Annotated in this window: 49 protein-coding genes, 16 tRNA genes, 1 rRNA gene and 1 riboswitch (1 of these 67 only partly in view); of the genes, 56 read left to right on the top strand and 10 right to left on the bottom strand. The window is 46.8% G+C overall.

Annotated elements, in window-relative coordinates; translation table 11 throughout:
* From AC58UX_RS26560 to AC58UX_RS26455, 22 genes are all read left to right on the top strand, one after another.
* Nucleotides 1-100 (top strand): 23S ribosomal RNA (locus tag AC58UX_RS26560); the annotation flags it as partial.
* 78 nt (nucleotides 101-178) lie between these two features.
* Nucleotides 179-254 (top strand) — tRNA-Asn (locus AC58UX_RS26555).
* Between the two features lie 3 nt (nucleotides 255-257).
* Nucleotides 258-349 (top strand) — tRNA-Ser (locus tag AC58UX_RS26550).
* A gap of 15 nt (nucleotides 350-364) precedes the next feature.
* Nucleotides 365-439: transfer RNA gene (locus tag AC58UX_RS26545), tRNA-Glu, on the top strand.
* Between the two features lie 13 nt (nucleotides 440-452).
* Nucleotides 453-525 (top strand) — tRNA-Val (locus AC58UX_RS26540).
* 56 nt (nucleotides 526-581) lie between these two features.
* A tRNA-Met gene (locus tag AC58UX_RS26535) sits at nucleotides 582-658 on the top strand.
* A gap of 12 nt (nucleotides 659-670) precedes the next feature.
* Nucleotides 671-747, top strand: a tRNA-Asp gene (locus AC58UX_RS26530).
* A gap of 20 nt (nucleotides 748-767) precedes the next feature.
* A tRNA-Phe gene (locus AC58UX_RS26525) sits at nucleotides 768-843 on the top strand.
* Between the two features lie 16 nt (nucleotides 844-859).
* Nucleotides 860-935: transfer RNA gene (locus AC58UX_RS26520), tRNA-Thr, on the top strand.
* 9 nt (nucleotides 936-944) lie between these two features.
* Nucleotides 945-1,026: transfer RNA gene (locus tag AC58UX_RS26515), tRNA-Tyr, on the top strand.
* A gap of 12 nt (nucleotides 1,027-1,038) precedes the next feature.
* Nucleotides 1,039-1,112, top strand: a tRNA-Trp gene (locus AC58UX_RS26510).
* Nucleotides 1,113-1,137: 25 nt separating this feature from the next.
* Nucleotides 1,138-1,210: transfer RNA gene (locus tag AC58UX_RS26505), tRNA-His, on the top strand.
* Between the two features lie 22 nt (nucleotides 1,211-1,232).
* Nucleotides 1,233-1,304, top strand: a tRNA-Gln gene (locus tag AC58UX_RS26500).
* An 8-nt stretch (nucleotides 1,305-1,312) separates the two neighbouring features.
* Nucleotides 1,313-1,387, top strand: a tRNA-Gly gene (locus AC58UX_RS26495).
* 7 nt (nucleotides 1,388-1,394) lie between these two features.
* Nucleotides 1,395-1,468 (top strand) — tRNA-Cys (locus tag AC58UX_RS26490).
* Nucleotides 1,469-1,481: 13 nt separating this feature from the next.
* Nucleotides 1,482-1,570: transfer RNA gene (locus AC58UX_RS26485), tRNA-Leu, on the top strand.
* 19 nt (nucleotides 1,571-1,589) lie between these two features.
* A tRNA-Leu gene (locus AC58UX_RS26480) sits at nucleotides 1,590-1,668 on the top strand.
* A gap of 189 nt (nucleotides 1,669-1,857) precedes the next feature.
* On the top strand, nucleotides 1,858-3,621 hold the full coding sequence (locus AC58UX_RS26475) for a sensor histidine kinase (protein WP_497258340.1): 1,764 nt from the start codon (nucleotides 1,858-1,860) through the stop codon (nucleotides 3,619-3,621).
* A complete protein-coding gene (locus tag AC58UX_RS26470) occupies nucleotides 3,614-5,218 on the top strand; it encodes a response regulator (RefSeq protein WP_497258318.1) in 1,605 nt (534 codons plus the stop codon). Before AC58UX_RS26475 ends, AC58UX_RS26470 begins: the two co-directional genes overlap by 8 nt.
* A gap of 204 nt (nucleotides 5,219-5,422) precedes the next feature.
* A complete protein-coding gene (locus AC58UX_RS26465; protein WP_497258316.1) occupies nucleotides 5,423-6,403 on the top strand; it encodes an ABC transporter permease in 981 nt (326 codons plus the stop codon).
* A 15-nt stretch (nucleotides 6,404-6,418) separates the two neighbouring features.
* The gene (locus tag AC58UX_RS26460) at nucleotides 6,419-7,366 is read left to right on the top strand and encodes a carbohydrate ABC transporter permease (protein WP_497258314.1); all 948 of its coding nucleotides are present in this window, start codon (nucleotides 6,419-6,421) and stop codon (nucleotides 7,364-7,366) included.
* A 75-nt stretch (nucleotides 7,367-7,441) separates the two neighbouring features.
* A complete protein-coding gene (locus tag AC58UX_RS26455) occupies nucleotides 7,442-8,992 on the top strand; it encodes an ABC transporter substrate-binding protein (RefSeq protein ID WP_497258312.1) in 1,551 nt (516 codons plus the stop codon).
* A gap of 68 nt (nucleotides 8,993-9,060) precedes the next feature.
* Here AC58UX_RS26455 and AC58UX_RS26450 read toward each other — a convergent pair whose 3' ends face one another.
* Nucleotides 9,061-9,168 (bottom strand): YjcZ family sporulation protein, encoded by a 108-nt coding sequence (locus AC58UX_RS26450; protein WP_497258310.1) that lies wholly within the window; start codon nucleotides 9,166-9,168, stop codon nucleotides 9,061-9,063.
* A 249-nt stretch (nucleotides 9,169-9,417) separates the two neighbouring features.
* Here AC58UX_RS26450 and AC58UX_RS26445 point away from each other — a divergent pair, with 249 nt between their 5' ends.
* Both AC58UX_RS26445 and AC58UX_RS26440 read left to right on the top strand, forming a co-directional pair.
* Complete coding sequence (locus tag AC58UX_RS26445) at nucleotides 9,418-10,128, top strand: class I SAM-dependent methyltransferase (RefSeq protein WP_497258308.1); 711 nt, start codon at nucleotides 9,418-9,420, stop codon at nucleotides 10,126-10,128.
* A gap of 77 nt (nucleotides 10,129-10,205) precedes the next feature.
* Nucleotides 10,206-11,420, top strand: a complete 1,215-nt coding sequence (locus tag AC58UX_RS26440) for an ROK family protein (protein WP_497258306.1) — start codon at nucleotides 10,206-10,208, stop codon at nucleotides 11,418-11,420.
* Here AC58UX_RS26440 and AC58UX_RS26435 read toward each other — a convergent pair.
* The gene (locus tag AC58UX_RS26435) at nucleotides 11,410-12,204 is read right to left on the bottom strand and encodes an alpha/beta fold hydrolase (RefSeq protein WP_497258304.1); all 795 of its coding nucleotides are present in this window, start codon (nucleotides 12,202-12,204) and stop codon (nucleotides 11,410-11,412) included. The genes AC58UX_RS26440 and AC58UX_RS26435 overlap by 11 nt on opposite strands.
* A gap of 195 nt (nucleotides 12,205-12,399) precedes the next feature.
* Here AC58UX_RS26435 and AC58UX_RS26430 point away from each other — a divergent pair, with 195 nt between their 5' ends.
* From AC58UX_RS26430 to AC58UX_RS26405, 6 genes are all read left to right on the top strand, one after another.
* Nucleotides 12,400-12,783, top strand: coding sequence for a hypothetical protein (locus tag AC58UX_RS26430; RefSeq protein WP_497258302.1), 384 nt, complete (start codon nucleotides 12,400-12,402; stop codon nucleotides 12,781-12,783).
* 198 nt (nucleotides 12,784-12,981) lie between these two features.
* Nucleotides 12,982-14,307 (top strand): molybdopterin-dependent oxidoreductase, encoded by a 1,326-nt coding sequence (locus tag AC58UX_RS26425; protein WP_497258300.1) that lies wholly within the window; start codon nucleotides 12,982-12,984, stop codon nucleotides 14,305-14,307.
* A 96-nt stretch (nucleotides 14,308-14,403) separates the two neighbouring features.
* Nucleotides 14,404-15,048, top strand: coding sequence for an MOSC domain-containing protein (locus AC58UX_RS26420; RefSeq protein WP_497258298.1), 645 nt, complete (start codon nucleotides 14,404-14,406; stop codon nucleotides 15,046-15,048).
* Nucleotides 15,048-15,665, top strand: coding sequence for a molybdenum cofactor guanylyltransferase (mobA, locus tag AC58UX_RS26415; RefSeq protein ID WP_497258296.1), 618 nt, complete (start codon nucleotides 15,048-15,050; stop codon nucleotides 15,663-15,665). Before AC58UX_RS26420 ends, mobA begins: the two co-directional genes overlap by 1 nt.
* 84 nt (nucleotides 15,666-15,749) lie before the next feature.
* Nucleotides 15,750-16,754, top strand: coding sequence for a GTP 3',8-cyclase MoaA (moaA, locus tag AC58UX_RS26410; protein WP_497258294.1), 1,005 nt, complete (start codon nucleotides 15,750-15,752; stop codon nucleotides 16,752-16,754).
* A gap of 29 nt (nucleotides 16,755-16,783) precedes the next feature.
* Nucleotides 16,784-18,106 carry a molybdopterin molybdotransferase MoeA gene (locus AC58UX_RS26405; protein WP_497258292.1) on the top strand — a complete coding sequence of 441 codons (1,323 nt, stop codon included), beginning with the start codon at nucleotides 16,784-16,786 and terminating at the stop codon, nucleotides 18,104-18,106.
* Between the two features lie 576 nt (nucleotides 18,107-18,682).
* Here AC58UX_RS26405 and AC58UX_RS26400 read toward each other — a convergent pair.
* Both AC58UX_RS26400 and AC58UX_RS26395 read right to left on the bottom strand, forming a co-directional pair.
* Complete coding sequence (locus AC58UX_RS26400) at nucleotides 18,683-18,781, bottom strand: YjcZ family sporulation protein (protein WP_497258290.1); 99 nt, start codon at nucleotides 18,779-18,781, stop codon at nucleotides 18,683-18,685.
* 155 nt (nucleotides 18,782-18,936) lie between these two features.
* Nucleotides 18,937-19,728 (bottom strand): stalk domain-containing protein, encoded by a 792-nt coding sequence (locus tag AC58UX_RS26395; protein WP_497258288.1) that lies wholly within the window; start codon nucleotides 19,726-19,728, stop codon nucleotides 18,937-18,939.
* Nucleotides 19,729-19,733: 5 nt separating this feature from the next.
* A riboswitch (cyclic di-AMP (ydaO/yuaA leader) is annotated at nucleotides 19,734-19,886 on the bottom strand.
* A gap of 211 nt (nucleotides 19,887-20,097) precedes the next feature.
* Between AC58UX_RS26395 and AC58UX_RS26390 the strand changes: the two genes are divergently transcribed.
* The 5 genes from AC58UX_RS26390 to lepB all read left to right on the top strand — a co-directional run bounded on the left by AC58UX_RS26390 (nucleotide 20,098) and on the right by lepB (nucleotide 23,927).
* Nucleotides 20,098-20,724, top strand: coding sequence for a PspA/IM30 family protein (locus AC58UX_RS26390; protein ID WP_497258286.1), 627 nt, complete (start codon nucleotides 20,098-20,100; stop codon nucleotides 20,722-20,724).
* A 130-nt stretch (nucleotides 20,725-20,854) separates the two neighbouring features.
* Nucleotides 20,855-21,517, top strand: coding sequence for a cell wall-active antibiotics response protein LiaF (gene liaF, locus AC58UX_RS26385; protein ID WP_497258284.1), 663 nt, complete (start codon nucleotides 20,855-20,857; stop codon nucleotides 21,515-21,517).
* A gap of 101 nt (nucleotides 21,518-21,618) precedes the next feature.
* A complete protein-coding gene (locus AC58UX_RS26380; protein ID WP_497258282.1) occupies nucleotides 21,619-22,686 on the top strand; it encodes a sensor histidine kinase in 1,068 nt (355 codons plus the stop codon).
* A gap of 26 nt (nucleotides 22,687-22,712) precedes the next feature.
* Complete coding sequence (locus tag AC58UX_RS26375) at nucleotides 22,713-23,360, top strand: response regulator transcription factor (protein ID WP_497258280.1); 648 nt, start codon at nucleotides 22,713-22,715, stop codon at nucleotides 23,358-23,360.
* 18 nt (nucleotides 23,361-23,378) lie between these two features.
* The gene (lepB, locus tag AC58UX_RS26370; RefSeq protein ID WP_497258278.1) at nucleotides 23,379-23,927 is read left to right on the top strand and encodes a signal peptidase I; all 549 of its coding nucleotides are present in this window, start codon (nucleotides 23,379-23,381) and stop codon (nucleotides 23,925-23,927) included.
* A gap of 72 nt (nucleotides 23,928-23,999) precedes the next feature.
* Here the strand turns inward: lepB and AC58UX_RS26365 are convergent, their stop codons facing one another.
* The gene (locus tag AC58UX_RS26365; protein ID WP_497258276.1) at nucleotides 24,000-24,581 is read right to left on the bottom strand and encodes a hypothetical protein; all 582 of its coding nucleotides are present in this window, start codon (nucleotides 24,579-24,581) and stop codon (nucleotides 24,000-24,002) included.
* 130 nt (nucleotides 24,582-24,711) lie between these two features.
* On the opposite strand from AC58UX_RS26365, the gene AC58UX_RS26360 reads away from it, so the two are divergent.
* Nucleotides 24,712-25,158 (top strand): GNAT family N-acetyltransferase, encoded by a 447-nt coding sequence (locus AC58UX_RS26360; RefSeq protein WP_497258274.1) that lies wholly within the window; start codon nucleotides 24,712-24,714, stop codon nucleotides 25,156-25,158.
* A 54-nt stretch (nucleotides 25,159-25,212) separates the two neighbouring features.
* Here AC58UX_RS26360 and AC58UX_RS26355 read toward each other — a convergent pair whose 3' ends face one another.
* Nucleotides 25,213-25,581 carry an LSm family protein gene (locus AC58UX_RS26355; protein ID WP_497258272.1) on the bottom strand — a complete coding sequence of 123 codons (369 nt, stop codon included), beginning with the start codon at nucleotides 25,579-25,581 and terminating at the stop codon, nucleotides 25,213-25,215.
* A gap of 191 nt (nucleotides 25,582-25,772) precedes the next feature.
* Between AC58UX_RS26355 and zwf the strand changes: the two genes are divergently transcribed.
* The 4 genes from zwf (at nucleotide 25,773) to AC58UX_RS26335 (ending at nucleotide 31,160) form a co-directional block, all read left to right on the top strand.
* On the top strand, nucleotides 25,773-27,308 hold the full coding sequence (gene zwf / locus AC58UX_RS26350) for a glucose-6-phosphate dehydrogenase (protein WP_497258270.1): 1,536 nt from the start codon (nucleotides 25,773-25,775) through the stop codon (nucleotides 27,306-27,308).
* Between the two features lie 191 nt (nucleotides 27,309-27,499).
* Nucleotides 27,500-28,567 (top strand): metallophosphoesterase family protein, encoded by a 1,068-nt coding sequence (locus tag AC58UX_RS26345; protein WP_497258268.1) that lies wholly within the window; start codon nucleotides 27,500-27,502, stop codon nucleotides 28,565-28,567.
* A 46-nt stretch (nucleotides 28,568-28,613) separates the two neighbouring features.
* Nucleotides 28,614-30,197 carry a peptide chain release factor 3 gene (locus tag AC58UX_RS26340; protein ID WP_497258266.1) on the top strand — a complete coding sequence of 528 codons (1,584 nt, stop codon included), beginning with the start codon at nucleotides 28,614-28,616 and terminating at the stop codon, nucleotides 30,195-30,197.
* A gap of 126 nt (nucleotides 30,198-30,323) precedes the next feature.
* A complete protein-coding gene (locus AC58UX_RS26335; RefSeq protein ID WP_497258264.1) occupies nucleotides 30,324-31,160 on the top strand; it encodes a YheC/YheD family protein in 837 nt (278 codons plus the stop codon).
* On the opposite strand, the gene AC58UX_RS26330 is transcribed toward AC58UX_RS26335, so the two are convergent.
* Nucleotides 31,155-32,519, bottom strand: a complete 1,365-nt coding sequence (locus AC58UX_RS26330; protein ID WP_497258262.1) for a putative bifunctional diguanylate cyclase/phosphodiesterase — start codon at nucleotides 32,517-32,519, stop codon at nucleotides 31,155-31,157. The two genes, AC58UX_RS26335 and AC58UX_RS26330, sit on opposite strands and share 6 nt — an antisense overlap.
* 273 nt (nucleotides 32,520-32,792) lie before the next feature.
* Between AC58UX_RS26330 and AC58UX_RS26325 the strand changes: the two genes are divergently transcribed.
* The 7 genes from AC58UX_RS26325 (at nucleotide 32,793) to AC58UX_RS26295 (ending at nucleotide 41,745) form a co-directional block, all read left to right on the top strand.
* Nucleotides 32,793-33,818, top strand: coding sequence for a LacI family DNA-binding transcriptional regulator (locus AC58UX_RS26325; RefSeq protein ID WP_497258260.1), 1,026 nt, complete (start codon nucleotides 32,793-32,795; stop codon nucleotides 33,816-33,818).
* A gap of 75 nt (nucleotides 33,819-33,893) precedes the next feature.
* On the top strand, nucleotides 33,894-35,033 hold the full coding sequence (locus AC58UX_RS26320; RefSeq protein WP_497258339.1) for a Gfo/Idh/MocA family protein: 1,140 nt from the start codon (nucleotides 33,894-33,896) through the stop codon (nucleotides 35,031-35,033).
* 22 nt (nucleotides 35,034-35,055) lie between these two features.
* Nucleotides 35,056-35,688, top strand: coding sequence for a ThuA domain-containing protein (locus AC58UX_RS26315; protein WP_497258258.1), 633 nt, complete (start codon nucleotides 35,056-35,058; stop codon nucleotides 35,686-35,688).
* 21 nt (nucleotides 35,689-35,709) lie between these two features.
* Complete coding sequence (locus AC58UX_RS26310) at nucleotides 35,710-36,807, top strand: Gfo/Idh/MocA family protein (protein WP_497258256.1); 1,098 nt, start codon at nucleotides 35,710-35,712, stop codon at nucleotides 36,805-36,807.
* A 149-nt stretch (nucleotides 36,808-36,956) separates the two neighbouring features.
* A complete protein-coding gene (locus AC58UX_RS26305) occupies nucleotides 36,957-38,090 on the top strand; it encodes a response regulator (protein ID WP_497258255.1) in 1,134 nt (377 codons plus the stop codon).
* Nucleotides 38,087-41,149 carry a hybrid sensor histidine kinase/response regulator gene (locus tag AC58UX_RS26300; RefSeq protein ID WP_497258253.1) on the top strand — a complete coding sequence of 1,021 codons (3,063 nt, stop codon included), beginning with the start codon at nucleotides 38,087-38,089 and terminating at the stop codon, nucleotides 41,147-41,149. The genes AC58UX_RS26305 and AC58UX_RS26300 overlap by 4 nt, the downstream gene beginning before the upstream one ends.
* 197 nt (nucleotides 41,150-41,346) lie before the next feature.
* Nucleotides 41,347-41,745, top strand: coding sequence for a PilZ domain-containing protein (locus tag AC58UX_RS26295; RefSeq protein ID WP_497258251.1), 399 nt, complete (start codon nucleotides 41,347-41,349; stop codon nucleotides 41,743-41,745).
* A 123-nt stretch (nucleotides 41,746-41,868) separates the two neighbouring features.
* Here AC58UX_RS26295 and sspI read toward each other — a convergent pair whose 3' ends face one another.
* A complete protein-coding gene (sspI, locus tag AC58UX_RS26290) occupies nucleotides 41,869-42,072 on the bottom strand; it encodes a small acid-soluble spore protein SspI (protein WP_497258338.1) in 204 nt (67 codons plus the stop codon).
* A gap of 162 nt (nucleotides 42,073-42,234) precedes the next feature.
* Between sspI and AC58UX_RS26285 the strand changes: the two genes are divergently transcribed.
* The 5 genes from AC58UX_RS26285 (at nucleotide 42,235) to AC58UX_RS26265 (ending at nucleotide 46,201) form a co-directional block, all read left to right on the top strand.
* Nucleotides 42,235-42,894 carry a potassium channel family protein gene (locus tag AC58UX_RS26285; RefSeq protein ID WP_497258249.1) on the top strand — a complete coding sequence of 220 codons (660 nt, stop codon included), beginning with the start codon at nucleotides 42,235-42,237 and terminating at the stop codon, nucleotides 42,892-42,894.
* An 8-nt stretch (nucleotides 42,895-42,902) separates the two neighbouring features.
* Nucleotides 42,903-43,715: a TrmH family RNA methyltransferase gene (locus AC58UX_RS26280; protein ID WP_497258247.1), complete on the top strand. Its 813-nt coding sequence runs from the start codon at nucleotides 42,903-42,905 to the stop codon at nucleotides 43,713-43,715.
* A 253-nt stretch (nucleotides 43,716-43,968) separates the two neighbouring features.
* Nucleotides 43,969-44,538 carry a hypothetical protein gene (locus AC58UX_RS26275; RefSeq protein ID WP_497258245.1) on the top strand — a complete coding sequence of 190 codons (570 nt, stop codon included), beginning with the start codon at nucleotides 43,969-43,971 and terminating at the stop codon, nucleotides 44,536-44,538.
* Nucleotides 44,539-44,557: 19 nt separating this feature from the next.
* Entirely contained in the window at nucleotides 44,558-44,977 is a 420-nt protein-coding gene (locus AC58UX_RS26270) for a GNAT family N-acetyltransferase (RefSeq protein WP_497258243.1), read from the top strand.
* A gap of 141 nt (nucleotides 44,978-45,118) precedes the next feature.
* The gene (locus AC58UX_RS26265; RefSeq protein ID WP_497258241.1) at nucleotides 45,119-46,201 is read left to right on the top strand and encodes a Gfo/Idh/MocA family protein; all 1,083 of its coding nucleotides are present in this window, start codon (nucleotides 45,119-45,121) and stop codon (nucleotides 46,199-46,201) included.
* A gap of 84 nt (nucleotides 46,202-46,285) precedes the next feature.
* Here AC58UX_RS26265 and AC58UX_RS26260 read toward each other — a convergent pair whose 3' ends face one another.
* On the bottom strand, nucleotides 46,286-47,254 hold the full coding sequence (locus AC58UX_RS26260; RefSeq protein WP_497258239.1) for a helix-turn-helix transcriptional regulator: 969 nt from the start codon (nucleotides 47,252-47,254) through the stop codon (nucleotides 46,286-46,288).
* A gap of 122 nt (nucleotides 47,255-47,376) precedes the next feature.
* Between AC58UX_RS26260 and AC58UX_RS26255 the strand changes: the two genes are divergently transcribed.
* The 3 genes from AC58UX_RS26255 (at nucleotide 47,377) to AC58UX_RS26245 (ending at nucleotide 50,831) form a co-directional block, all read left to right on the top strand.
* Nucleotides 47,377-47,856 carry a hypothetical protein gene (locus AC58UX_RS26255; RefSeq protein ID WP_497258237.1) on the top strand — a complete coding sequence of 160 codons (480 nt, stop codon included), beginning with the start codon at nucleotides 47,377-47,379 and terminating at the stop codon, nucleotides 47,854-47,856.
* A 22-nt stretch (nucleotides 47,857-47,878) separates the two neighbouring features.
* Nucleotides 47,879-48,355: a GyrI-like domain-containing protein gene (locus AC58UX_RS26250; protein ID WP_497258235.1), complete on the top strand. Its 477-nt coding sequence runs from the start codon at nucleotides 47,879-47,881 to the stop codon at nucleotides 48,353-48,355.
* A gap of 220 nt (nucleotides 48,356-48,575) precedes the next feature.
* Nucleotides 48,576-50,831: an ATP-binding cassette domain-containing protein gene (locus AC58UX_RS26245; protein ID WP_497258336.1), complete on the top strand. Its 2,256-nt coding sequence runs from the start codon at nucleotides 48,576-48,578 to the stop codon at nucleotides 50,829-50,831.
* 158 nt (nucleotides 50,832-50,989) lie between these two features.
* On the opposite strand, the gene AC58UX_RS26240 is transcribed toward AC58UX_RS26245, so the two are convergent.
* On the bottom strand, nucleotides 50,990-52,303 hold the full coding sequence (locus AC58UX_RS26240; RefSeq protein ID WP_497258233.1) for a glycosyltransferase family 4 protein: 1,314 nt from the start codon (nucleotides 52,301-52,303) through the stop codon (nucleotides 50,990-50,992).
* 355 nt (nucleotides 52,304-52,658) lie between these two features.
* Here AC58UX_RS26240 and AC58UX_RS26235 point away from each other — a divergent pair, with 355 nt between their 5' ends.
* Nucleotides 52,659-52,857, top strand: the 5' end (the start) of a protein-coding gene (locus tag AC58UX_RS26235; protein ID WP_497258231.1) for an RNA polymerase sigma-70 factor. The gene runs 704 nt beyond the window's last position; 199 of the gene's 903 nt are visible here — the first part of the coding sequence; the start codon lies at nucleotides 52,659-52,661; the stop codon falls past the right edge of the window.

The following is a 52,857-nucleotide window of genomic DNA, read 5'->3' as shown; positions in this document are numbered from 1 at the left end:
TATGTAAGACCCCTTGTAGACGACGAGGTTGATAGGTTCGAGGTGGAAGTGCGGTAACGTATGCAGCTGACGAATACTAATCGGTCGAGGGCTTAACCAAATTCCTAAGAGTAATACCTTACGTTGAGTTTCGTATCTAGTTTTCAAGGAATAATCCTTGAAAGATTCATGTTTTTATTCCCTGATAGCTCAGTTGGTAGAGCACTCGACTGTTAATCGAGTTGTCACAGGTTCGAGTCCTGTTCGGGGAGCCATATGGAGAGGTGTCCGAGCTGGCCGAAGGAGCACGATTGGAAATCGTGTAGGCGTCACAAGCGTCTCGAGGGTTCGAATCCCTCTCTCTCCGCCACAATCTTTCTAGCAAGGCCCGTTGGTCAAGTGGTTAAGACACCTCCCTTTCACGGAGGTAACAGGGGTTCGAGTCCCCTACGGGTCACCATTTTTACTCCCATGGAGGCTTAGCTCAGCTGGGAGAGCATCTGCCTTACAAGCAGAGGGTCGGCGGTTCGATCCCGTCAGCCTCCATCATTTTTCCTAATGCAAGACTTGATTTAATAGGAAACGTGACTTATACTTAATGACGCGGGGTGGAGCAGCCCGGTAGCTCGTCGGGCTCATAACCCGAAGGCCGCAGGTTCAAATCCTGCCCCCGCAACCAAATAATGAATGTGGAGCTGTGGTGTAGTGGCCTAACATGCCTGCCTGTCACGCAGGAGACCGCGGGTTCGAATCCCGTCAGCTCCGCCATTATCACATTCAATTAGTAAGGCTTTGTAGCTCAGTCGGTAGAGCAGAGGACTGAAAATCCTCGTGTCGGCGGTTCGATTCCGTCCAAAGCCACCATTTATAAACTAAATAAGCCGTTGTAGCTCAACTGGTAGAGCAACTGACTTGTAATCAGTAGGTTGGGGGTTCAAGTCCTCTCGACGGCACCATTGCTTTGTGGAGGCTTAGTGAAGTGGCTAAACACGGCAGACTGTAAATCTGCTCTCTTCGAGTTCGGTGGTTCGAATCCATCAGCCTCCATTTCCTTTATGCAGGGGCATAGTTTAAGGGTAGAACAAAGGTCTCCAAAACCTTTGGTGTGGGTTCAATTCCTGCTGCCCCTGCCAAAAATGCAAGAAACTTAATATTGTGGCGGTCGTGGCGAAGGGGTTAACGCACCGGTTTGTGGATCCGGCATTCGCGGGTTCAAGTCCCGTCGTCCGCCCATTATTACCAAAGCAACATAATGGGGATTAGCCAAGCGGTAAGGCAACGGACTTTGACTCCGTCATGCCAAGGTTCAAATCCTTGATCCCCAGTTTTATATGCGGAAGTGGCTCAGCGGTAGAGCATCGCCTTGCCAAGGCGAGGGTCGCGGGTTCGATCCCCGTCTTCCGCTCCATTTTTAAGGCGCCATAGCCAAGTGGTAAGGCAGAGCTCTGCAAAAGCTTTACCCCCAGTTCGAATCTGGGTGGCGCCTCCACAATCTCTTATTAGCCGGAGTGGCGGAATCGGCAGACGCACAGGACTTAAAATCCTGCGGTAGGTGACTACCGTACCAGTTCAAGTCTGGTCTTCGGCACCATTAGTTTTACAAAGTTTATGCCGGCATGGCGGAATGGCAGACGCGCTCGACTCAAAATCGAGTCCGAAAGGGTGGAGGTTCGAGTCCTCTTGCCGGTATAACGAAAGAGAAAGCCTATGAAATCATCTTGATTTCATAGGCTTTTTTTCTGTTCACTTTTGTGCAGAGAAGTATCTAAAATGCTATGTATATGTGCGATACAGATAGTAAAATAGGAGGGAAGTATTTACAATAGAAGTTCATATCTAACCTAAACGACAAATGAGGCGGGGAACCCTTTGAATATTGTGAATTCGGTCAGGTTTAAGATTTTTATTGGGTTTGTGTTAGTCGTTGGTCCCTTGGTCTTATTTTTGATATTTAACAATGTGTATTCGATGAATGTGGTAAGGGATCAAATTTCCCAAAACTATAGCAAGCTTTTGCAGCAATATGTGGAGGACACGGATAATACGCTCAAAGAATTCGATAACTATTTGTTTCATCTATATAGTGATCCTGATGTGATCAACATGAACTTGTATCCTTTGGAATCGGATGATTATGTGCTAGCGAAGCAGCGATTATTTAATAAATTAACCCGACAGCTGGATATTTACAATTTGGTTAATACGTTTTTTGTTTTTTCACCAACAACGGGTGATCTGTTGCTATCTACGAGAGAGAATACGTACTACTATGAACGCGTTCAGACGGTGAAGCAATTCATCGTTGAGAATTCGAAGACACGACCCAATGATAGCTCAAACGGGAACTGGCTGATTATGAAGGCACCGAATGGTGATAACTATTTGATGAAAATAAATAAGGACTTAGGTGCGGGGCTGTCGGGCGGAATTCTCATAAAAATGAGCAGTATGGTGGAGCCGCTAAGCAAGTGGGACACGGGCGAAGGTGGAGGAACTACCGTGGTGTCTCCAGATGGGGCTACGTTAACGAACAACTATTTTCCATTACAAAGGTACCAGAAGATAAGTGATCAGATTGCTCCTAAGAATACCGGTTTTCAAATTGTCAAAGACAGGGAGCTTGATCAGCAGTTTTTGATTGTACGCGAAGCTTCTTCTCATGCCGCTTTAGAGTTCGAGCTCATTATTGCGGAGAAAAATATGCTGCAGAATTTGCCCTATTTGCAGATGCTAATTTACTTTTTGCCATTAGGCGGAGCCTTCGTTCTAGGTATCTATCTCCTCTATGTCCAACGGATCCTATTCAAACCATTGATGCAATTAATTCGTGGTATGAGGAAGATTGCCCAAGGGGAGTTGTCGATTCGCTTGCATGAGGGCAGCTCGACGGAATTCGCTTTTCTGATCGCTACGTTTAACAACATGGTGGATCAGATTGAGAATTTGAAAATTTCGGTGTATGAGGAGAAGCTTCGCGTTCAGCAAGCGGAGTTTAAGCATTTGCAGGTGCAGATAAATCCTCACTTCTATATGAACAGTTTAAATATTATTTATAACCTCGCGGCGTTAAAGGACACGAAATCCGTTCAGAAGATGTCACTGCATCTGGCAGAATATTTCCGGTTTATTATGCGGACGAATCGAACAACGATGACGCTGAAAGATGAGATCGATCATATCCGTAACTATTTGGAAATTCAAGTGATGAGATATCCGGATCATTTGAAATTCGATATTCAATTGCCGGAGAGATATAGCCAATTTGCGATTCCACCATTGATTGTACAGCCATTTGTAGAGAATGCGGTGATCCATGGATTTACGAAGAAGTACGGCATGTATGAGATTCAAATCCACGCTGCTGCGGATCCGGAAGCACCTGATGAGTTCTTTCTTCTTTCCATCGGCGATAATGGGGAAGGGTTTCAACCAGAAATGCTGCAGCAACTAAATTCTGCGCAATATTTGGATCAATCGGGCGATGAGCATCTCGGGATTTGGAATGTACGGCATCGGTTGCAGATGAATTATGGAAACAATGTTGCTCTGAGATTTCTGAATAAGCCGGAGAGAGGGGCCTTAGTTCAAATTAGGCTGCCGCTTCATACCCCCATTGTGGAAGGGATCGATAAGGATGTTTAATTTATTGGTGGTCGATGACGAGAAGATTGCGGTAAAAGGCATAACCGTGGGGATCGATTGGGAAGCATTTCCGATTGGGAACATTTATGAAGCGCTGGATGTAAGTGAGGCGAAGCAGATTTTGACGGATCATCGTATCGACATCATGATATCAGATATTGAAATGCCAGGTAGCAATGGCTTGCAGCTGCAGGAGTGGGTACGCACGAATTCGCCGCAGACGGAAACGATTTTTCTGACAGGTCATGCGAACTTCGAATATGCCCAGCAGGCCGTTCGTTTAGGCAGCTTTGACTATGTGTTGAAGCCTGTGGACCATGATCGTTTGCAAGATATTGTGAAGCTAGCCATTGAGAAGATTAAAGAAGATCAGGAGCAGTTGGATTTTCATGAAACTTATAAAATGTATTATAGTCACTGGGTGAATGAGCTGCCGACTCTGGTGGAGAAGTTCTGGCAGGAGCTGCTGAGCGGGAAAATACCTGCAAATGAGGAGCGGTTGACTCGCAATTTTCAGATGTATGAAATTCCATTGGATATGACGAGCACGATTGTGCCAATCTTGATCAGTGTGGAGCATTGGAAGGAAGAATTGAACGCGAGAGACGAAGAGATCATGGAGTATGCGATTCGGAAAGCGGCGGCTGAAATCATTATTGTGGAGCAGCCAGGTTGTGTGATCCAAGAGAATGGCTCTACGTTAGTGTTGCTGTATGTGGCCGAAGGAAGCAATCCTTCTCTCTCTGAAATAAAAGCAAAATGCGAGGCTTATATTAACGCTTGCCATCGTTATTTTCAATGCAGCTTGTCCTGCTACATGGGCGATGTGACGCCTCTGCTGAAGCTGACGGCGAAGGTGGCTGATCTTTTTCATAGTGAACGAAATAATGTGACGAAGAGCAATTGTGTTTTGATGGATAATGAAACGGATCAACCGCATATGAATAAGCCGCAGGCGCCAACCTTTTCCGATTGGATCGTGTTGTTGGAGTCTGGAAAAAAGGCAGAGCTGATATCTCGCATTCAGGAAAATATTGATCGACTGCAGAAGACTGAAGATGTGGGTTCTGAAACCGTGGAGGCGTTCTATTATGGGCTGCTGCATGTGGTGTATCATGTTTTGCATAAGAAGGGATTAGCCGTTCATGATATGCTTCCTTCTCAAGAGCTGCAGGACTATGTGAGTGCGACACGTTCGTTAAATACGTTGCGGAATTGGGCCATACGGATCGCTACGGTTAGCTGTGACTATATGAATAGCCATCTTAAGGGCGTCTCAGCGGTTACGGCGAAGGTATGCCAATACATTGACGAACACATGGAGGAAGAGCTCAGCAGAGAGGAGCTGGCGGCCTCTGTGTACCTCAACCCAGCGTATTTATCACGATTATTTAAAAAAGAGACAGGGCTTTCGATTTCAGAATATAGTTTGAAGGTTCGTATGGAAAAAGCGAAGAAGCTGCTAGCGGAAACGAATGATAAGATCAGCTATGTGGCGGAGCAAACAGGGTATTCGCACTTTTCATTTTTCGCTAAGATGTTCAAGAAGTATTCGGGGCTTTCTCCGCAAGAGTATCGCAAAAACTTTCAAGGTTGAAGGATTTTAAGTCAGCATGCCAAAAGCTGCCCGTGGATGGGCAGCTTTTGACGTTTGAAAAGACAATTCATGCTCGAATGTCACAGAAGTGCTGATTCGGTCACTCCGAAGATAGAGAATTGCTTATAAAAACTTTACAATGAACCTATAGTAAAGAGGATAACTTTTAAGTGGATCCATCGGAAAGGGGAACACAGTGAACTTATGAGTGACACATCTAATGTTGCAGCAGTGAACCCAGTGAAGTTGAATAAAACAACGAAAGCAAAAACGGGTTTCCTATGGACGGTACGCAGGTACTGGATCTTCTATGTGATGATGGCGCCAGCAGCCTTGCTGCTTATCATTAACAACTACATTCCAATGGCGGGTGTTCTGATCGCCTTTAAGAATGTGAATTACACCAAAGGGATTCTGGCGAGTCCATGGGTGGGCTTCGATAACTTCAAGTATTTATTTTCCAGTGAGGTCGCATGGGTCATTACTCGAAATACGATTTCGTATAATCTCGTTTTTATCGTATTGAATTTAGTGATAGCGGTTGCAATGGCCATTATGTTTAATGAGATGCGCAGTAAATTTTTATCGAAGTTTCATCAAAGCACGATGTTTCTGCCCTTCTTTCTCTCCATGGTGTGTGTTGCTTATCTCGTGTATGCCTTCTTGGGAGCAGAGCATGGCTTCGTGAATACGGTGCTTTTGCCTAAGTTAGGTATTGAGCCGATTGACTGGTACACAGAGCCGAAATATTGGACAGTTATCCTACCGATCGTAAATACATGGAAGAACCTTGGTTATTACACGGTTATTTATATGGCCGCTATTATTGGGATTGATCATGAGTATTACGAAGCAGCTTTAATCGATGGAGCTAACAAATGGCAGCAAGTAAAGCGGATTACGATTCCACTGATTATGCCTGTCATGATTACGATGACACTGCTTCAAGTAGGGCGAATTTTCTACGCGGACTTCGGGTTATTTTTCCAAGTTACCAAGAATGCGGGCGCGTTATTTCCTACCACACAAGTTATTGATACGTATGTATATCAAACTTTCTTAACCATGGGAGATATCGGAATGTCGTCGGCAGCAGGCTTGTATCAAGCCGTTGTAGGCTTCCTGCTTGTACTAGTAACGAACTTATTCGTAAGAAAAGTGAGTAAAGAGAATGCACTATTCTAAGAAGGAGTGGCTGTCGTGAGTGAAGCAATTGCAGTTCGTAAACAACAGAGGATAGCCAAGAATCGAGGACCGAACGACCTATCACCTACAGCGAATTTGTTGGTTAACGTGTTCTTCTGGATCTATACCGCAGCATGTATAATGCCGCTTGTGTTGGTCATTATTGTATCCTTTTCCGATGAAAAGGGAGTTCTGATTCATGGTTATAATTTCATACCTGAGGCATGGAGCTTGGAAGCTTATAAGTTCATGTTCAAGGATTGGCATCAAATCTTACGCTCCTTCGGGATTTCAGTCTTCTTAGCAACGGTGGGAACAGCGATCAGTTTAGTGATGATGTCACTATATGCCTATCCCATCTCGCGAAGCGATTTTCCACATAAAAGCTTCTTCTCGTTCTTCATGTTTTTCACCATGCTGTTCAATGGGGGACTCGTTCCATGGTATCTCGTGTACACGCAGATGCTGGACTTGAAAAATACGATTGCAGCACTCATGCTGCCCTTGCTCGTATCCGCTTTCTTTGTTTTACTGCTTCGGACATTCTTTGCCAATTCGATTCCGATGCCTTTGATTGAAGCAGCAAAGATTGATGGTGCCGGTGAGATTCGGATTTTTAGCCAAATTATAATTCCGCTTTCCTTGCCTGTTCTAGCTTCCGTTGGCTTGTTTCAAGTGCTGAATTATTGGAATGACTGGTTTCTCAGTCTGGTGTTCATCTCAGGAAGCAAGAACATCAATCTACAGTTCATGATGTACAAAACGATGCTGGATATTCAGTTCCTAAGCTCGAATGTGCAGGCTAGTCAAGGGTTATCCCAAGCAGGGGGAATGCTTCAGCTTCCGACGGAAACAGTCCGTATGGCGATGGCTGTACTCGGAATAGGCCCGATCGTGTTCGCGTATCCATTCTTCCAGAAGTATTTTAAGAAAGGCTTGACGGTTGGCGCAATTAAAGGATAGTTAAACATGGCTTGTACCAGTTTAGGCTGGTTTAGCATATAGGAACAATTGAGAAAAAAGGGAGGCAATTCATCAATGAAAGCTTTGAAAATAAGCACTCTTTCACTTCTATCACTGACGTTTTCATTATCACTCACCTTGGCGGGCTGCTCGAAGAGCCCTACAGAAACAACTGCAAGCGCTACACCTGCTCCTGCATCAAGCACAGCTCCGGCTGCGACGAAAGCAGCAACATCGGATCTGAAGCCTTATGAGGTAAAGCTGGTGTACCCTGGGACGCCGCAACCAGATCAAGCTAAAGTTGAAGAAGCGATGAACAAGGTGTTGAAAGAAAAAATCAACGCAACGATTAAATTGATGCCAATCGACTGGGGTCAATGGGATAACAAAACGAACCTCATGATCGCATCCCGTGAAGAGTTCGATATCCTGTTCACTGCGCAATGGAATGGTCACGCTGTTAACGTAGGTAAAGGTGCGCTTATGCCGCTTAACGACCTGTTGACACAGCATGGGAAAGGAATCACAGATTCCTTGGACCCAGCATTCCTGCAAGGTGCTAAAATCAATGGCAAAAACTATGGTGTTCCTACGAATAAAGAGCTCGCAGCTTCTGGAGGCGTTGTATATCGTTCCGATATCGCGAAAGAGCTAGGCATCGATATGGCTGCTGTGAAAACGATGGCTGATCTAGGCAATGTTCTCAAAACAGTTAAAGAGAAAAAACCAGAAATGACTGCCTTCTTCCTACGCGATGGGGATAACCTGAATGCCCACTATTTAGCGCAATATGACTATCTAGGGGATAGCACGATTCCTGGTGTCATTATGAAGGATGGCTCCGATACGAAAGTCATTCCGAAGTGGGATCAACCGCGTTATAAAGAAATTTTGAAACTAACACGTGATTTTATGCAAAAAGGTTATATCAATAAAGATGCGGCTACGACGCAATTGTCTGGTCAAGATGCTTTGAAATCCGGTAATGTGTTCATGATTACATCCTCCTTGAAACCAGGCAAAGATAGCGAATTAGCAAATGCGACTAACTTGGTAGGCAAGCTTGGACAAATCGAGCTGACACCACGTACGATTTCTACTGGCGACACAGCAGGTTCCATGCTAGGTATTTCCGTAACGTCCAAGGACCCGGCTCGTACGATGATGGTCATTAACCTTTTGCACACGGATAAACAATTGAACAATTTAATTAACTTCGGTATTGAAGGTACGCACTACACGAAAGTGTCTGAGAACATTATTAAAGCAACAGACGCAGGTAAAAACTATGCACCAGGTGCTGCTTGGCAGTTCGGTAACCAATTCTTGAACTACTTGTACGATAATGAAGATCCGCAAAAGTGGGATAAATTCAAAGAGTTCAACAAAACAGGTAAGAAATCCCCTGGCCTTGGCTTTACTTTCGACTCTGAGCCTGTTAAAACACAAGTGGCTGCTGCAGTTAACGTAGGTAAAGAATTCGACGCTGCGATGGATACAGGTTCGGTGGACATGGATGCTTCCTTGCCGAAATATCAAGATAAAATGAAAGCTGCAGGCATTGATAAAATTATTGCTGAAAAGCAAAAACAATTGGATGCGTTCTTAGCAGCCTCGAAGAAATAATATGTAGAAGGAGCCAGGCTCAATCGAGCCTTGGCTCCTTTTCATTGTGGATAGACATATATGACTAATTACCAAGCATAAGTCATTGTTACGATAACAAGCAATACGAACAATACAAGAATAGCAGCAGCAGAAGTTCCACCATAACCAGCACCAGTACCTACAGCAACACCCATTTATGTCACCCCCCATCTCTAGGAATGCTCTTCCGCAGAAGCGAATGAGAGACAATACTATCCTATGGAGAGATGTCTCGATTTGCTTGGGTGTTTAGCCTAAATCCGCTCATGGGAGAGCTACTTTTAGGCTAGTGCCTGTTTTTTGAAAAAGAACGGGAGAAGTTGAACAAGTGACAGGAGCCTTCCATATGGTAGAAAAGAACGTAATGCCATTGCGGAGGTGTAGGGGCTATCGATTACCTGGATATGTTAGCGAAGCTCGGGATAGGAAACGCACATCCTGGAGGATTTGGAGAGACGGTCGAGCAATTGAAGAAATACCCGATAGAAAAAGGGAAAAGAGTGCTCGAGGTTGGCTGCGGAACAGGCAGAACGGCCTGTTATTTGGCAGAACAAGGTCTAGATGTCACAGCTGTTGATATTCGGCCTGAAATGATCAATAAAGCCAAAATTAGGGCAGAGAAGCAAGGCGTCCAGGTGAATTTTCTGATCGGGGATGTATGTCAGCTGCCTTTTGAGGACCATACTTTTGATGTAGTCATGGTAGAGTCGGTTACGAACTTTGCAGATGCGCAGAAAGCCGTATCGGAGTACTATCGTGTTTTAAAATCAGGAGGAACGCTGTACGATCGCGAAGTGATTAAAGTGAAAGAGATGACAACAGGCATCCACAGAGCTTTATGCAGCTTCTACGGGGTGAATAAGATCTATAAGCTGGAGGAATGGCAGGAGCTGTTCGAGACCAGCAACTTCACCGCAGTCACCTCAACGGGTATACATCCTTTCCCGCTTACGATGTTTGAAGATCAGGTTCAGCATCCAGATCCTGTTCATTTATCGGATCGCCAATCGTTCATGGATCCACGGGTATGGCAGATTACAGCGCGGTATGATGAGCTTGTTAGCAAATATCATCCGTATATGGGCTATTCCCTCATGATTGGCTCCAAAGAATAGGGATAGGAAAACTAGCAGGAGATTGGTTCCTAAATGGCGAATCATATGAGAAAGATTATCATTGGGGGCTGCTTCTTTTGAACGTAGAAGTCATTTCAGAACGAATTTCGAACCGTAAAGCCAAGGAAGTGTATGAGCTGATTACACGTCAAAAGACGGTTTCGAAAATAGATTTATTAGACCAAAGCGGCATGACAGTCTCGACATTGACGCGACTGTTAGAGGAGTTAACGAGCCAGGGACTCATCCTGGAATCCGGCTTTGGTGCATCTACGGGCGGGCGTAGGCCGATTTTATACGAAAAGAATCCGGCCTATGCTTATATATTTGGTTTGGAAATTTCCAGAACATTGTCCAAGTTGGTGCTTGTCGATCTAGGGATGAATAAGCTGGAGACCAAAAGCTGGGCAATGACAGAGGTTATGACTCCTGACGAGTTGATCCCCCTAATTGTTAGCGAAGCCAAGCGCATGTTAGATCAGCACGGTATTCAAGCAACGGAATTGCTGGGGATTGGAATCGGCGCAGTAGGGCCTGTAGACCGATTGTCAGGCGTTATTCTGGAGCCATCGTACTTTCCTGCACCTGGATGGAGACATGTGGACATTTGCCAGCGGCTGAGTCGGGAGCTGGGTATTCCTGCGTTGCTGGACAATGGAGCGAATACGGCCATTCTGGCTGAATCCTGGCATCAACGAACACGCAGCTTCAAGCACTTACTGTATATACATGCAGGCGTAGGCATACGGTCATCGATGGTATCGGAAGGGAAGGTCATCTATGGGGCTGTAGATATGGAAGGCTCTGTGGGGCAAATGATTATTCAGACCGATGGCGTTCCTCATCGGAACCGATCAGGCAATTATGGCGCCTTAGAATCCTATGCATCACTTTATGCCATAGAGAAGGCGGCGAAATCAGCCTTAAAGCAAGGGAGATCTACCGTGCTCGTACATATGGTTGAGGATCCTGAACAGGTGACTTACCAGCATATCATGGAGGCGCTCAAAAAAAATGATCCCCTGGCTGTGGAGATCATTACGGAGGCAGCTACTTATTTTGGGATCGGTCTGGCAAATTTATTAAATATTTTGCACCCAGAGAAAGTGATCATCGGAGGTCCATTGATTACAGGCGGGGAGCTGTTCTTTCAGACAGCAACCCAGGTTGCGATCCGCAGAACCTATTATTACCCCGCCTATCAGGTTATTTTCAGCAAAGGCCAGCTTGGCGATGAAGCACTTGCCATCGGTGCAGCCGTCATGGTCATGAATCAGCTGGTTAAGCTTTAACACCCTGCAGAAATGGTAGAAGCAGCGCATTGAAGGCTTCTGGTTTCTCCATAGGAGTTAGATGAGAAGCATCAGGGATTACCTGGAAGCTAGCCCCTTGAATTTGATCTGCCATCTTCTTCATGACATCCGGAGGGGCAATGGCATCCTGCTCGCCTGCAATAACGAGCGTCGGTACAGTGATGGAGCTCAGTAACGGCACCGAATCCTCGCGGAACGCCATCGCGATGCTGGCATGGACAAGCCCTTCGGCAGGCATGCTGTCCATGATCAGCTTGAGATTGTCGATGAGCTGAGGCTGATCTTGAACAGTAGCTGGTGTTACTAGTTTTGGCAGCATCGCATCTCGGGCTGCCGCGGCACCTTTATCATAAAGTGAAACGGCCATGTTCATGCGATTTTTGCGTCCTTCTGGCCCATCCGGCTCAGGACGCGTATTTGCAAGGATTAATGCTGAAAAGCGTTCAGGCGCTAGACGTAATAATGCGAAAGCCACATAGCCACCCATGGAGAAGCCTCCGAGGGTGGCTTTTTGTATCCCTAATTCGTCCATGAGAGCGAGAATATCTTGGGCATATTGACTCAGGGACATCGGCGTGAGGGGGAGTTGAGATTGCCCCATACCTCGGAAGTCAGGCGCAAGTATACGGAAGTGAGGTGACAAGGTTTCAACCGGAGCTTGCCACATGCGATGATCCAGCGGAAAACCATGAAGCAGGATAACAGGGGCTCCCTGACCTTGATCTTGAACGAATATTTCTGCTCCGTTTACGTGTTTTTTCATCATTTTTCACCCTCCATGGACCTAAATTTGACCTAAATTTGAAAAAAATATCGAAAAAGTTATGTCTTCATACTTTCATTATGGTTAACTCATACTTACTTAACATTTCATTGCTATTCTCTGATTATACCTTTAGTGCTTAACCAAGAACAGGCATTATGAAACATACATATCTACGAAAAGGGGTTTGTTGAGATGACGAAAAAACCATGGTCCACCCAAGAGCTGGACAAACTAATTCGCCTTTCCTCGGAGTGTCCGCCAGTTGTCATTGCTAGAGAATTGTCACGTCCTGTCACATCGGTTCGAAAAAAAATGCGTGAAATGGGCGTCAGCTACGTATCGGGTGAGCAATGGAAAAAAAGTCAAATTCAATACCTGATTTCGGATGAAGGCTCCTCTTACAAAAACAAACATAAGTTAACGCAAGAATCGAGTGAAAATGGATTTGAATCGCCTGTGCTAGATGAGTTCTGGACAACCCTTGTGAAAATGGCTCGCGTAGCTAAAAAGAGGGGGAAACGGGTCGATGTCCTGTCCTTTATCGATACATACCGCAAGATTCGGATTGGCGGCTAATTTCATATATATAAACCATTGAAGGTTAAATCCCGTGACGACGTGATTTGACCTTTTTCTTTTTGTTAGGAGGTCGGAAAATAAAAAAACACAAAGTTGAACGAAATAAATTTATCCATCATTAAACCATTTTTAAGGTTCATGCGTTATCATAGAGGTAGACCGATATGTAACGTATTGTGAGAAGGATGTGGCGAGGTGGAGTCAAAAAGAGGCTGGTTGAAGCAGTCTTTTGGAAAGCGGTTAAATGCCCTACATAGCTGGAATGCTTGGATTTTGCTGCTTTTGACGGTGACGGGGATTGTGCTGAGTATTGGAGCCATTCGCGGGGATCTAGGAAGCTTTCGCGTGACGCTCAAACAGCTTCATATTTATTTAGGCGTCGCATCAGTTTTGCTCATGATTTTGTATGCGCCAATGATCCGCAAGCATTGGCGTCAAATTCGCGCGCGCCGCAACCAACGCGCGAATCTGGTGTTTGTTCTGGCGCTGCTGATCGGGTGGGCCGCATCAGGCGTGATTCTGTGGCAGTTCCGGCACATGCCACCGGCTTTGAACAACGCGGCACTCCTTGTGCATGACCTGCTTACCTGGGTCGGAGTGCCGTATGCCCTTTATCATGCCATCTCGCGCAGCAGATGGCTGAAGCGCCAGCAGCGGCTGGAGCAGGCAGCTGCTAGTAGACCGTCCGCTGCTGCGAGCGTCGCAGCGGAGGCGGGGCAAGGGCCTGTGGCGACTGCGGACGCCACAGGAGGGCGCACAGCAGCGCAGGCGGTTATCGCCGCGCTGAAGGAGTCGCCGATCACACGCGCCTCCTTCCTGCGACTCGTCGCAGGAGGGGTGCTCGTGATCGCGATCGGACCCGCCTTTTATCGCTGGATAAAAGGCGCATTCGATACCGGCGGGTCGCAGACCGCCGAGTATGTGGCCAGCGACGGCAATCGCATGCTGCCGCCGCCGGAGCCGTTGCCCGACTCCGCCGCTGTCGTAGGCGGAGGGGCGAAAGGGAATTTCCGTATCTACACGGTGACGGAAATTCCGGCTTTTTCATCAGAGACATGGAAATTCGCGATTTCCGGTCTCGTGGATAATCCCAGTGCGTGGAACTGGGAGCAGTTCCTGAAGCTGAAGCGTACGGTTCAGGTCAGTGATTTTCACTGTGTGACGGGATGGTCTGTGTACCAATGCACGTGGGAAGGGATTCCATTGAAACAGTTGCTGGCGGCAGCGGGTGTTCAAGCTTCGGCTAAATTTGTGAAATTTTATTCAGGCGATAAAGTGTATACGGATGCACTTTCGTTGAGTCAGGCCAATGCAGACGATATTATGGTCGCTGTATTACTGGATGGGAAGCCGATTCCACAGCAATTAGGTGGACCCGTGAGGCTGATTGTCCCGAAGATGTATGCGTATAAATCAGTGAAATGGCTGCAAGGCATTGAGTTGATAGAGAAGGAGCATATGGGCTACTGGGAAGTGCGAGGCTATGATAACGATGCTTGGGTTGGCACTTCGAATGGGTAGACTAAGCAGGTTGGGTAGAAGCGGGAACTGACTTTTCGTAAGTATTTTGGTATAGTAAGGGCAAAGAATCCTGTTCGGAAATGAGGGACATTTGCCATGCAAATTACATCTTTAAACGTGGGGTTACCCCAAACGATTGAATATCAAGGCAAAGAGCTGACCACGGGGATTTATAAGACGCCGGTCAGCTCCTCTTTGTTTGTATCAAAGATGCAAATAGACGGGGACGGGCAGGCTGACCTGACGGTTCACGGGGGTGTCGATAAAGCGATCTGTGTATATCCCGAAGAGCACTATGCTTACTGGGAAAATATTAGGGGTCATAAGCTTGAAGCCGCAACCTTTGGTGAAAATCTCACGATTCGCGGTCTGCAGGAGCATGAGCTGTGTATTGGGGATACGTTTGCCATTGATGAGGTTATCGTTCAAGTGTCGCAGCCCAGACAGCCTTGTCATAAGCTAGCAAAGCGCATGGATTGGCCAGAAGCCACCTTAAAGGTGCAAGAAACTGGCTTTACGGGGTATTATTTTCGAGTGTTAAAAGAGGGAGTCATCTCGCCAGGTTCACAGATGAGACTGGTTGCTAGAGATGAAGCGGGTGTGACGGTTGCGTTCGCTAATCAGATCAAGTATCACGATAAGAATAATCTTGAAGGGGTTAAAAGAGTGCTTACCGCAAATGCGTTATCTGCCAGCTGGACAAAATCTTTTCAGAAGCGATTGGCGGAGCTTGAGGCATGATGACGGGCGTTATTTTGGCTGGAGGCTTGAATCGCCGTATGGGGGGAAAGGTTAAGGCTCTTTTGCCTGTTCAGGGGGAAGCTATACTTGTAAGACAAATGAAGGAAATGTCCCGCGCGTGTGAGCAAATCATTGTGGTAACGAATGAAATAGAGGTCTTACAGCCATTACTTTTGCTTGCAGAAGCAGAGGGGATAAACGTGCAGTGTGTTAGCGACCACTATATTCAAAAAGGCCCTTTGAGCGGTATTCATGTTGCCTCCCGCGTCGCACTTGCGTCTCATTTATGGATTGTCGGCTGCGATATGCCGTTCATCTCTGCAGATGCCGCTAAAGTGATGGTAGAGCTATGCCGAGAGTCTAACGTGGATGCGGTTATTCCAGAGTTAGAAGGTCGTCTGCATCCCCTTCATGGAGTTTATGCCAGAGAAGTTGGGCCTGAGGCCGAACTGCTGCTGCAACAACAAAACTATCGCTTGATGGGGCTGCTTGAGCATCTGGATTGGCAGTCCATGGGGACGGATGATTTCGAGGAACGCGGACTCCGTACAAATTTTGCGACGAATATTAATACACCAGAAGAATATGAAATGATGTTAGATAATCTATCATTATAGTTGGTTTTTTTGGGAAAATGCTATGAAATCTAGGATTTTGTCAGAAAATATGCCATAATGGACAGAGAGAGAAGGTGAACACCTATGCCAAAACTGCTAATGGATCGTTTTGGGCGGATGCATGATTACCTGCGCATCTCAGTGACAGATCGTTGTAATTTGCGTTGTGTATATTGTATGCCGGAAGAAGGCATGGAATTTGAGCCGGATGAGAAGTTGTTAACTTTTGAGGAAATAACAGAGATCGTCCGTGTATTAGCTGGACTTGGTGTTCGCAAATTGCGATTAACCGGCGGAGAGCCACTGGTACGTAGAAACCTAGAGCAGCTAATCGGCATGCTATCACAGATTCCGGGCATTGAAGATATAGCCTTAACGACGAATGGGATTTACTTTGCATCGCGGGCTGAAAAGCTTCGAGCAGCAGGGTTAACGCGTGTCAATATTAGCTTGGATTCACTAAAAGCGGATCGTTTCTCATTGATCACGCGTGGCGGGGATATTCGGCGCGTATTGGCCGCTATTGAAGAAGCTTATCGTGTAGGCATTACGCCGATTAAGCTGAATGTTGTGTTAATGAAAGGCATTAACGATGATGAAATCGCTGATTTTTTACAAATGACGATTGATCGCCCGATTCAGGTGCGATTTATAGAATATATGCCGATCGGTCATCAAGATGAGGATTGGAAAAGCCGTTACCTTTCGCTTACGACAGTTCTAGAACGTTGCAAGGAAATGGGCTGGGAGGCGAAAGCTTCCGACGCGGTTTATGGTAATGGCCCTGCACAAAACTATCGCATTGAGGGTGCATTAGGTTCTTTCGGTCTGATTCATCCGATCAGCGATCACTTCTGTGAAACCTGCAATCGACTGCGACTGACGGCAGATGGGAATATCAAGCCATGTTTATATTGGTCGGATGAATTTAATGTGCGAAAATATATCGGTGATGATGCTGCGGTGGAAGATTTGTTCTTCCGTGCGCTGGATATCAAACCACAAAATCATGAGATGGCTCAGGCTTTGATGAATGAGGAACAGTCGCATACACCAACTGTTCGTAGAATGTCGCAAATCGGCGGCTAGCTAGAGGGCATGGGAGGCATCGGAAGCACGTGAAGCAAGCGAATAGCGAAATCAAGCATCGGAAGCAAGGTAACAGCGAGATGAACCATGGGAAGCAAGGTAATAGCGAAATGAGCCTAAGGTTTGGCCGTCACGTTGTATCCGTTGAGGAGGCGCGTGCTGCACTTTTTGGGTACGTTAAACCCATGGAAACGGAGATTGTTTCGCTGCAGGCGTCCTTTGGCAGACGATTAGCGAAGGACATTTATGCGGATCATGCTGTACCGCATTTTCGCAGATCGGGTGTGGATGGGTATGCGGTTCGCTCCCAGGATATCGCTGAGGCGACGCCGGATGCTCCGACTGTTCTTCATGTGATCGAGAGAATTCCAAGCGGTACGATGCCTCAGCAGACGATTCGGATAGGAACTGCCGCGCGGATTATGACGGGAGCTCCGGTTCCGGATGGTGCAGATGCCGTAGTGATGCTGGAGATGACGGATTCCTTGTCAACTGACGACGCCAAGGTGAGGATTAAGAAGAATGTGCAAGCGGCGAGTAATATTACGCCAATTGCAGGTGAAGTTGCCCGCGGAGAGCTCGTGATCGCACGAGGAACTCGGATTGGTCCAGGGGAAGCCGCGATTTTGGCGACTTTCGGATTCGCAGAGGTTGAGGTGTACCGAAAGCCTAGGGTGGCTATTTTTTCAACGGGATCAGAGCTTCTACATGTCGAACAGGAACTCCAACCAGGTAAAATACGCAACAGTAACAGCTACATGCTGGCGGCTCAAGTGGAAGCTATTGGGGGATCAGCTCTAATCATGCCGGCACTATCGGATGATCCTCAGCAGGTGGAGGCTTCACTGGAGGCCGTGATGGTTGATGTCGATCTTATTCTAACGTCAGGCGGCGTCTCTGTTGGCGATTACGATGTCCTTGTTGATCTATTCGGTCGATTCGACGGAAAGTTACTTTTTAATAAAGTAGCGATGCGACCAGGTACGCCAACGAGTGCTGCACTATGGCGAGGAAAGCTGCTACTAGCGCTGTCCGGTAATCCGGGAGCATCGTTTGTTGGATTCGAGCTTTTTGCTAAGCCTGTCATTCACGCGATGTTGGGCAACCAGCATCCTGTGGCGGAAGAGTTTACAGCCTTTTTGGATGTTCCATACGATAAACCCTCTGCCTATCCACGTTATATTCGTGGGACAACGCGCATCGAAGCAGGTACCCTATGGGTCAAACCAGCAGGTATTGATAAGTCGAGCATCATGGTGTCGATCAAAGATGCGGATTGCTTGATTTGGTTGCCAGCAGGTGGACAGGGTTTTCGGCGCGGGGATTGTGTGAAGGTTTATGGGACTAGATGATGTAGAGATAGTAGTGAGAGATAACAACGAAACAGCAACGAGATAACAAAGTGGACTTTTACTTTTTACGTGGAATTATAAATGATATATTATCGAACGATTGGCGCCACAAGTAACCTTCTGATAGGAGGTTACTTGTGGCTTTTTTTGTTGAGTAGCTAAGGTTTGGAGGCTGAAGGGGGCGGTGGGAGTAGATAGGTAGAAACTGCCGTTAGTTCGATTTATCCGAACTAAATTGGGGACTTCAATCTAAAATTGGGAAATAGTTCGATTCTGCCGATCTATTTCCCGGTTTTTCAGGCGAGTGGGTTGTTATTGGCGATTTAGTTCGGTTATTTAGGTAGGACTAATCGAGAAAAGATGGTGCGGATGGGGGGATTAGTTCGGTAAATTTGGACTAAAGTGGGAACGGGAAGAGGAAAGGAGCTTAAACTCGCAAGCCGCGGCTCCCTAGCCTCGTTCCTGCTAGGCTCCCTAGACCCGTCCCAGCTGCTCACGAAATAAAACCCACCTGCCAAAGCTCTAAAGAGCTTTAACAGGCGGGCTATTTGTATAAAGCGAGTTGGGGTATAAGTCCTAGTAGAAAGTAGCAAGAATGATGACCAACAACACATAAAGAACAAGAATTACGCCCACAGAATTTCCGTATCCTGGCGTTCCAACTACAGCTGACATAGTATCCCCTCCGGTTTTTAATTAATATGGGTTAAACACTATATATCATATGAAGGCGGGAGCCCCGGTGATTGGACGAATGCCCTCTTTTCATGGGAACATTCACCTACGACAAAAAGCTGCGCTTGAGAAATTTCTCAAGGCAGCTTCTTTATTTAATTTGGCAGGTGATACACTTTAATTTTTTGAATGCCAAAGCTTCGTAGGGATTTTCTTGAACCTGGGATGAAGATATCCATTCGGTTTCCTTTAATAGCTCCACCGGTATCCGTCGCATACACGTACATGCCCCCAGTAGGAAGACCGCTATACGAATAACCTTCAATATAAAGCTTAGTGCCTAGTGGAATAACGTTTGGATCAACAGCAACGGTGCCGATCGCAAGGGGGTTGCCCATGTAATCAAAGGCTCCGTAACCGCCATTTTCGGAAGGATCTGCTGAATAAGCGGTAGATTCAAAAATTTCATAGTCTGGCGCATGATTGCCGCCATCTTTGCTTAGGATCGCTAGATTGCTGCTGGCATCCCATTTTACAGGAATTCCTGCGGCTGTTGAAAGAAAACGAAGAGGCACATAAACGCGTCCATTTTGAAATTGGGAAGCTCCATCTAGGACAACAGGTTCGTTGTCGATGCTGGCTTCTTTTTGACCGGATACCAAGGAAATCGTATGTTTGTCGTTATTTAGGGTTACTTTGATTTGATTTCCGTCTTTTTGCCAGTTCACGGTATATCCTAGCTTCTCGGTTACGAACCGAAGCGGAACTTGGGTCGTTTGGTTGCCATCCAGAAATGGCTGTGCATCAGGAAAATGAATCAGGTCATCATTGACTTGCACTTTCACTTTCATCTCTGCTGCTTGCACGGAAAATGGGGAAAGAAAGCCCCCTGCCAATACTGCTAGTGACACAGCAAGGCTAGTTAGCCCTTTGGTAAGCTTATTCAATTCGTATATCCTCCTTCAATGAGCCTTCGAGGTTAGTTGACGGGTTCGGGAAGAAGGTTCTCCCTAGTCTGCTCCAAGCTGAAGCAAATATTCACCCCAAGTATTTCGTCCCCCGTACCAGTGCCTAATTTATGCACCAGACTCGGCTTCAAATATTTTATCACTGCAGGTAGGCTCGAACAACGACCAAATTATGGGTAAGCGAATAATACTGGACTTAGGTCTAGGTTCAAAAACAGTCGATAGTCGGTTTTAGACTTCCTGTAATTGAGCTACGATAGGAGTATGATGAAGCGATGAGGGGCGATTGACATGAATAATAAGAATCGGGAAATTGATCCTACTAATATATTTGATCGTATAGGCAAAATGGCAGAAACCGTCTGGCAGGAGACCATCGGGAAAACAAACCCAGGCGCCTATATGGACGGTGCCATAGCAAGGCTGGAGGAGCGCTACGACGACGCGCTTCAGGCAACGATTACGCTACGCAGCTACATCGCGCGAGCGGAAGAGATGGCGAAGCTGCGCGGCGAGCAAGCCGAGCTGGCGATGCGCGCCGGCGAAGAGGATCTCGCGCGGCTCGCCCTGCAAGAGAAGCTGCGCGAGGAAGCCGCAGCTGAGCACTACCGCGCGCAGTACGCGAGCAGCCAGGACTTGTGCCTGGCGATCGCAGAGGAACTGCGCGAGCTGCGTGCCGGGCACGCAGCCGAGGGCGTGCAGCCGAGCGGCGGGCTGCACAGCAAAGAAGCTCGCGACACATGGCGCGAGCTCGAGATGACCGGCCGCGAGCTCGGCCGGGAGGCGCTGCAGGGGCTCCGCGTAGCGGGCCGCCTGTCGAGGGAGACGCTGAAGGAAGCCGGAGGCAACCTTCAGCACGAGCTGCGCTCGCTGCGCAGCAAGCTGCAGCAGGATTGGCAGCAGGAGCAGCGCGCGCGCGACCAGCACAATCAGTACAACCCACATGACCCGCACGACCCGCGCAACAGAAAATAGCCAGGATCGTGACCTCCATCGAAGCAAAGCCTTGCGGGATAAGGATTTGCTGCTTGGAGGTCGTCCATTCTTATGGTATGCTAGGAAACGTATGAACGAAAGAGAATTGGCAGCCAGAGGAGGTGCATCGATGGGAGAAGAAACGAAAAATAACCGCAGCCGGAATACAGCGCTTGTGCTGATTGGAGCCGGTGTTTTTTTGCTTCTGGAACATACCGTTGGCTTTTTTCCCATTCTCGCTGTTTTCCTCATTCTGCTGGGCGTTCATCGTGTTCATTCGCGGAAAGAGCGTAAGGGATATGTGCTAATCGGGATTGGCGCCGTCATTTTATTTGGTGATCATCTCACCATTGTGATCTCGGTTGTGTTGATTTCATTAGGTTTATTTTTCATTCGATCCAAACAGGTTCATAAAGACGAGACCTACACACAGAAGCAAAAGATTGTAGATAGCATACGCCTCGGCAGAGAGCCGTGGATTCTAAGAAATACATCAACGTGGTACTTGGTGGGAGAAACGTACATTGATCTCTCGCTGGCCATCCTAGAACAAAAAGAAACGACAGTCATCCTTCAGGGCGTTATCGGAGATATTGATATTAAAGTACCTGATGATATCGGCGTTTCCGTTACATCTTCCGTCATGTTCGGTCAGCTTCATGTCGCTGAACAACGCGAAGCAGGTGTGATGAACAAAGTGGTATGGCAATCGGAGAATTATGCGTATTGCGACCATCGCGTGAAACTAGTTCTCTCTTACATCGTAGGAGATATCAAGGTTAAAGTATTGTAAGGTTTCCCATATAAAAAACTAGCTATATTTCTTAATAAATGAGACATGAGACCTTCCTTAGGGAGCGTGCTTTCATTTATTTAAGGGGGGTTCCTCACCAAGTGGACGGCTACAAACGACGATTAACGAATATGATATGGCGAAGCATGGGGGAATCAATCCTCTTTAGCTTCGCTGTTTTCGGCGCTATGCTATATTTTTTGTATTCAAGGAATTTGATTGAACCCTTTACCAGCTGGCAGCAGGGGGTCAAATTCTCGTTCATGGCTTTGTTGATTCTCGGTGTGATCGGAGCGGTTTTCGGTTACTGGAACAGCTCGAAGGTTACGCGCAGACTTGAGCCGATGATGGAAACGATGATTTTATTAGAAAAAGGCACGTTTGCGCGAGTGGACTTCCATAACGGAGACGATGATGAAATTGGGCGTTTAGGCGAACAACTCGGCCGTATTATGAAGCGATGGGAAGAGCAGGTGACTTCTCTTCAACGATTATCGAACAGCAACGCTGAGCTTACAGAGAAAGCCAAGCTGTCAGCGGTAATTGAAGAGCGCCAGCGGTTGGCACGCGAGTTGCATGATGCGGTAAGCCAGCAATTGTTTGCGATTTCGATGACAGCAACAGCTGTAGGTCGTACGTTAGATAAGGATTTTGAGAAAGCGAAGCGGCAAATCCATCTGATTGAAGAGATGGCTTCCGTTGCACAATCGGAAATGAGAGCCTTATTACTGCACCTGCGGCCGATCCATCTCGAAGGAAAACGATTGTCCGAGGGACTCGTTGAACTATTGAAAGAGCTGGCTGCCAAGGTACCGATGGCGATCAGCTGGGATATGGATGAGGAAATCCGTTTGAACAAAGGGATTGAGGATCATTTATTCCGAATCGTGCAAGAAGCGCTTTCGAACGCACTGCGCCACTCGAAGGCGAATAAGCTAGAAGTGAAGCTGCTGCATCGCTCGGATGGCATTCGTCTAGTAATCCGCGACGATGGCGTTGGCTTTGAGCTTGACGCGAAGAAGCTGACTTCCTATGGCATCGTGTCTATGAAGGAGCGTGTGAATGAAATCGGGGGTTCCGTCGATATTATCACAGCGCCTGAACGAGGAACACGTATCGAGATTCGAGTACCCATTCTAGCAAGCGATCCTCAATTGATCGAGAATTAGCACTGTACATAGAGAGGGAGAAGCAAATGGACGAAACCTTAATCAAAGTACTACTTGTCGATGATCATGAAATGGTCAGAATTGGATTGGCAGCTGTTCTCGGAACAGAAGATGGCATTGAGGTTGTAGGCGAAGCGAGCAATGGCCATGATGGTATACGTTTAGCCCAAGAATATCGTCCTGATGTTGTCCTGATGGACTTGGTCATGGAAGGCATGGACGGGATAGAAACGACTAGAAAATTGCTGCAATTGTACCCGGAGTGTAAGGTCATTGTGTTGACGAGCTTCTTAGATGATGAGAAAATGTATCCAGTTATCGAAGCGGGTGCCTTCAGCTATTTGTTGAAAACCTCGCGTGCCTCCGAAATCGCGCAAGCGATTAGAGCCGCGGCGAAGGGGCAATCGATTCTGGAGTCGCAGGTTGCCTCAAAAATCATGAACCGCTTCCGACAACCGAAGCCAGTAACGGAGCCGCATGAAGAGTTAACGGATCGTGAGATGGAAGTACTTCGCTTAATTGCGAAGGGCAAATCCAATCAAGAGTTGGCCGATGATTTATTCATCGGTGTGAAGACGGTGAAATTCCACGTCACGAACGTTCTGTCCAAGCTTGGTGTAGATGATCGCACACAAGCAGCCATTTATGCCTTCAAGCACGGGCTGGCCGAATAACACGAGGGAGCGATTAGCTTGAATGTAGTCAAACAGATTTGGAGCTGGTTTGGTTCCATTGCGATTTCCTTTGTATTAGTAGTATTTCTAGGTGTATTTGTATTCCAGTCGACGAGGGTTAGCGGGCATTCGATGGATCCGACGCTGCACGATAGTCAGCGTGTGTATGTATCGAAGCTTTCACATACGTTTCGTTACGAACCCAATTACGAGGACATTGTCATTATCGATTCTCGGGTTGATATGAAGCGGACTTTTATTAATGATTTATTAGACAGCCCGTTGCTCAGCTTATTTGTCCGCGGTGATGATAAGCATGTGTGGATCAAGCGAGTGATCGGCAAGCCAGGGGATCAAATTGAGCTGAAAGATAATCAGGTGTATCGCAATGGCGAACTTCTGAATGAGACGTACATCAACGAGGAAATGCGAGCAAACGGGAACAAAAAGTGGACCGTTCCAGCCGACCATATTTTCGTGATGGGGGATAATCGCAACAATAGTATGGATAGTCGGGTTATTGGTTTCATTCCTATTGATCATGTGTTAGGCAAAAAGCTATTTTAAAATGTGAAAAAAGCTGTCTCTCGCCAGTAGATCATTCTACTTGTGGGAGACAGCCTTTTTTTGTATACATGCTTACATCCTCGCATCCACCAACAAACCGCGCATGGGAACCGGTAAATAGGCGCCAAGCTGAGATTGATACTGACCGTATGGCTTGAGCGGCGATGTAGATAATTGAAACAGCGAAGCGGATGGCAGCTGCTGCAAGCGATCAATGCTGTTGACTAACGAGCTTGCAAAGCTGGTGAGATTGAGCAAGGTTTTATGATCAAGCTCATCAGGCTGCTTAAGCTGCCCCTCCAGATCTTGTAGCAGGGCATGGCTGATATAGTCAGGGGAATCTTTTAGCTGATCTTGCAAGCTATTATATGTATGAATAAAGTCTTGAACTTTCTGGGTGAGGTTGGTTTCCGTGTTAACGAGCGTTTGCGCCGATTGCTTGACGTTTTCCGTAGATTGAACGAAATTTGCTACGTCTTTGGCGGCTTTTTGTGCGAACTGTTTGTAGGCGAGTTGCTCAAAGGGCAGATCCAGCATGCGCCGAAGGGTATTCGACTTACCTCCGGAAACCGCACTTACAGCCCCGACGCGGTAATAATCCTTATGGGTTTGATACCTGTTCACAGCCATGACGGATGGATACGCATTGATCATCAGGATCACCTCATTTCGTATACCTTTAGTATATCACTTGCGTAGACTGGGGTAAATTGGTACTTGTGGGGTCAATTGCAGCATAACCAACATAAGATAGCATTATTGCTTCTTGTGGAGGCGGTGCCATGTGATACGCAAACGTTTGGCTACCATTGACGACGCTGCTATATATCGATTAGTTGTTGAACAATTAGTTCCTTTTTCCAAAATGTATAACTCAGGTAATTCGGTTACTTTCTCGGAGATTCGCAGGCGACTAAACGCAAATAAAACTTTAGTCATCGCAAAAGGATATAAACGGCCTTACGGCTTCATTTCGGTCATGCGCAAATCCTCGAGGCTCTTTATTGATATGCTGGCTGTTGATCCCCGTGAGCAAGGGAAAGGCATCGGGCATACCCTTATGAAGGCGGCAGAAGACTACGGGCTTCGTGAGCGCTGCCAATCTGTCGAGCTCTTCGTTGATGACAGCAACCCGAAGGCAATTCGTTTTTATAGCAAAAGAGGGTATGAAATCGATAACTATGTGCCAGAGCTAAGCTGCTATCGTATGACCAAGAAGTTGAAACGCTGAGAAAAGGCTGTAGATGAACCTAGCATCCACAGCCTTCATCTCCATATGCATGGCTTATTCGCTAAACATGGCGGCAATATAATCAATTTGAATATCTACCGGGCCAGTAGGTCTTGCTATTTGTTCTGGCGCAGGGCCTCCAAATCGAATAAGACCGAAAGAGGAGAGCTGATCTTGTGGTGTCGTAACCGTAGGGGTATCCGACTGGGCCGTCTTCTTTTTCCCCTTTTTAGTAACCGTTGGCTTCGTATTCTTGGTCGAGGATTTGAGTTTAGCTTGTTTGGTGTCATTTAAGATGAGCTTATTTTTCTCAACGCGACTGACGATTCCATAATAGTCAGAGCCATTCGCTAAGTAGACAAGAACGGGCTTTCCGATAAGGGTTTTGCAGTTTTTTTCGGTGATCGGATGAAAGGGTTGCATGACTAGGTGGCACCTCCGTATTGGTATGTACTGTTAGCCTATGCCATGTGACTTGTAACGGTATAGACGAATGTCTAGTTTCTCATAAGAAAAAGTTATGGGAGAAATTGTCGAGATAAGTTGAATAGCTTGACAATTTTAGGTATGCTAAGCTTATTAACTAATTCTAATAGAGAAAGAATGATGCATAGATGAGTGGAGCTGTGTTTTATATTTTCGGTGCAACGGGAGATTTAGCTAAAAGAAAATTGTTTCCAGCGTTTTACAGCCTTTATCGGGAAGGCAAGTTAGGCGATAATTTCGCAGTAGTGGGTCTGGCTCGCAGACCGCGTACGAATGAGCAGTTCCGTGATGACGTGAAAAATTCCATTCAAGATTTCGCTCGTTACAAAAATACGGATGCGGCAGAATGGGAGAAGTTTGCCCAAAGATTCGAATACATGTCACTCGACATTAACAATGTGGCTGGCTTCCACGAGCTGAACACGCTGACTGCGAAGCTGGATGAGAAATATCAAACGGGTGGTAACCGTCTGTTCTATTTGGCACTGGCGCCTGAACTGTTCGGCAATGTATCTTATAATTTAAGTGAAGGCGGCTTGCTCAACACGAAGGGCTGGCATCGTCTTGTTATCGAAAAACCATTCGGCTACGATTTGCCATCGGCGGAGCGTTTGAATGGACAACTTCGTCAAGTGTTCGAAGAGAAAGATATTTATCGCATCGATCATTACTTGGGTAAAGAAATGGTTCAAAACATTGAGTTTGTTCGTTTCGCGAATGCTTTCTTTGAGCCACTTTGGAATAATAAATACATAGCAAACATCCAGATCACGCTGAGTGAGACTGTTGGTGTAGAAGAGCGCGGTGGGTACTATGACCACTCAGGCGCCCTTCGTGATATGGGTCAGAATCATATGCTGCAAATGCTGATGATGATGGCCATGGAGCCGCCTAGCCGTCTGCATCCGGAGGATATTCGCGATGAGAAGGTGAAGGTGCTGCGTTCCCTTCGGATGTTCGAAGACGGTGACGATGTACGCGCCAATGTCATTCGCGGTCAATATGCGAGCGGTTCTGCCAAAGGCAAGGCGCTGCCTGCTTACCGTGAAGAGGATTCCGTGAATCCGCAATCGACGACAGAAACCTATTTTGCAGCACGTGTTCACGTGGATAATTTCCGCTGGGCGGGTGTGCCATTCTATATTCGTACGGGAAAAAGATTGCCGCTCAAAACGACTGAGGTCGTGGTGGAATTCAAGAACATTCCGAACAATGTCTACCTGGCTAAGAAGCATGACTTGGAGCCAAACCTCCTCGTATTCCGTGTGAATCCGATGGAAGGCATTTACTTGAAAATGAACGCGAAACAGCCTGGTTCTGAAGGTGTGATCGTACCTGTTGCGATGGACTTCTGTCAAAGCTGTCAGATCGGCATCAACACGCCTGAGGCTTACGAGCGTTTGCTTTATGACGCTACGCGTGGAGATTCAACGTATTTCACACGTTGGGATGAAGTAGCGCTTGCTTGGTCCTATGTGGACCGTATCGCAGCTGCATGGGCTGAACGTTCAGATGACCTCAAGCACTATCCTGCCGGCTCGTGGGGCCCTGAAGAAGCGTCGAAGCTTCTAAACGATGATGGGTTCAAATGGTGGCCGATCAACGGACAGAATGAAGGGGAAGTCGATTGGGAAGCTATTCAAAAAACAACCGTATTGGCTTAATATAGGGTAGTTCATCCAACAGGCCATTTGGCCTGTTGGTTTTTTTCTTGGAGGGACAAGAAGGCGAAGAAATCGCTGGGATGTCACCTAGTATGGACGACGTATATGACACGATTTGTGGTATACTAGTGCATATAGTCATTTTCTTATTTTTATACACTTGGGGTGCGTCGATGTCACGGAGAGCGTTTGTGCGATGGCTACTGGCCATTGGGGCTGTTTTAGTAGGATTAAGTGCTTGGTTTAGTCTGTTGGTTAAGAAAAGATTCATTCCCGAGAATCAGACTGCTGCCGCTCCTGTGGCAACTGCTGAGCCTCCTAAAACGAGTGCAGTACCGAGCGCAGTACCCTCCGAGGAACCGCTGCCGCTTGGCCCGCTGATGTCCTTCTTTATTTTAAGCGATCTTCATGTCACATCGGGGGATTCTCTCCCCAATAAGAAGCTTAGGCTAGCGCTGGATGATGTCACCCATTTTGATGGTCCCGTCGATGCGATTATGCTGACTGGTGATTTGACAGATACAGGGACTGAAGTCGACTATAAGGCATTGCGCGCCATTTTGAATGATTATAAGCTTCCTCCTCTTCATGGGAATATGGGGAATCATGATTATTACACGATTTGGATTAATAAGGCGAATAGCTGGGATCAGGAGAAAGTGCCGAATGGCAAGAGCGATGCGATAAGTAGAGAGCAGTTCAAAAAGTTTATGGGCTATACTTCCCTTTATAATGATTTTACGGCAAACGGACACTCTATACTATTGCTATCGCAGGAAGCTTACGTGCAAGAGAAGCCTGAAGTAGGTGAAGGCGCCTGGTACTCAGATGAACAATTAGCTTGGTTCAAAGGCAGAATGGGCAATTTATATAAACCAGGAAGACCTATATTTGTCATGACCCATCAACCACTGCCTCCTGTAGGTACGAATGGTGGTTCACACCAGTTGATTCGTGCCATTCAGTTCCGTGAGACGTTGAAGGATTATAAAAATGTGTTCGTCTTCTGCGGTCATCGTCATCAGGATTTCCAGAACGGGACACCGCACTATATTCAGGAGACGTTCCATTATTTCCATAATGCCTCTGTAGGGAGAACGCTGAATCGAGCATACCAGCAAACGGCACAGGATAAAGCACAGGGCATTTATGTGCAAGTATTTGCGGATAAAGTGGTAGTACGCGGCCGGGAATTCAGCACTCGCACGTTCATTGATGAAGCGAACTGGAGTGTTCCCTTGGAGAAAGCGCACGCTTGATTCCGATGTAAGATATATGTAAAAGAAGAAGGGAATAAACGAACACATGAAAACGCAACTCACCAAAATTCTCGAAACAGAAGTCGCTAAACGACGGACGTTCGCGATTATTTCTCACCCGGATGCGGGGAAAACAACACTCACAGAGAAACTGCTCCTATTCGGGGGCGCTATTCGTTTAGCAGGAACGGTTAAAGGACGTAAGGCGAGTAAGCATGCTACATCAGACTGGATGGAAATAGAGAAGCAGCGTGGTATCTCCGTAACGTCAAGCGTGATGCAGTTCGACTATGAAGGTCACCGCGTCAACATTCTGGATACTCCTGGTCACCAAGACTTCAGTGAGGACACCTATCGTACATTGACAGCCGCCGATAGCGCGGTGATGTTGATCGACGTTGCCAAAGGGGTCGAGACACAGACCAAGAAGCTATTCCAAGTATGTCGTATGCGCGGGATTCCGATTTTCACATTCATTAACAAATTGGACCGTGAGGGCCGTGATCCTTTCGAGCTGTTAGAAGAGCTTGAAGAAGTGCTCGGTATTCGTTCTTATCCGATGAACTGGCCGATTGGCTCAGGTAAGCAATTCTGTGGTGTATATGACCGTGGAAAATCCCAATTGGAACTGTATCAAGGCGATGATCACAGGGAGATTGAAGTCCGCAAGGTTGATGGCGTGGAAGATCCGTTAGTGAAGCAAATCGCAGGTGATTTCCTGCACAAGCAATTGTGCGGAGATATCGAGCTGCTCGATGTCGCTGGGGATCCTTTTGATATGGAAAAAGTGATGAAGGGTGAGCTTACACCTGTCTTCTTCGGAAGCGCAGTGAACAACTTCGGTGTGCAGACGTTCCTTGAGAACTTCTTGCAGCTTGCACCGCCACCAGAGCCGCGTACGAGTACTGCTGGCGTAATTGAGCCAACAAGAGAGAAATTCTCGGGCTATGTGTTCAAAATTCAAGCGAATATGAACCCCGCTCACCGTGACCGCGTAGCTTTCTTGCGCATCGTCTCTGGTAAGTTCGAGCGTGGTATGGGCGTGAAGCATGTAAGGCTTGGCAAGGAGATTAAACTGGCACAGCCACAGCAGTTTCTTGCGCAAGATCGTGATATCGTAGAAGAGGCTTTCCCAGGGGATATCATTGGTCTATTTGATCCAGGTATTTTCCGGATTGGCGATTCCTTAAGCGAAGGGGAAGAGGTCGTATTCGATGAGCTTCCAACGTTCTCGCCGGAGCTATTCAGCAAGGTTTCAATCAAAAATGCTTTGAAACAAAAGCAGTTCCTGAAAGGTATTGATCAATTGACCGAAGAAGGGATGATCCAGGTCTTCACGACGATTGGTTTCGAGGATATGATTCTTGGCGTCGTAGGTCAACTTCAATTTGAAGTATTGGAGCATCGGATGAAATCGGAATATGGCGTTGATATTATTTTGCAGCGTCAGAACTATCAATTTGCGCGTTGGATCATCGATGATAAAATCGACCCAGCTAAATTCCGGATTAACTCCCAATTGGTGAAAGATAAGAAGGGGAATTACGTGGGCTTGTTCGAAAGTGAATACGCGCTGCGCTCTTCCATTGACAAAAACCCAAGCGCACAGTTTCTAACTAGTGCACCTTAATAGCGACACAAGAAAAGAGGCGCTCCTGATACTTTTAGGGGCAGCCTCTTCTTTGTCTTTATAGTCGCCAACCGCGGGTCGCCTTCATACACTAGGATGGGGTGAATTCGAAACTGGAGGCTAGGTATGAGGAAGCGAATAAGTAAGCGTATTAATAGGCGTATTAATAAGCGTATTAAGAAGATCACCAGGAAAGCGCTAGGCTTGAGTAGATCAAGATATGTTAGCAGTAAAATTGGAAAAACCATGGCCGTCGTATCGGATGAATCACTTCGCAAGTATGTGCCAAGCACCAGACGTATGACGTCAGTGACCTTACAAGAAATGCTCGATCAATATAAAATGGTCTATGTCAAACCGAATGTAGGGATGTTTGGGAACGGTGTGATCCGCATCGAGCTGGCGGGGGAGGACGAAGAAAAACCTTATTCCTATCAATCTGGAGTCACCATCAAAAGGTTCAAAACATTTGCCGATATGTACGTATCTCTGCTCAAAGAGACTAGGAAACGTCCTTATCTGGTACAAAAAGGAATTCATTTGTTGACCTATAAGGGGAACCGCTTTGATCTCCGCGTGATGGTTCAGCAATCACCTGCTCGCAAATGGGAAACAACCGGAGTGATTGGCCGCGTGGCGCATCCTTCGAAGATTGTGACGAACTTCCATAATGGAGGTACGTTGAAATCAGTGGATACCTTGCTCCAGAAGTATTTACCGCCTAGTGAGAGGAAAGGGTATGTCAAGCAGCTGCATGTGATGGGAATCCAAGTGGCGAAGGCAATTAACTCGCGGTATAGAGGGGTCAAAGAGATAGGGGTCGATGTAGCCTTAGATAAGGATCTGCATCCCTGGGTTCTTGAGGTGAACACAAGTCCAGATCCTTTTATTTTTCGGCGATTAAATGACAAGCGCATTTTTGCAAAAATGAGAAGATACGCAAGAGCCTATGGCCGGTTATGAAATCATAACCGGTCTGTTGTCGTACATATGGAAGTTATGTTCAATGTCATAGGCGGAAATGGGAGGACTGAGCAAGAAACCTTGAACGGTTGTGCAGGTTGTTTCTTTAAGAATGTTCAGCTGCCCGACATCCTCAACCCCTTCGGCAACGACTTGGATATTAAGGGCATGGCCGAGATGAATGATGGCATTGGTAATGGCCCAGTCATTCGTATTACTTTGAATATTTTTCACGAAGGAACGGTCAATCTTCAGGCAATGTATAGGGAACTCCTTCAAGTAATTGAGGGAGGAATAGCCGATTCCAAAATCATCGATGGAGATGGAAATCCCTTTGGCACACAGTTTATCAAGGACAGCGATCGTTTTCTCCATATTTTGCATAATTGAGCTTTCAGTAATTTCGAACTCGAGATAGGAAGGATGAATACCGCTTTGTTCAATAATATGAATTGCCTTATCTGCAAAGCTGTCATCTTGAAACTGGCATGGCGAAACATTAACGGCAACTTGATAATCGAGCTTACCTTCGGCCAGCCATCGCGCCTTCTGTAGACAAGCCTCTCGCAGTACCCATTCTCCAAGTGGTAAAATGAGGCCGGATTCCTCGGCAAGCGGGATGAAATCGGCCGGAGCAATCATGCCATGTATCGGATGATTCCAGCGAACTAAGGCCTCTAAGCAAATAATTTGACCGGAGGATAGCTCCAGACGAGGTTGATAGTATAACAAAAGCTGATTTTCTGTGATCGCTTTGCGAAGGTCGGTTTCCATCTGGATTTGACTAGCGATACGCGGCTGTGATGACATGGGCTGAAAAGTGACAAGTTTATTTTTGCCTGTTTGTTTGGCGATCTGGAGTGCTTGCTCGGCTTGCTGGAAGGCTTGCGAGACATTGTCTGGCGTTATTGTAAGGGCATTCTGACCGAAGCTTGCACTAAGGAAGCAGTCATGACCCTGATAAGTAAAAGGAGAAAGAAACACATGTTGAACACGCTGCAGTGCAGCCTGAAGCTGCTCCTGCGAGTGTGCTCGGAGAAGAAGTGAATATTCATCATCGCCAGATCGGACGACAAGATCAATGTGATCTAATCGCTTTAATCTGCGGTTTAATTCTTGTAAGAGAAGATCTCCACCTGCATATCCGAGTGAGAAATTCACTTGGCGGAATCGATCGATATCGAAAACTAGCAGTGCACGCACGTGAGAAGGTGATGTATGAAAGTGCTTCTGAACAGCGTGCTCTAACTGAGCCAGGAGCTGTCCACGAGTGTGAAGACGAGTGATCTGTGATCTGCTCCTAAGAGCTCCGATCGTTGTAGACGCAGTGAACTGAAGCTGGCGCCAGATTGCTTTCATTTAGTTATCACTCATTCCCATCTCATAGTTGTCCCAATATCCTATATCATAAGGCTCGGAGAGGATTATAACAATATTAAGAGTTTGCTTTTCTGAAAAAAAATGGGAAAAATACCGGGGGTTCTTTATGAAAAATTAATGAAAATGTCGAAATATGACGAAATGAGTGGAAGTCTAAAAAATAGGAATTTATATTGACAAAATCATCTTCTGAATGAGAAAATGTACGCGTGTACATTTTATGTAAAAATGAGCGGAAGGGAGCCTATCAACATGGTAACGAGAAAAGAGGTTGCTGAACTAGCCGAGGTATCCGAAGCGACCGTCTCTCGTGTGTTTAATGGACTTGGCCCGATGAAGCCTGCAACCAAAGAACGTGTACTCAAAGCGGCGAAAGCGCTTGGATACCATCCGAATGCGATTGCACAAAGCTTCGCTCGAAGAAGAAGCGGCAATCTAGGTGTGGTGCTTCCGTATATGCCGAAGGTGCATCTGTTTTCTGCGTATTATTTTGCGGAGATATTGAGCGGGATTGGGGAGCAGGTGAAGGAGCAGGGCTATGACATGTTGTTGTCTTTGCTGACGCCGGACGATGAATTGGATTATGGAAGGTTATACCGCTCGCAAAAGGTGGATGCCTGTGTGATTCTGGGGGCACGTGATACCGAGGCCCAGCGCAGCTCGTTGCTGCAATTGCAGGAACAGGGACATCCGTTCTGTTTGGTCAATCAACGATTTGAGGGGCTATCCTTCCTCGAGGTAGATGCGGATCATGTGGAGGGGAGCTATCGGGCGGTGCGTCATTTACTGGATGAAGGCTACCGCAAGATTGCGTTCCTCAATGGTTCTTCGCAGTATTCGAACTCCATGGATCGACTCCAAGGCTATCAGAAGGCGATGCTAGAGGCAGGCTTGAAGATAGATCCTGCTTTGCAGCTTACGGGGAACTACAGCCGCACTAGCGGGTATGAGGCAGCTGCAAGCGTATGGGAGATTCGAGATCAGGTCGAAGCGATATTTGCGGCCAATGATCGGATGGCGATCGGATTGATGCAAGGTTTGCGAGAGCGTGGCTGGATTGCTGGGCGAGACTATGGAGTCATTGGCTGCGATGACTCGGATGCAGCGAAGTTAAGTGATCCACCGCTTAGCAGCATTAAGGTGCCATTTTTTGAAATGGGCAAGCAGGCGGCACGCGCTGTGCTTGCATGTGTTGGACAGGGGAGCAGCGGGGATCAGCTGCAGGTTAAGCTGCCAACGGAAGTGCGGATTAGGCAGTCTTCGAAGAATTGGCGTTGAGGCGAGGATGAATGAAACGATGAGCACACACTATGGGGAGGCGTGAATTCGGTGAAGAAGACATTTAATATCGGGATGATTGGCTACAAATTTATGGGGAAAGCACATAGTCATGCGTATAAAGATTTGCCTATGTTCTTCCCGCAGACGGCGATTCCGAAGATGAAGCTCATCTGCGGTCGCGACGAGAGCGGTGTTCGTCAAGCCACGGAGCAATTCGGCTGGGACGGGTATGTGACAGATTGGCGCGAGCTGGTGACGAACCCCGATATCGACGTGGTCGATATCAATGCACCAAGCGATGCGCACAAGGAAATAGCCTTGGCGGCGGCGAAGGCCGGCAAGCATCTCTTCTGCGAGAAGCCGCTGGCGCTAACCCTTGCGGATGCAAGGGAGATGCTGGATGCGGCGGAAGAGGCTGGCGTGAAGCACATGGTCGGCTTCAACTATCGGTTTGCTCCTGCGGTGCAGCTCGCGAAGAAGCTCGTCGAGAGCGGCCGTCTCGGCCAGATCTACCACTTCCGCGCGTGGTTCCTGCAGGACTGGATCGTTGATCCGACATTCCCGCTGGTATGGCGCTTGCAGAAGGAGATCGCAGGCTCAGGCTCGCACGGCGATTTGGGGGCGCATCTCATCGATCTTGCGCACTTCCTGGTTGGGGATATGACCGAAGTGATTGGGATGAGTGAAACGTTCGTGAAGGAGCGTCCGCTGCCGAGCTCCATGACAGGTCTGAGCGCCAAAGGCAGCAAAGATGCGCCGCATGGCCCTGTAACCGTGGATGATGCTACGCTATTCATGGCACGGTTTGCGAATGGCGCGCTGGGCAGCTTCGAGGCGACTCGCTTTGCACCAGGGCACCGGTGTACGAATTCTTTTGAAATTAATGGTAGTAAAGGCAGCGTGAAATTCGATTTCGAGCGGTTGAATGAATTGCAGGTGTATTTTACAAGTGATGATGAGGACGTTCAGGGCTTTAGACGGGTTCTGGCAACAGATGCCTCACATGCCTATATGGATGCTTGGTGGCCGGCAGGACATACGATTGGTTATGAGCATACATTTGTCCATGAAGTAGTGGAGTTGATGACAGCGCTCTCAGAGGATCGTCAGCCGGTTCCGAATTTTGTGGATGGTGTGAAATGTCAAGAGGTGCTGGAAGCGGTGGATCTATCGATCGCGCAGCGTCGTTGGGTGAGTATTAGCGAAGTATAAGATAGAGGGGAGCAGGTCTGCGATGAGTCAAAAACAAGCATTGATTGTATGGGGTGGCTGGGACGGTCATCAACCCGAGGAGGTTGCGGGGATTTTTGCGGGTTTGTTAAGAGAAGAGAATTATGCGGTGGAGGTTTCGGATACGCTGGACAGCTTCCGTGATGAGGAGCGCTTAAAAAGTATCGATCTTATCGTGCCTGTGTGGACCATGGGCAAAATTGAAAAAGAGCAGCTCACGCCCTTAATTAACGCGGTTGAAGTTGGCGGAACAGGGATTGCAGGCTGTCATGGCGGGATGGCGGATTCCTTCCGTAATGAAGTGAATTATCAGTATATGGTTGGCGGCCAATGGGTGGCACATCCCGGCAATGATGGCGTTACTTATACTGTTCGTATCAAAGATAGTGAGCAGCCATTGACGGCAGGAATCGGTGATTTCGTCGTTGTTTCGGAGAAATATTATATGCATGTTGACCCAGCGATTAAGGTTCATGCGGTGACAGACTTTGATGACGTCGAGATGCCGGTTATTTGGACGAAAACTTACGGAGCGGGCAAAGTGTACTATAACTCACTCGGTCATCAGGCTAACATTGTTCGTATGCCTGAAACATTGGAATTAATGCGACGCGGGTTGCTATGGGCAACACGCTAATTATAAGGGGGAAATAGCGCAATGAAGCGGATGAAAGTTGGTATTATTGGTTGTGGAAATATAAGTGCGGCTTATATGAAAAATATCCCTACATTTTTACACTTAGAATTAGTTGCTTGTGCCGATATTGATTTGAGTAGAGCGCAGGCGCGTGCGGAGGAGTTTGGGATTCCTCATGCGTATACCGTGGAACAATTGCTAAACGACTCTCAGGTGGACATTGTTATTAATTTGACCATTCCTGCGGTACATGCAGAAGTATGTATTCAAATTCTTGAAGCGGGTAAACACGCTTATGTAGAGAAGCCGCTGGCTGTTACTCGTGAAGAAGGACAGCAAATTCTGGAGGTAGCAAAACGCAAAGGATTGCTAATTGGCAGTGCGCCTGATACATTCCTTGGCGGAGGCATTCAAACGGCCGTAAAGCTTATCCAGGATGGCTGGATCGGCACCCCAATTGCCGCTACAGCTTTCATGATGGCGAAAGGGCATGAGCATTGGCATCCAGATCCGGAGTTTTATTACGCCAAAGGCGGCGGTCCGATGTTCGACATGGGTCCGTATTACTTGACTGCGCTAGTGGCCTTGCTTGGACCGATTCGTCGTGTAACAGGTTCAACGGGAGTAAGCTTTCCAGAGCGTACAATTTCGAGTGAGAAGAAGCGTGGGCAAAAAATTAAAGTGGATACGCCGACTCACGTTGCAGGTGTGTTAGATTTCCACAATGGCGCGATTGCAACGCTAGTAACAAGCTTCGATATTATGGCTGGCACGCAGCTGCCACACATTGAAATCTACGGCAGTCATGGTTCATTAAGTGTACCTAACCCGAATAACTTCGGAGGGGAAGTGCTGATTCGCAAGCCTGGTTCCAATGAATATGAACCGATTCCGCTTTCACATGGCTATAAAGACAATAGCCGTGGCTTAGGTGTTGCGACAATGGCGCAGGCATTGATTACAGGGGATAGTTCAGAGCACCGTGCGAATGGTGAGCTGGCGTACCATGTGCTGGAAGCGATGCATGGTTTCCATGATGCGTCCGATTCCGGCCAGCATTATGTGATGCGCAGCAGCTGCGAGAAGCCGGCAGCGATGAACCCATATACAGTGTTATAGCATGTGTAAGGCCGTCAGAATGAGCTCTCTGACGGTCTTTTTTATGCGTCCTATTGTGCAGTATATACTACACAAGGTATGCTTAAATCATGGATTAACTGATCATAAAGCTGTATTGCGGGCAGTGTTTGATAATAATGGAGGATAAGATGATTCGTGCCGTACTAGTCGATGATGAAGAATATGCGCTTGATATGCTGGAGATATTGCTCAGTAGGATCGGCAATGTCATGGTGGTTGGGAAATATAAGAATGCTGTGCATGCGATTGAAGAGATGAGAACACAGCAAGTAGATGCCGTTTTTTTAGATATTGAGATGCCGGGCATGAAGGGCAACGAGGCAGCAAGAGCCATCAAGGCGATTGACCCAAATATACATATTATATTTACGACGGCGTATGCGGAATATGCGATCGAGGCTTTTGAAATTAAGGCGCTTGATTACTTATTGAAACCGCTTCATATGGAAAGATTGAACGAGTCCGTCAAACGGATTCAGGGGGCGCTGACCAATCACAGTACGGAAGAAAGCTTGCAACCGATGATTTCCTGCATGGTTGATTTCTCCGTACAAATTGGCGATTCGACATGGTCATGGCGGACGACGAAGGAGAAAGAGCTATGTGCATTTCTTGTCCATCATTGCGGCCAAACGGTGGATCAAGCCGTTATCATGGAAGCGTTATGGCCAGAAGCGGACCTGGAGAAGGCTCGCTCTTATCTCTATACAAGTATCTGGCAACTGAAGAAAAACATACGCGCTAACGGGTCGGTGATTGCCCTGAACAAGATAGGCAAAGGCTATTCGCTTGATATTGGACCTGCAGTCTGCGATGTAACTGAGCTGGAAAAATTGCTTTACGAGGTTTTGATGGAAGATCACCTAGGGAAGAACCAGCTGGATCACATATCGGCCTTATTTAAGGGTGATTATTTGAGCTCTTGCGATTTCAGATGGGCAATGGGGAGACGGGAACAAATACAAAGCAAGTACATGCAGGCGCTTAGAAAGTTATATGTCTATTTTAGAGAGAACGGTCATCGTTCTTCGGCCTTGGACTGCTTGGAACGACTTGTCGGCGTTTCCCCTGATTCTGAAATGGATGGACGCGAGCTGATCAAGCTGCACATCGAGGCAGGAAATCGCAATGAAGCGATCAAAGCATATCGGCTTCTAGAGAAGTCGGTTCATGATCGTATGGGTGTTGAAGTAGAGGCAGAAACGGAAGCGCTGTACCGGCAGTTGATCTCAACTGATATCGGATTGAGGAGCGCATTATGAAGCGAAAACTGCTAGCGCTGCTGATCACACTTGTGTTGCTTGCGGGCACTTATAGTACGGCACCGTTCATTGTAAAAAATCTGGATAGCGGGATGCCAAAGGCGTTACAAGGGGATCTGGATTTGACGGACTGGAGTTTCGCTGAAGACGGAGTCGCTGCGCTGAACGGAGAATGGGAGTTTTATCCGGATCAACTGCTTACGGCGGCTGATTTTGCAGTGGGGACACTTTTCTCTAAGCAGATGATTACTGTGCCGGGGTCATGGTCGAGCAACATGCATACGATCGGAAAAGCGACGTATCGCTTACGTGTTCATATCAAGGATGCAAGTCAAATTTACGGATTGAAGACGTTGTCGATTCAAATGTCGAGTCGTATTATCGTCAATGGTCAAGTGGTTGGCGCAAGCGGAGATCCATCAGAGAGGCAATCGTACGTGGGGAAAAATAAACCCGTTGTTTCCTACTTTGCGTTGAGCCCCGGTTTGAATGAAGTGATCGTTCAAGTAGCCAATTACCACTCGCCGCCAAGCAGCGGTATTAACCATTCGATAGTCCTTGGCTATCAAATGCAGATAGCCCAGCTTCAAAATAAAGCGCTCTCGCACGATTGGATCCGATTTACGGCCTATCTGATTATGGGACTATATTTTATCGGTTTGTACACCCAGCGAAGAAAAGATTACTTCTTGATAAGCTTTGGCTTATTAAGCATATTTTTTGCGGTATTTATAGCAACATTGGGCGAGCGAATTGTGTATGATCTATTCCCATCGCTGCCTGTCTGGTTGTTTCTCCGCATTCAAATTATTATGGGCATTTTGGCCAGCATTGCGATGCTTCTTTACGTTTATCTCGTTTTCCGTTCGTTCTGCTCCAAGCGGCTCATTTGGATTACACTTATTACGGGGGCCATCCTCAGTGTATTGGAGTTAGGATTTTTTTCAGTGATTCAGACTGACGCAATGAGAGTGTTCTCAACCATATATATCAATTTCTCGTTCGTATACTTCGTGTACGTGCTTGTGCTAACTGCTTTGCATAGGGTGGAAGGCAGCTTGTATTTAGTGGCATCCGCCATTGCGCTTAACGTGCATCAATACCTTTTAAACTTGAACGTCTATTTTGGAGTTCCTGTCTATACGTTCCCGCCTGTGGAGCCGTTTGTGTATTTGCTCACACTCGCGCTGCTCATGTCATTGAGATTTTCCAATGCCTTCAAGCAGGTGGAGCAATTGTCTGGAAGACTCATTCGAGCGGATAAGCTGAAGGATGAATTTCTTACGAAAACAGCGCATGAATTCAAGACGCCTTTGCATGGCATTATCAATATCACGCAAGCGGTGATCGATAATCGCCACCATCCGCTCACGAACGAACAGCAAGAGAATGTAGGGTTGGTTTCTGTCATTGCCAAGCGGTTATCCCAGATTGTCTATGATATTCTGGATTTTTCTAAACTGAAGGAGGGGGAACTGGCCGTTCATCCGACACCGGTTGATGTTAGCTCGACGGTTGAGGTTGTGTTGAAGGTGTTCTCCTTCCTGACAGCTGGCAAGAAGCTGCGCCTTGTAAATAACGTGCCTGCCAATCTTCCTTATATATTTGCGGACGAAAGCCGCTTTCGGCAAATTTTGAGCAATTTGGTTGATAACGCAGTTAAGCATACGATAGCTGGAAGCATTGAAGTCACGGCTGTGGAACATGGCGGTATGATTGAAATTTCCGTCCGAGATACAGGGATCGGGATGGATGAGAGCGAGTATTCGATTATTTTCGAGCCTTACAAGTCTCTGCAAATGGATGCTGCCAATAGTTTCGGATTAGGCTTGCCAATTGTTAAGCAGCTGGTTGAACTGCAGCACGGTCACATTCGTGTATCTTCCAAGAGAGGTGTAGGCTCAACATTTACGTTTAGTTTACCAATGGCAAGTCGTGATGAGAGTCCGAACGCGATTGCTTCTCAGAATCAAGACCTAACGCTATCAGTGACGCCAGAATATTGGTTCCAGACACCTTACGTTTCGCCGCGAAAAGGTCTGTATACGATTCTAGTTGTTGACGATAATTTCTCCAACCTGAAAGTATTAATCGATTCACTGGAACTTCTGGACTACACGGTCATCGCCGTGAAGAACGGTTATGAAGCACTGAAGCAAATGGAGAACCGACAATCTGTTGATTTGGTTATCCTCGATCTCATGATGCCTGGCATGTCCGGCTTCGAAGTGTGCCGTATTCTGAGAAGCACGTACAGCATGCTGGAGCTGCCAATTCTGATGGTTACCGCATCGATTCAGGCGGAAGACAAAATCGCTGCCTTTGATGCTGGGGCGAATGACTATTTGCCGAAGCCGTTCGATGTGGCGGAGCTTCGTTCGAGAGCTAAGAGCTTGCTCGTTATGAAGGAATCTGCCCGCAAAGCGGTTGATCTGGAGGTGGCATTTCTCCAATCGCAGATCAAGCCCCACTTTTTGTACAATGTGCTCAACACGATTATGGCGACTAGTTATATGGATGTCGATAAATCGAGGAAACTGACCACGGATCTGGCGGACTACTTGCGTGGAAGCTTCGCCTTCAGCAACATTCAACAACAGGTTTCGTTCAGCAGCGAGCTTGCGTTGATCCGTTCTTACACCGAGATCGAAAGAGTGCGATTCAAGGATCGTATACGAGTGGAGTATGAGATTGCGAATGAGGTATTGGATGTTAAAATCTCGCCGTTACTCATCCAACCGCTTGTTGAAAATGCGATTCGGCATGGCATCGGGGGCCGTGAGGATGGTGGAACTGTAACCGTGAAGGCGTATAAAATGGACCAAGGCTACGTCTTCGAAGTGAAAGACGATGGCGTTGGCATGACGGCGGAGCAGGTGGACAAAATCTTAGGCAGCGCCCCTGTGGAAGAGAGCAATAATTCTTCTACGCGAAAGGGAGTAGGCCTTAGAAACATCAGCAAACGGTTAAAATTAACGTATGGCACGGAATTGAATGTACAAAGCGCAGTGGGGATTGAAACGAAAGTGACGATCCGGATTCCTGATCCTGCCGCCTAGGTGTTAAATAGTAGCCCCTTCCAGAAAGAAAATGAATGGGACATTTTGTGGAATGTGCTTTTCCTTTCTAAACCTGGAAGGGTTTTTTGTGTGAAATTTTACGCTGTAATTTTAGCATGATTACGACTTGTTGAGATTTTGTAGAGTATCCGTCATGTACAATGGAAGAAAATATCGAAAGCGCGAGGAGAACTGTCATGAATAGTAGAAGAAATGACCCCTTACGTTATATGTTTAATCCGCCTATACCTTGCTTATTGCAAATAGGTGGAATGAATAATGAGGTTATATCAAGTCTACCAGTTGAGGCTGAGATGCTGGATATAAGTCGTAATGGGTGCAAAATTGAGTTGCCGGCGAATTTTCAGGCGAATGATCCTTCGATGAAATTAATGATTTCTTTCCAGCTGTCGGATGCGATCCAAATAAATGGTCATGTGAGATGGTACGAAAAGAAATGGAATTCTTACGCATATGGGATTAAATTTGCGGATCATACACCGCAATACATTACGGATCAGCTGAAATTGTTTGTTAAAAAGCTAAGGCAAGAGCTGGCAATAAGTATGTCCAGCAAATTAGGGCAACAGAGTTAGAAGGGGCAGGAGAACAGAGGATTCCGTCAAACTTGTATAAAAGTATCCCTTCCAAGAGGACAATGATGAGGGCATTCGATGAATGTCGGTCGTCATGCAACTAGGAAGGGATTTTTTATGGTGTTAGGCCAGATGAGCTTTGAGCGTTTCGACAAGTGTATCTTGTGTACTTGCTTCTGAATGCTGCCAGATGATTTCAAAAAGTACACCAAGACCTGGTAAAACCTTTTCTTCTCCGCCAATGGAATCTTCAATGACTTCTTTGAGTTCTTCGGGCGATTTGTTATTGACCCGCTGGTGGATGGCTTGTCTAAGGGTGATATTCATTCGAGGACCTCGCTTCCATTTCATTCTCGCTATTAATATGTACAGATGAAGATGGCTTCATCCTTCCCACACTTCGCCAATGCGGGGTCTTGAGATGTGAGCATTGTGCACCAAGTATGGTATAATCATAGATATTCTTGGGAATATGGAGGAACGTGAGCAGTGAAAAAACAATTTGCGATTATCGGGATGGGAAGATTCGGCTCAGCTGTCGCCAAGACGTTATCACAATCAGGGTTCGAAGTTCTAGCCATCGATCAGAATGCAGAAACAGTGCATGATATTTCTCCCTTTGTGACGCATGCTGTCCAAGCGGATTCAACAGATGAGGAAGCACTGCGGGCTTTGGGTTTACGCAATTTCGATGTAGTAGTCGTGGCCATTGGGGAAGATATTCAAGCGAGTATTTTGACTACATTGATTCTTAAAGAAATGGGCATACCTACGACAATCGTAAAAGCTGTGAATGAACTTCATGGCAAGGTGCTCAAAAAAATTGGCGCTGATAAAATCATCTACCCCGAACGTGATATGGGGCAGCGAATTGCACATCATATGATTTCATCCAATTTTATGGACTATATTGAGCTGTCGGCAGATTACAGCATTCTGGAATTAAAGGCATCTAAACTGATGATTGGCAAAAGTCTACGTGAACTCGATGTCCGCGCTAAATATAGCTGCAACGTAATTGCCATCAAACAAAATGAGCATATGGTCATTCCACCGAGCGCGGAGGAACCAATTAAACAGGATGATGTTTTAGTTATTGTAGGTAAAAATTCAAGTCTTCACACCTTTGAAGTCACTTTTGCGGAGTAGGTAAATTCATGAGGCATTCATACATAGAGATTCATTCAGTTCAAAATACAAGAGTGAAAGATTGGGCGCAGCTTTTAGAGCGTCGCGGCCGAGAGAAACAGAACAAATATATCATTGAAGGTTATCATTTGGTTGAGGAAGCTTTGAAGGCTGGGGCACAAGTGGAGACTATTCTTTTTCTTGCGGAAAAAGGGAGTCCCATGGAGCTTGTCGCACTTGCTGAGGGTGTGGAGTGGGTCGCTGTCAGCCAAGTGGTACTGGCTAAATGCTCCGACGCACAGACCCCGCAGGGTGTGGTGGCCATCGTAGCGCGGCCACAGCTTGGTATGGACGAGCTGCTTGCCGGCGAGCATGATCTGGTTGTGGTGCTGGACGGCGTCCAGGACCCAGGCAACCTCGGCACGATCATCCGCAGCGCGGATGCCGTCGGGGCCAAAGCCGTTGTGTTAGGTCGCGGCACCGTCGACCTGTACAATCCCAAGACGATCCGCTCGACGATGGGATCGATGTATCATCTGCCGATCGTGGAGGCAGATCTGGCGGAGCTGTTGCCGCGTGCGCGTGAGCACGGGGTGCAGCTTGTCACGACGAGCCTGCAGGCGCAGGGCTCGTGCTACGACACGGATCTGCGGAAGCCGACGTGGCTGATTCTCGGCAACGAGGCCAAGGGCGTGTCGCCGGAGGTCGCTGCGCTGTCGGACGTGAAGGTCATTATTCCGATGCAGGGCAAAGCGGAATCACTGAACGTCGCGATGGCGGCGACGGTTTTGTTGTTTGAGGCGTCGCGGCAGCGGATGGCAAGGTCAGGGATGGAAACATGATTAGTTGTTACTTGATGAAAATCTAGTAATTGGTACAAAGTGGATGCGTACAATGCCCCATAGATGAGTACAATATTTATGGTTTCAATTACTCCGATGGGTGGGCTGACGTTATGACAACACACGATAAACAACGAGAAAATCACGCTAAAGATCAAGAAGATAATAAACCGAATCATGGTAAAAGTAGAAAAAAGGGTAAGTAAATACTAAAGCCAAGAAAGCCCTTGGGAATTTCCCAAGGGCTTTCTCTGTGTCCACTGCTATCACCTCTGGAATTTTTTTTATATTTCTTGTTTCCCCCAAAAATGATGTGAATGCATTATCTTGTGCTAAGGTAGATGGGCATAAGGAGAGACTGGAGATTTTCGGAGGAGCAGTATATGGTGAAGTAATACAGATTAAGGGAGATATCAAGCAAAAAGGTGTTATTGGTCCTAAGGAGTATGTTAAATACATATTGGTTGATGTTGAAAGAAGCTGGAACATGGAGGTACCCTCAGAAATAATTGTGGCAACAGATTATAGTTGGGGATTTCCGTTTGAAAAAGGAAAATCATACTTACTATATGCACAAAATCTCGATGGAGAGTTCGTGAATAGTCCATGTGCTTCGGTTAAAGAAATACAGTCACTTAACCAGATAGATAAGCAATTTGGTGAGGGAATTACTCCAAAAAATCATGTGAATGTAGAATATAAAATGTGGTTTATGACGGATAAAGACTATGATGTATTGATCATGGGTGGCATGTTGATAGTGTGCCTTCTGTTAATTGTATGCTATTTTAAAAGACGCCGACGAATGAGAAATGAACCATAATAGGGCAGGAGTGAATCTCATGGAAATTTATATATCTAATGAAACGAATAGTGACGACAAGTCCTATATAGTGAACAAATTGATTGAATTTAATACGAGGCATTTCCCCGATGATTTGAAAGACAGGTACCAGGTGGTTAATCTGTTTTTAAAAAGTGCTGACAATAAAACTTATGGTGGGCTTATTGGTGAGATATTTTTGAATTTCTTAGAGATAAAGTATCTTTTTGTGGAAGATGAATTTCGGAAATTAGGATATGGAAAGAAACTACTAGCAGAAGCTGAAAAATTAGCTAAAGCAAACAAGTGTGAATTTATCAAGTTAGATACCTTAAGTTTTCAAGCGTTAGATTTTTACAAAAAACAAGGTTTTGAAGTGTTTGGAACTTTAAAAAATGTTGGTGGACATACTCATTATTATTTAAAAAAGGACATGTAACTACATGTCGTAATTTTACACTTCCCCATGACATCAATATGAACTAAAAAAATATCATTCTATATGCTATTGTCAATCTGTACCGCAATGAATAGTAAATTGGACTTCATACACTTTCATTAGGAAGAAGGATTGACAACGATGAGCAAAAAGCTGCGTATTGGCATTATCGGAACGGGGGGCATTGCCAGAGCCCATATATCCGCGTATAAAAAGTTACCTTATGTTGAAATCGTTGGTGTGGCGGACGTCATTCCGGGTAAGGCGCTCGAATTTGCCCAAGCGCAAGAATTGACGGAAGCGGCTTCTTTTGATAGCCATACAGAGTTGTTGCGCATGGAGTTGGACGGGGTAAGCATCTGCACGCCGAATGTCTCCCATCATGTGACGACGGTTGATTCTCTGAGAGCAGGCAAAAACGTACTGCTTGAAAAACCGATGTCTGTCACCCTTCAAGAAGGAATAGAGATGACGCAGGCCGCGAAAGAGAGCGGGAAAATGCTTACTCTAGGCTTCCAGCCGCGTTATGATCCGAATATGAAGCTATTGCAATCGATTGTGCAGTCTGGCCGACTCGGTAATGTGTACTATGTGGAGACGGGGGGCGGACGCCGCCGTGGTATGCCAGGAGGTACTTTCATCAGCAAGAAGCTAGCGGGGGCTGGCGCAATGGCTGATATTGGCTGCTACTCGCTGGACATGGCGTTGAACACATTGGGGTATCCTCGCCCGCTGACTGTATCGGCATTTACTTCTAACCATTTCGGCACAAACCCTCTGTACCATCCAGAAGCAAGCAAGTTCGAAGTCGAAGATTTCGGTGTAGCGATGGTGCGCTTCGAGAATGATCTAGTGCTGCAGTTTAAAATATCGTGGGCGATGCACATGGATACACTGGGCGCAACGATGTTCCTCGGTACAGATGGGGGTCTGAAAGTGACGCCAGCAGGTACTGGGCCATGGTCAGGTGTTTGGGATGGGAAAGTTGGTTCCATCACACTATTCCACGATGAGTTCGGCGGTCAAACTTCGACGCCAGTTCCACTGGTGGAGCACAAATTGCATCTGTTCGATGAGAAAGTACATGATTTTGCCGCAGCGATTCGGGACGGTCGACCTGCTCCGATTCCTGGTGAACAAATTCTCATTCAGCAAGCAATCATCGACGGAGTCCTGCGCTCTGCCGAAGCACGTCGTGAAGTATCTGTTGAGCTGCCTAGATAAGCATACGAAATATAGTAAAAAGACAGCCGTATTGGCTGTCTTTTTATTGTCTTATGAAGGTACTCAAAAAACCTCAGATAAAACTCAAGTAAATCTTAAATTGGCTAAACGCTCTTCCAACATCACGCGCAGCTCATCAGGGATCCGAACAAACACGACCCCTTTCCCCAAAAACAAAAGCCAATCGGCATAATACGCCAGCGCCTCAAAATCGGTCACATCCACCTGAACATTGAAAATCCCGCTCGACTGAAACATCCCAGTAAATGACAAAGTAATCCCTGGCGGATGCATGCGTTTAAATCGCTGAATCCCGGTCGAATCAAGCTTCACAACAAGATTGGCTTCACGTGCAAATAGCAGTTTTTTGCTTAAAATCTCTTGCTCAGTCAACTTCATTTCCTGTTTAGAAATTACTGAATCCCGCAGCATCTCAACAGGCAAATAACGAAACTCATCCGTATCAAAATCATAAACCTCGACCAGCCACCGAGCGTTTGAGTTAAAAATATGCAGCAAAAAAACGTCCAGCAACTGCGGCCAGCCCAGACTCTGCTCATAAGTCACGCGCAAATGCTTATCCCGCACAGCAAGTGAAATCAACTGGTTCAGCTCCGGAGGAGCCGCATCATCGAGCTCCAAAAGATTTGGATTGGCAGGGTTTGTATTTTCAAATAGTAAGATATTATTCAACTCAATCAGCTCGTCTTGCTGGGTTTGCGACGCGATGCCGATGAGCTTTTCAGTAATTGAGCGGCGATTTTGCAGATATGGCAGCTGTGAATTTTTCGAAGCGATAAAGCTGATAAAAATCGCCTTCAGCTCTTCTGGCGTGAAGCGGGCGGAGGGCAGATACTGATTTTGCAGGACATGGTAGCCGCCACCGCGTCCAAGCTCGGTGGTCAGCGGAAAACCCATCGCCTGAATCTCGTTAATATCACGGATCGCCGTTGCGCGAGAAATCTTGAACTCCTGCTGAATCTCGGCAATCGTAAAATGGGCGCGGTTATTGATGTAGCGCATGATCAGGTTAACTCGTTCTGTTTTATTCATAACTTTATTGTATCAAAAATGTAGCAAAATAAAAGCCAATTCAATAAAAGGTATCATTTTGTGATACATTTAGAAAATAGAATCAATCTTGTAAACAATATATCCACAAAGGAGATAATAATATGTCTAACTACGCAATCCAAACCATCTCAGAAAACTACAAAATGACCGCTTTCGGTGTTGTATTTGAAGACTTCAACGACTGGGCAGGTAATGCTGCAAAAACAGCAGCAAAAAAAGCCGAAATCACAGAAAATGGCAAGCTTGCTGAACTTCTCGCGCTAGCTGACGGGCAAGAATATCAAATCAACTACGTCTTAGACGGCAAGGCTTGGCGCGGCTTCGGCGTGATGGGTGAGCTCGACGTGGAAGGCGCGGTCGTCCTCGAATTCCTCGCAGGCGACTACCTCGTCGTGCCAGGTACAGGCGCTGACAAAGACCGCCTTGCTGACGAAATCACAGGCAAAGTATTCGGCGGCCTGTTGAAGGAAGTCCCAGACTACAAATACGTTGGTCCTGGTAACGCAACGTTCGTCAAAGCAGATGAAAATGGTCAATTCTACGGTGAAATGTGGCTTCGTGTAAATAAAGTCGAAGTCTAATCCAGATAAAAGGAGCACGCATATGACTGCTTACACACTTGAACACAAAAAATCTTTCACATTGACCGCTTATGGTTTTTCAATCCAGTCAAATTTCCAAGACATGCCGGCTATGCAAAAAGAAAAGTCCGAGTTCTGGGACAAACTCAAGGCTGACGGGCGTTTTGACAAGCTCAAAAAGACTGCGAAAGACGATCGTGAATGGTCAGTCAACGAGGTTTATCAAGGCAAACCGTGGAATTATTTCGCGGTAGAAGCTGGCAAATCAGTGACTGACGCAACGCGTCTCATTGAGTTTCCAGAGAGCGAGTACATCGTGGTCGCAGGAAATGGCGACAAGGAAACCTTGTTTGATCAGCTGACATACCGTGCGTTTGGCGAAGTACTGGGACAAATCACGGATTATGCTTACATCGGCGGTCCAAATGCGACTTATCGCAAAGATAACGGTGATGGCACTTTCTACGGCGAGTTTTGGGTGCCTGTGGTTAAAAAATAAGCTTAAGCTCGAGTAAACCGGCTGCATGTAGTGCAAGCCGGTTTATTTTTTACCACATAAGAATTTATAAGTTTCCGGGGCTCGGAAGAACAAATTCTTATTGGCGATAAAAACAACATTAGAAACGCGGTCGCTCATCCTCGAAGTACTTCGATAGAAGTTTTTCTCATGGTACAATGTGTAGATGAGTAAAAATACCACGATTGGAAGGATGTTAATCATGAGCGAGCCTAATCAGGAGTATATCGTAATCACGGCTGCGAGGGAAAACAATCTCAAGAACGTATCCTTGCGCATTCCGAAGCGGAAGATTACGATCTTCACCGGGGTATCCGGATCCGGTAAGTCATCGATCGTCTTCGATACCATCGCCTCCGAATCCCAGCGTCTGCTGAACGAAAACTTCAGCATGTTCGTCCGTAACTTTTTGCCGCGGTTTCCGCAGCCGGATGCTGACGCAATCGAGAACCTGAGCATGGCAGTCGTTGTGGATCAGAAGCGTCTGGGCGGTGGCTCTCATTCCACAATGGGTACGATTACCGATATTTCTCCCATCCTCCGTCTGCTCTTCTCCCGAGCGGGTCAGCCCTATGTAGGAGCGTCGAACATGTTCTCGTTTAACGATCCGCAAGGCATGTGTCCGGAGTGTAACGGGCTGGGTCGCAGGCTGGGCGTCGACATGAGCAAGGCGCTGGATAAGTCAAAGTCCTTGAATGAAGGGGCACTTCTGCTGCCGGACTATAAGTTGAACTCATGGGATTTGAACTTGATCTTGCAGACAGGGTTCTTCGATCCCGACAAGAAGCTGAACGATTACTCGGATGAGGAACTTGAGCAGCTCTTGTATGGCAAGGCGCAGAAAGTGGAAATGATGTTCGCCGGGAAGGCCATGAATATTACAATGGAAGGCGTCATTGAAAAGTTCACTAATAAGTACATCAAACAAGATGTAAAGACGAAATCCGAACGCACACAGCAAGCTGTTGCTCCGTATATAACCGAAGGTTCCTGCTCCAGCTGTCGCGGCGCAAGACTTAGTCAGGCTGCACTTGCCTGCCGGATCAATGGTCATAACATCGCGGAATTGTCCGCCATGGAAGTCGGAGAGCTGAACCGCGTCGTCCGGGAGATTAACGACCCGATTGCAGCGCCGGTCGTCAAAGCATTGACAGAGCGGCTGCAGCATCTGGTGGATATCGGACTCGACTACTTGACGCTGAACCGTGAGACGGACACATTGTCCGGCGGTGAGTCGCAGCGCGTCAAGATGGTAAAGCACCTGAGCGGCAGCCTGGTGGATGTCACTTACATTTTCGATGAGCCCAGTGTAGGCTTGCACCCCCGTGATGTGCACCAGTTAAATGGGCTGCTTCAGAAACTGCGCGACAAAGGCAACACGGTCATTGTCGTCGAGCATGATCCCGATGTGATCAAGGTGGCGGATCATATCGTCGATGTCGGGCCTCATGCCGGTGCTCGCGGCGGCACGATCGTGTATGAAGGAAGCTTCCAAGGCTTGCTGGAAGCCGATACGCTGACAGGCACGCATATGAAGAGGCCGCTTCAGCTGAAGATGACAAGCAGGCAGCCGTCGGGCAAGCTGTCGATCCAGGATGCTACGCTGCACAACCTGCGGAATGTAAGTGTAGATATTCCAACTGGCGTGCTGACAGTTATTACAGGCGTCGCCGGCTCAGGCAAGAGTACGCTGATCAACGAAGTATTTCTCAGTCAGCATTCGGATGCGATCGTTATCGACCAGTCGGCGGTAGGCGTGTCGACCCGCTCCAATCCCGCGACCTATACGGGCATAATGGATGATGTCCGCAAGGCGTTTGCTTCCGCGAACAAAGTCAATCAAGGCTTGTTCAGCTTTAACTCCAAGGGAGCTTGCGAGAACTGCCAAGGACTGGGTGTTGTGTATACAGACCTTGCTTACTTAGATAGCGTGAAATTGCCATGTGAAGTGTGCGAAGGTAGACGGTTCAAGGAAGAGGTGCTCGCGTACAAGCTGGATGGCAAGTCCATTGCCGATGTGCTGGAGATGACGGTAGAGCAGGCATTGGATTTTTTCCAGCTCAAAGAAGTTGTGCGCAAGCTTCAGGCGCTGATGGATGTGGGGCTGAACTATATTACACTCGGCCAGCCGCTCAGCACGCTATCTGGCGGAGAATGCCAGCGCATCAAGCTGGCAAGCGAGCTGCATAAGAAGGGCAGCATCTATGTAATGGATGAGCCGACGACCGGCTTGCATATGTCAGATATCGGTCACCTTCTGGAAATTATGAATCGACTCGTGGATGCTGGCAACACGGTGATCGTGATCGAGCATAATATTGATGTGATCTCCCAAGCGGATTGGATTATCGATATGGGACCGGACGGAGGCAGCAATGGCGGCCAGGTTGTGTTCGAGGGCACACCTACGCAGATTATCCATGCGGAGAAGTCGATCACAGGAAGATACTTGGTGTAATCATTAGAATTACTTGGGAATTGTTAAGGGGAAATAATATTATTTTAATATGGTTTTCATTTGGGGTTAACAATTCACCCCTATACTAATAGACAACCCCCCTTTAAAATATAAAACTTAGACCCTCAGCCCGTTGCTGAGGGTCTCTTTTTTGCCTCTTACACCCGTATACCTATTTCCCTCAGCCGATTTTTGATCATATTCCCAATGACCTCAGGAGAATACCCATTCCGTATGGTTTGCTGCCCTTGAAGGGCTATTGAATTCCTCCAACGCTTATCGTTGACCAGTTTACGCATGTAGTAGGCTGCGTGCTGGATATCAGGTTCCGCCCATACTTGAAAGGCTTGGTAAGGGCCAATATCTCTGCCTAACTGAACTAACGAATAGTTCACTGGGCAGGAATTGTCGGCGTTCATAAAGTCCGTATTCCCAGACCAGTTGGTCCCAATTACCGGTTTTCCGAGATACATAGCTTCCGCGAGAACTAGACCAAAGCCTTCAGATCTATGGAGAGAAACGAAACAATCGCAAGAGTTGAGTAACATGTCGACTTTTCCACGATCCATAATTTCCTGAATCAAGTAAATATTCGAATAACCTTCGATGAGTCCATTCAGATGGGCCATCTCCCCAGGATTCGTACGGGCATTGTTCACTTTAATGACCAAACCAACGGAGGTGTCATTAGGTGCGAAAGCACTTTTAAACGCTTCGATGGAGCCCTGCGGGTTTTTTCGTTCATTTAGGCTGTGCGTATCATACATCGATAAAAATAGAAATTGTTTTTCTGGCAAGCCGAAAATAGATCTGTTACTGACTTGTCCTCGCACTTCAATCGCATGTGGAATTTTAACGACAGGCACCGTGGATTTCTTTTGTAATGACTCTACGATAAAGCTGGAAGGCGCCCATACCTCATGTACGAGGTCAAAGCTGTTACACCATTCATTAGGGAATTCCGGCATTTCCCAGGCCCAATAACCAATATTATATCGGTAATACAAGACACTTCTGCCTAAGGGTAACGCATCAAGGTCATAAGCCCATCTTAAGTTGGGGGCGTTCATATGAAGAAGATTAACTTGATAAGGGGCGTGATTGATTTCCTTATGAACCCAAGACATATCATTATTTCTAGCCGTAATGGCACCAGGATCTGTATGACTGAGGATGCCAAAAGGCAGCTGCACAGCTTCGAAGGACTTGGCCAGCAGTCGGGAAGCTTCACCTAAGCCAATTTCCGTTCGGGTATAGCCAATTAGACTAACACCCGGGTTCAGCAGGGGTGGTGGGATCTCTAAATGTGGAGGTGGACTTGGCGGAGGCTCAGCATGTAGAGTTTTGTGCAGGGGCCGTACCCGATGGAAACGTTTCGCAAAGGGACGATTTCGGAACGGACGTTTCTTTTTTACTACAAACATAGAACGACGCTTTGCCGCTCGAGCAGGCCGTTTTTTATATCGAATCATGCTACGCTTTCGTAAACGACGCCGAACTCTTTTTCCAATCTGAACATGACTTGCTATGGCTATTTTCCCCAGCGTACTCACTTCTTTCCGGAACACAGTTTATTCCTATACTATGAGCCACGACCGCGGTATTTTTATGCATGTACCTAAGCCAAGGGAAATTGGCTAGTGTCCGGTTGAATCGTTTGAATTCTCGCGTATGATGTCACACTTTGACATCGTCAATTGTCTTATCAGAGAGGCACTGCAAGTTTGATAAAGAGCAAGCATAATTCATGAGAATGTTTCATTTCAAAATGTTAAATAATAAACAGATATCATCGAGAGTTCTCTCTTGAATGGAAAGGCGGGTATTATGCCAAGTTATACCATTGATCAACCAGCTAATCACATTGAAGATTTGTATACGACCTATAAGCCTCTTTTATTTTCCATTGCTTACCGTATGCTTGGTTCTCGATCTGACGCAGAGGATATGGTGCAGGATTTGTTCATAAGTATGCATGGTTATCTAAGTGAAAACATCACGAATATCAAATCCTATCTGAGCAAAA

This window comes from Paenibacillus sp. J22P90 (assembly GCF_059692195.1).
Note: the sequence above shows the minus strand (reverse complement) of the source record. Positions and strands in the feature narration are given on the sequence as shown.

What these genes read in the sequence shown, in the direction of transcription:
- AC58UX_RS26305 (WP_497258255.1), top strand. Translation starts at nt 36,957, where the DNA reads ATGATTCGTGCCGTACTAGTCGATGATGAAGAATATGCGCTTGATATG.
- AC58UX_RS26450 (WP_497258310.1), bottom strand. Translation starts at nt 9,168, where the DNA reads ATGGGTGTTGCTGTAGGTACTGGTGCTGGTTATGGTGGAACTTCTGCT.
- AC58UX_RS26340 (WP_497258266.1), top strand. Translation starts at nt 28,614, where the DNA reads ATGAAAACGCAACTCACCAAAATTCTCGAAACAGAAGTCGCTAAACGA.
- AC58UX_RS26310 (WP_497258256.1), top strand. Translation starts at nt 35,710, where the DNA reads ATGAAGCGGATGAAAGTTGGTATTATTGGTTGTGGAAATATAAGTGCG.
- AC58UX_RS26245 (WP_497258336.1), top strand. Translation starts at nt 48,576, where the DNA reads ATGAGCGAGCCTAATCAGGAGTATATCGTAATCACGGCTGCGAGGGAA.
- AC58UX_RS26335 (WP_497258264.1), top strand. Translation starts at nt 30,324, where the DNA reads ATGAGGAAGCGAATAAGTAAGCGTATTAATAGGCGTATTAATAAGCGT.
- AC58UX_RS26325 (WP_497258260.1), top strand. Translation starts at nt 32,793, where the DNA reads ATGGTAACGAGAAAAGAGGTTGCTGAACTAGCCGAGGTATCCGAAGCG.
- AC58UX_RS26255 (WP_497258237.1), top strand. Translation starts at nt 47,377, where the DNA reads ATGTCTAACTACGCAATCCAAACCATCTCAGAAAACTACAAAATGACC.
- AC58UX_RS26435 (WP_497258304.1), bottom strand. Translation starts at nt 12,204, where the DNA reads ATGAAAAAACACGTAAACGGAGCAGAAATATTCGTTCAAGATCAAGGT.
- AC58UX_RS26445 (WP_497258308.1), top strand. Translation starts at nt 9,418, where the DNA reads ATGTTAGCGAAGCTCGGGATAGGAAACGCACATCCTGGAGGATTTGGA.
- AC58UX_RS26315 (WP_497258258.1), top strand. Translation starts at nt 35,056, where the DNA reads ATGAGTCAAAAACAAGCATTGATTGTATGGGGTGGCTGGGACGGTCAT.
- sspI (WP_497258338.1), bottom strand. Translation starts at nt 42,072, where the DNA reads ATGAATATCACCCTTAGACAAGCCATCCACCAGCGGGTCAATAACAAA.
- zwf (WP_497258270.1), top strand. Translation starts at nt 25,773, where the DNA reads ATGAGTGGAGCTGTGTTTTATATTTTCGGTGCAACGGGAGATTTAGCT.
- AC58UX_RS26400 (WP_497258290.1), bottom strand. Translation starts at nt 18,781, where the DNA reads ATGTCAGCTGTAGTTGGAACGCCAGGATACGGAAATTCTGTGGGCGTA.
- AC58UX_RS26470 (WP_497258318.1), top strand. Translation starts at nt 3,614, where the DNA reads ATGTTTAATTTATTGGTGGTCGATGACGAGAAGATTGCGGTAAAAGGC.
- AC58UX_RS26455 (WP_497258312.1), top strand. Translation starts at nt 7,442, where the DNA reads ATGAAAGCTTTGAAAATAAGCACTCTTTCACTTCTATCACTGACGTTT.
- AC58UX_RS26355 (WP_497258272.1), bottom strand. Translation starts at nt 25,581, where the DNA reads ATGCAACCCTTTCATCCGATCACCGAAAAAAACTGCAAAACCCTTATC.
- AC58UX_RS26365 (WP_497258276.1), bottom strand. Translation starts at nt 24,581, where the DNA reads ATGATCAATGCGTATCCATCCGTCATGGCTGTGAACAGGTATCAAACC.
- AC58UX_RS26265 (WP_497258241.1), top strand. Translation starts at nt 45,119, where the DNA reads ATGAGCAAAAAGCTGCGTATTGGCATTATCGGAACGGGGGGCATTGCC.
- mobA (WP_497258296.1), top strand. Translation starts at nt 15,048, where the DNA reads ATGACGGGCGTTATTTTGGCTGGAGGCTTGAATCGCCGTATGGGGGGA.
- AC58UX_RS26280 (WP_497258247.1), top strand. Translation starts at nt 42,903, where the DNA reads ATGAGGCATTCATACATAGAGATTCATTCAGTTCAAAATACAAGAGTG.
- AC58UX_RS26420 (WP_497258298.1), top strand. Translation starts at nt 14,404, where the DNA reads ATGCAAATTACATCTTTAAACGTGGGGTTACCCCAAACGATTGAATAT.
- AC58UX_RS26465 (WP_497258316.1), top strand. Translation starts at nt 5,423, where the DNA reads ATGAGTGACACATCTAATGTTGCAGCAGTGAACCCAGTGAAGTTGAAT.
- moaA (WP_497258294.1), top strand. Translation starts at nt 15,750, where the DNA reads ATGCCAAAACTGCTAATGGATCGTTTTGGGCGGATGCATGATTACCTG.
- AC58UX_RS26300 (WP_497258253.1), top strand. Translation starts at nt 38,087, where the DNA reads ATGAAGCGAAAACTGCTAGCGCTGCTGATCACACTTGTGTTGCTTGCG.
- AC58UX_RS26260 (WP_497258239.1), bottom strand. Translation starts at nt 47,254, where the DNA reads ATGAATAAAACAGAACGAGTTAACCTGATCATGCGCTACATCAATAAC.
- liaF (WP_497258284.1), top strand. Translation starts at nt 20,855, where the DNA reads ATGGGAGAAGAAACGAAAAATAACCGCAGCCGGAATACAGCGCTTGTG.
- AC58UX_RS26320 (WP_497258339.1), top strand. Translation starts at nt 33,894, where the DNA reads ATGATTGGCTACAAATTTATGGGGAAAGCACATAGTCATGCGTATAAA.
- AC58UX_RS26390 (WP_497258286.1), top strand. Translation starts at nt 20,098, where the DNA reads ATGGCAGAAACCGTCTGGCAGGAGACCATCGGGAAAACAAACCCAGGC.
- AC58UX_RS26250 (WP_497258235.1), top strand. Translation starts at nt 47,879, where the DNA reads ATGACTGCTTACACACTTGAACACAAAAAATCTTTCACATTGACCGCT.
- AC58UX_RS26240 (WP_497258233.1), bottom strand. Translation starts at nt 52,303, where the DNA reads ATGATTCGATATAAAAAACGGCCTGCTCGAGCGGCAAAGCGTCGTTCT.
- AC58UX_RS26270 (WP_497258243.1), top strand. Translation starts at nt 44,558, where the DNA reads ATGGAAATTTATATATCTAATGAAACGAATAGTGACGACAAGTCCTAT.
- AC58UX_RS26375 (WP_497258280.1), top strand. Translation starts at nt 22,713, where the DNA reads ATGGACGAAACCTTAATCAAAGTACTACTTGTCGATGATCATGAAATG.
- AC58UX_RS26330 (WP_497258262.1), bottom strand. Translation starts at nt 32,519, where the DNA reads ATGAAAGCAATCTGGCGCCAGCTTCAGTTCACTGCGTCTACAACGATC.
- AC58UX_RS26430 (WP_497258302.1), top strand. Translation starts at nt 12,400, where the DNA reads ATGACGAAAAAACCATGGTCCACCCAAGAGCTGGACAAACTAATTCGC.
- AC58UX_RS26295 (WP_497258251.1), top strand. Translation starts at nt 41,347, where the DNA reads ATGAATAGTAGAAGAAATGACCCCTTACGTTATATGTTTAATCCGCCT.